The organism is Collinsella sp. CLA-JM-H32B (assembly GCF_040098065.1).
Taxonomy (GTDB): Bacteria; Actinomycetota; Coriobacteriia; order Coriobacteriales; family Coriobacteriaceae; genus Collinsella.
In genome coordinates, this window is the sequence record NZ_JBBNNA010000007.1 from 1 (window position 1) to 56,844 (window position 56,844).

50 protein-coding genes, 2 tRNA genes, 1 other RNA gene, 1 pseudogene and 1 riboswitch (1 of these 55 only partly in view) are annotated in these 56,844 nt (G+C 60.7%); of the genes and pseudogenes, 41 read left to right on the forward strand and 13 right to left on the reverse strand.

Annotated features, from left to right (window positions below):
* Positions 1–130 precede the first annotated feature (130 nt).
* Positions 131–997 (reverse strand): tyrosine-type recombinase/integrase, encoded by an 867-nt coding sequence (locus AAA138_RS05305; protein WP_349089850.1) that lies wholly within the window; start codon positions 995–997, stop codon positions 131–133.
* A gap of 148 nt (positions 998–1,145) precedes the next feature.
* Here AAA138_RS05305 and AAA138_RS05310 point away from each other — a divergent pair, with 148 nt between their 5' ends.
* Genes AAA138_RS05310 through AAA138_RS05320 form a run of 3 tightly spaced genes read left to right on the forward strand, consistent with a single transcriptional unit; the run spans position 1,146 to position 2,950 of the window.
* The gene (locus AAA138_RS05310) at positions 1,146–1,559 is read left to right on the forward strand and encodes a hypothetical protein (RefSeq protein WP_349089852.1); all 414 of its coding nucleotides are present in this window, start codon (positions 1,146–1,148) and stop codon (positions 1,557–1,559) included.
* A 10-nt stretch (positions 1,560–1,569) separates the two neighbouring features.
* Positions 1,570–1,875, forward strand: a complete 306-nt coding sequence (locus AAA138_RS05315; RefSeq protein WP_349089854.1) for a hypothetical protein — start codon at positions 1,570–1,572, stop codon at positions 1,873–1,875.
* 1 nt (position 1,876) lies between these two features.
* A complete protein-coding gene (locus tag AAA138_RS05320; RefSeq protein WP_349089856.1) occupies positions 1,877–2,950 on the forward strand; it encodes a peptidoglycan recognition family protein in 1,074 nt (357 codons plus the stop codon).
* A 261-nt stretch (positions 2,951–3,211) separates the two neighbouring features.
* Here AAA138_RS05320 and thiD read toward each other — a convergent pair whose 3' ends face one another.
* Positions 3,212–4,042: a bifunctional hydroxymethylpyrimidine kinase/phosphomethylpyrimidine kinase gene (gene thiD / locus AAA138_RS05325; protein WP_349089858.1), complete on the reverse strand. Its 831-nt coding sequence runs from the start codon at positions 4,040–4,042 to the stop codon at positions 3,212–3,214.
* Between the two features lie 182 nt (positions 4,043–4,224).
* Positions 4,225–5,559 carry a phosphomethylpyrimidine synthase ThiC gene (gene thiC, locus AAA138_RS05330; protein ID WP_349089860.1) on the reverse strand — a complete coding sequence of 445 codons (1,335 nt, stop codon included), beginning with the start codon at positions 5,557–5,559 and terminating at the stop codon, positions 4,225–4,227.
* Positions 5,552–5,667, reverse strand: a riboswitch (TPP riboswitch). Its footprint overlaps the gene before it by 8 nt.
* A 63-nt stretch (positions 5,668–5,730) precedes the next feature.
* Here thiC and AAA138_RS05335 point away from each other — a divergent pair.
* Entirely contained in the window at positions 5,731–6,252 is a 522-nt protein-coding gene (locus AAA138_RS05335; RefSeq protein WP_161115568.1) for a hypothetical protein, read from the forward strand.
* A gap of 40 nt (positions 6,253–6,292) precedes the next feature.
* Here the strand turns inward: AAA138_RS05335 and AAA138_RS05340 are convergent, their stop codons facing one another.
* On the reverse strand, positions 6,293–7,102 hold the full coding sequence (locus AAA138_RS05340) for a YaaA family protein (protein WP_349089862.1): 810 nt from the start codon (positions 7,100–7,102) through the stop codon (positions 6,293–6,295).
* A gap of 103 nt (positions 7,103–7,205) precedes the next feature.
* Entirely contained in the window at positions 7,206–8,603 is a 1,398-nt protein-coding gene (locus AAA138_RS05345) for an aminopeptidase (RefSeq protein WP_349089864.1), read from the reverse strand.
* 166 nt (positions 8,604–8,769) lie between these two features.
* Between AAA138_RS05345 and polA the strand changes: the two genes are divergently transcribed.
* Positions 8,770–11,520 carry a DNA polymerase I gene (gene polA, locus AAA138_RS05350; protein ID WP_349089866.1) on the forward strand — a complete coding sequence of 917 codons (2,751 nt, stop codon included), beginning with the start codon at positions 8,770–8,772 and terminating at the stop codon, positions 11,518–11,520.
* Positions 11,521–11,794: 274 nt separating this feature from the next.
* Here the strand turns inward: polA and AAA138_RS05355 are convergent, their stop codons facing one another.
* The gene (locus tag AAA138_RS05355) at positions 11,795–12,622 is read right to left on the reverse strand and encodes an HAD family hydrolase (RefSeq protein ID WP_349089867.1); all 828 of its coding nucleotides are present in this window, start codon (positions 12,620–12,622) and stop codon (positions 11,795–11,797) included.
* A gap of 554 nt (positions 12,623–13,176) precedes the next feature.
* Here AAA138_RS05355 and AAA138_RS05360 point away from each other — a divergent pair.
* The 4 genes from AAA138_RS05360 to ndk all read left to right on the forward strand — a co-directional run bounded on the left by AAA138_RS05360 (position 13,177) and on the right by ndk (position 17,147).
* Positions 13,177–14,403 carry an argininosuccinate synthase gene (locus AAA138_RS05360; protein ID WP_035138001.1) on the forward strand — a complete coding sequence of 409 codons (1,227 nt, stop codon included), beginning with the start codon at positions 13,177–13,179 and terminating at the stop codon, positions 14,401–14,403.
* 235 nt (positions 14,404–14,638) lie between these two features.
* Positions 14,639–14,809 (forward strand): hypothetical protein, encoded by a 171-nt coding sequence (locus AAA138_RS05365; RefSeq protein WP_349089869.1) that lies wholly within the window; start codon positions 14,639–14,641, stop codon positions 14,807–14,809.
* A 118-nt stretch (positions 14,810–14,927) separates the two neighbouring features.
* The gene (gene argH, locus AAA138_RS05370; protein ID WP_349089870.1) at positions 14,928–16,358 is read left to right on the forward strand and encodes an argininosuccinate lyase; all 1,431 of its coding nucleotides are present in this window, start codon (positions 14,928–14,930) and stop codon (positions 16,356–16,358) included.
* Positions 16,359–16,742: 384 nt separating this feature from the next.
* Positions 16,743–17,147: a nucleoside-diphosphate kinase gene (gene ndk, locus AAA138_RS05375; protein WP_055251725.1), complete on the forward strand. Its 405-nt coding sequence runs from the start codon at positions 16,743–16,745 to the stop codon at positions 17,145–17,147.
* Between the two features lie 177 nt (positions 17,148–17,324).
* Here ndk and rpiB read toward each other — a convergent pair whose 3' ends face one another.
* Positions 17,325–17,792: a ribose 5-phosphate isomerase B gene (rpiB, locus tag AAA138_RS05380; RefSeq protein ID WP_055251633.1), complete on the reverse strand. Its 468-nt coding sequence runs from the start codon at positions 17,790–17,792 to the stop codon at positions 17,325–17,327.
* A gap of 271 nt (positions 17,793–18,063) precedes the next feature.
* On the opposite strand from rpiB, the gene AAA138_RS05385 reads away from it, so the two are divergent.
* On the forward strand, positions 18,064–19,383 hold the full coding sequence (locus AAA138_RS05385; protein WP_349089872.1) for an L-serine ammonia-lyase, iron-sulfur-dependent, subunit alpha: 1,320 nt from the start codon (positions 18,064–18,066) through the stop codon (positions 19,381–19,383).
* A 189-nt stretch (positions 19,384–19,572) separates the two neighbouring features.
* On the opposite strand, the gene AAA138_RS05390 is transcribed toward AAA138_RS05385, so the two are convergent.
* Entirely contained in the window at positions 19,573–20,331 is a 759-nt protein-coding gene (locus tag AAA138_RS05390; protein ID WP_349089874.1) for an HAD family hydrolase, read from the reverse strand.
* A gap of 316 nt (positions 20,332–20,647) precedes the next feature.
* Here AAA138_RS05390 and rpsA point away from each other — a divergent pair, with 316 nt between their 5' ends.
* The 3 genes from rpsA (at position 20,648) to AAA138_RS05405 (ending at position 23,465) form a co-directional block, all read left to right on the forward strand.
* Positions 20,648–21,814 (forward strand): 30S ribosomal protein S1, encoded by a 1,167-nt coding sequence (gene rpsA / locus AAA138_RS05395; protein ID WP_022095232.1) that lies wholly within the window; start codon positions 20,648–20,650, stop codon positions 21,812–21,814.
* A 342-nt stretch (positions 21,815–22,156) separates the two neighbouring features.
* Positions 22,157–22,518: RNase P RNA component class A (rnpB, locus tag AAA138_RS05400), an RNA gene on the forward strand.
* 308 nt (positions 22,519–22,826) lie between these two features.
* Positions 22,827–23,465: a YigZ family protein gene (locus AAA138_RS05405; protein ID WP_349089876.1), complete on the forward strand. Its 639-nt coding sequence runs from the start codon at positions 22,827–22,829 to the stop codon at positions 23,463–23,465.
* A 67-nt stretch (positions 23,466–23,532) separates the two neighbouring features.
* Here AAA138_RS05405 and AAA138_RS05410 read toward each other — a convergent pair whose 3' ends face one another.
* On the reverse strand, positions 23,533–23,979 hold the full coding sequence (locus AAA138_RS05410) for a C-GCAxxG-C-C family protein (protein WP_115596185.1): 447 nt from the start codon (positions 23,977–23,979) through the stop codon (positions 23,533–23,535).
* A 230-nt stretch (positions 23,980–24,209) separates the two neighbouring features.
* On the opposite strand from AAA138_RS05410, the gene AAA138_RS05415 reads away from it, so the two are divergent.
* The 4 genes and pseudogenes from AAA138_RS05415 to AAA138_RS05430 all read left to right on the forward strand — a co-directional run.
* On the forward strand, positions 24,210–25,493 hold the full coding sequence (locus AAA138_RS05415) for an O-acetylhomoserine aminocarboxypropyltransferase/cysteine synthase family protein (RefSeq protein WP_035138013.1): 1,284 nt from the start codon (positions 24,210–24,212) through the stop codon (positions 25,491–25,493).
* A 141-nt stretch (positions 25,494–25,634) separates the two neighbouring features.
* Positions 25,635–26,939 carry an MFS transporter gene (locus AAA138_RS05420; RefSeq protein ID WP_349089879.1) on the forward strand — a complete coding sequence of 435 codons (1,305 nt, stop codon included), beginning with the start codon at positions 25,635–25,637 and terminating at the stop codon, positions 26,937–26,939.
* Between the two features lie 160 nt (positions 26,940–27,099).
* On the forward strand, positions 27,100–27,678 hold the full coding sequence (locus AAA138_RS05425; RefSeq protein ID WP_117765859.1) for a xanthine phosphoribosyltransferase: 579 nt from the start codon (positions 27,100–27,102) through the stop codon (positions 27,676–27,678).
* A 150-nt stretch (positions 27,679–27,828) separates the two neighbouring features.
* Positions 27,829–28,140: pseudogene (locus AAA138_RS05430) on the forward strand (peptide chain release factor-like protein); the annotation flags it as partial.
* Positions 28,141–28,226: 86 nt separating this feature from the next.
* Here AAA138_RS05430 and AAA138_RS05435 read toward each other — a convergent pair.
* Positions 28,227–29,189: a diacylglycerol kinase family protein gene (locus tag AAA138_RS05435; protein WP_349089880.1), complete on the reverse strand. Its 963-nt coding sequence runs from the start codon at positions 29,187–29,189 to the stop codon at positions 28,227–28,229.
* An 87-nt stretch (positions 29,190–29,276) separates the two neighbouring features.
* Positions 29,277–30,698 (reverse strand): chloride channel protein, encoded by a 1,422-nt coding sequence (locus AAA138_RS05440; protein WP_349089882.1) that lies wholly within the window; start codon positions 30,696–30,698, stop codon positions 29,277–29,279.
* Between the two features lie 211 nt (positions 30,699–30,909).
* Here AAA138_RS05440 and glp point away from each other — a divergent pair, with 211 nt between their 5' ends.
* The 16 genes from glp to AAA138_RS05520 all read left to right on the forward strand — a co-directional run bounded on the left by glp (position 30,910) and on the right by AAA138_RS05520 (position 46,716).
* A complete protein-coding gene (glp, locus tag AAA138_RS05445; protein WP_349089883.1) occupies positions 30,910–32,172 on the forward strand; it encodes a gephyrin-like molybdotransferase Glp in 1,263 nt (420 codons plus the stop codon).
* Between the two features lie 10 nt (positions 32,173–32,182).
* Positions 32,183–32,662 carry a MogA/MoaB family molybdenum cofactor biosynthesis protein gene (locus AAA138_RS05450; protein WP_118080408.1) on the forward strand — a complete coding sequence of 160 codons (480 nt, stop codon included), beginning with the start codon at positions 32,183–32,185 and terminating at the stop codon, positions 32,660–32,662.
* A gap of 203 nt (positions 32,663–32,865) precedes the next feature.
* A complete protein-coding gene (gene modA, locus AAA138_RS05455) occupies positions 32,866–33,741 on the forward strand; it encodes a molybdate ABC transporter substrate-binding protein (RefSeq protein WP_349089884.1) in 876 nt (291 codons plus the stop codon).
* Positions 33,742–33,808: 67 nt separating this feature from the next.
* Positions 33,809–35,251 (forward strand): molybdate ABC transporter permease subunit, encoded by a 1,443-nt coding sequence (gene modB, locus AAA138_RS05460; RefSeq protein ID WP_349089885.1) that lies wholly within the window; start codon positions 33,809–33,811, stop codon positions 35,249–35,251.
* 3 nt (positions 35,252–35,254) lie between these two features.
* A complete protein-coding gene (locus AAA138_RS05465; protein WP_349089887.1) occupies positions 35,255–36,325 on the forward strand; it encodes an ATP-binding cassette domain-containing protein in 1,071 nt (356 codons plus the stop codon).
* 429 nt (positions 36,326–36,754) lie between these two features.
* Positions 36,755–38,038 carry a double-cubane-cluster-containing anaerobic reductase gene (locus tag AAA138_RS05470; protein ID WP_349089889.1) on the forward strand — a complete coding sequence of 428 codons (1,284 nt, stop codon included), beginning with the start codon at positions 36,755–36,757 and terminating at the stop codon, positions 38,036–38,038.
* 154 nt (positions 38,039–38,192) lie between these two features.
* Complete coding sequence (locus AAA138_RS05475) at positions 38,193–39,356, forward strand: double-cubane-cluster-containing anaerobic reductase (RefSeq protein WP_349089890.1); 1,164 nt, start codon at positions 38,193–38,195, stop codon at positions 39,354–39,356.
* Positions 39,357–39,511: 155 nt separating this feature from the next.
* Positions 39,512–40,276, forward strand: a complete 765-nt coding sequence (locus AAA138_RS05480; protein WP_349089891.1) for an acyl-CoA dehydratase activase — start codon at positions 39,512–39,514, stop codon at positions 40,274–40,276.
* Positions 40,277–40,346: 70 nt separating this feature from the next.
* Positions 40,347–41,396: a selenide, water dikinase SelD gene (gene selD / locus AAA138_RS05485; RefSeq protein ID WP_349089892.1), complete on the forward strand. Its 1,050-nt coding sequence runs from the start codon at positions 40,347–40,349 to the stop codon at positions 41,394–41,396.
* Positions 41,397–41,457: 61 nt separating this feature from the next.
* Positions 41,458–42,084: a sulfurtransferase-like selenium metabolism protein YedF gene (gene yedF, locus AAA138_RS05490; protein WP_349089893.1), complete on the forward strand. Its 627-nt coding sequence runs from the start codon at positions 41,458–41,460 to the stop codon at positions 42,082–42,084.
* 19 nt (positions 42,085–42,103) lie between these two features.
* Positions 42,104–42,355 carry a DUF3343 domain-containing protein gene (locus AAA138_RS05495; protein WP_349089895.1) on the forward strand — a complete coding sequence of 84 codons (252 nt, stop codon included), beginning with the start codon at positions 42,104–42,106 and terminating at the stop codon, positions 42,353–42,355.
* Positions 42,352–43,491 (forward strand): aminotransferase class V-fold PLP-dependent enzyme, encoded by a 1,140-nt coding sequence (locus AAA138_RS05500; RefSeq protein ID WP_349089897.1) that lies wholly within the window; start codon positions 42,352–42,354, stop codon positions 43,489–43,491. Before AAA138_RS05495 ends, AAA138_RS05500 begins: the two co-directional genes overlap by 4 nt.
* A 68-nt stretch (positions 43,492–43,559) precedes the next feature.
* Entirely contained in the window at positions 43,560–44,918 is a 1,359-nt protein-coding gene (gene brnQ / locus AAA138_RS05505) for a branched-chain amino acid transport system II carrier protein (protein ID WP_349089898.1), read from the forward strand.
* 91 nt (positions 44,919–45,009) lie between these two features.
* Positions 45,010–45,086 (forward strand) — tRNA-Pro (locus AAA138_RS05510).
* 6 nt (positions 45,087–45,092) lie between these two features.
* Positions 45,093–45,166 (forward strand) — tRNA-Gly (locus tag AAA138_RS05515).
* A 548-nt stretch (positions 45,167–45,714) separates the two neighbouring features.
* Entirely contained in the window at positions 45,715–46,716 is a 1,002-nt protein-coding gene (locus AAA138_RS05520; protein WP_349089899.1) for a hypothetical protein, read from the forward strand.
* Positions 46,717–46,857: 141 nt separating this feature from the next.
* Here AAA138_RS05520 and AAA138_RS05525 read toward each other — a convergent pair whose 3' ends face one another.
* Both AAA138_RS05525 and AAA138_RS05530 read right to left on the reverse strand, forming a co-directional pair.
* Positions 46,858–47,355, reverse strand: coding sequence for a hypothetical protein (locus AAA138_RS05525; RefSeq protein WP_349089900.1), 498 nt, complete (start codon positions 47,353–47,355; stop codon positions 46,858–46,860).
* The gene (locus AAA138_RS05530) at positions 47,348–47,671 is read right to left on the reverse strand and encodes a type II toxin-antitoxin system RelB/DinJ family antitoxin (RefSeq protein ID WP_349089902.1); all 324 of its coding nucleotides are present in this window, start codon (positions 47,669–47,671) and stop codon (positions 47,348–47,350) included. Before AAA138_RS05530 ends, AAA138_RS05525 begins: the two co-directional genes overlap by 8 nt.
* Positions 47,672–48,098: 427 nt before the next feature.
* Between AAA138_RS05530 and AAA138_RS05535 the strand changes: the two genes are divergently transcribed.
* The 8 genes from AAA138_RS05535 to AAA138_RS05570 all read left to right on the forward strand — a co-directional run.
* The gene (locus tag AAA138_RS05535; protein ID WP_349089903.1) at positions 48,099–48,617 is read left to right on the forward strand and encodes a 4Fe-4S dicluster domain-containing protein; all 519 of its coding nucleotides are present in this window, start codon (positions 48,099–48,101) and stop codon (positions 48,615–48,617) included.
* Positions 48,618–48,693: 76 nt separating this feature from the next.
* Positions 48,694–50,916 carry a formate dehydrogenase subunit alpha gene (gene fdhF / locus AAA138_RS05540; protein WP_349089905.1) on the forward strand — a complete coding sequence of 741 codons (2,223 nt, stop codon included), beginning with the start codon at positions 48,694–48,696 and terminating at the stop codon, positions 50,914–50,916.
* A 78-nt stretch (positions 50,917–50,994) separates the two neighbouring features.
* The gene (locus AAA138_RS05545; protein ID WP_349089906.1) at positions 50,995–51,612 is read left to right on the forward strand and encodes a 4Fe-4S dicluster domain-containing protein; all 618 of its coding nucleotides are present in this window, start codon (positions 50,995–50,997) and stop codon (positions 51,610–51,612) included.
* Entirely contained in the window at positions 51,605–53,623 is a 2,019-nt protein-coding gene (gene hyfB, locus AAA138_RS05550) for a hydrogenase 4 subunit B (RefSeq protein WP_329737914.1), read from the forward strand. Before AAA138_RS05545 ends, hyfB begins: the two co-directional genes overlap by 8 nt.
* Before the next feature lie 12 nt (positions 53,624–53,635).
* The gene (locus AAA138_RS05555; protein WP_022095201.1) at positions 53,636–54,562 is read left to right on the forward strand and encodes an NADH-quinone oxidoreductase subunit H; all 927 of its coding nucleotides are present in this window, start codon (positions 53,636–53,638) and stop codon (positions 54,560–54,562) included.
* A 15-nt stretch (positions 54,563–54,577) separates the two neighbouring features.
* Positions 54,578–56,035, forward strand: coding sequence for a hydrogenase 4 subunit D (locus AAA138_RS05560; protein ID WP_349089907.1), 1,458 nt, complete (start codon positions 54,578–54,580; stop codon positions 56,033–56,035).
* Between the two features lie 13 nt (positions 56,036–56,048).
* Positions 56,049–56,702, forward strand: coding sequence for a hydrogenase 4 membrane subunit (gene hyfE, locus AAA138_RS05565; protein WP_118237867.1), 654 nt, complete (start codon positions 56,049–56,051; stop codon positions 56,700–56,702).
* 3 nt (positions 56,703–56,705) lie between these two features.
* Positions 56,706–56,844, forward strand: partial view of a hydrogenase 4 subunit F gene (locus AAA138_RS05570; RefSeq protein ID WP_349089908.1) — the 5' portion only. It continues 1,421 nt past the right edge of the window; only the first 139 of its 1,560 coding nucleotides appear in the window; the start codon lies at positions 56,706–56,708; its stop codon lies off the right edge, out of view.

The following is a 56,844-nucleotide window of genomic DNA, read 5'->3' on the forward strand; positions in this document are numbered from 1 at the left end:
ATCTCGCCGCCCCACGCGCCGTACGTCTCATACGCCCACACCTGTGCGACGATTACGCCGCTCACCTTGGGAGTGAATGAGAATTCGGCGCTTGAAGATGCAAAATACTCGGTCTGGGATACGGAATGCCCTACATCTCCATCGCCGCCGTGTATGAATCGCTCGCCCTAGCCACGACCGTGCGAAATGATTGCAGGTAGTGCGCCATCGCCGTGTTGACGGTCGAATGTCCCAGCGCCACGGCTATGTCCTCGATGGCCGCACCGTGCTCCAGCGAGATCGTAGCCCAGCTGTGGCGCAGGCATGTCATCGGCACATGCGGCAGGTCGAGCCGCTTGCAGAATGCGCGGAACTTGCGGGCGACGGCGTTGGGGTCAAGCAGGCACAGGCGACCAGACCTGCGCGTCCCACGAATGGCACGCAGGCGCTCTAGGGCGAATCGCGGCAGTTTCAGCTTGCGGTCTGACAGCTTGGTCTTGCATCCGGTTTCGATGACCTCGCCGCCCACCACGTGCAGGCCGCGCTGCACATGTACCCAGCCGCTGCGCCAGTCCACATCCTCGATTCTCACTGCGCAGGCCTCGCAGCGGCGCAGACCAAGCGCGGCACCTAGCAGAACCGCGGCTTCAAATGGTTGCCCAACGATGGCTTTCAATGTTGTGCGCTCCTGCTCGGCGGTGAGCGTCGGTCGGCGCACCGTGGGCTTTTGCGGCAGCTCCACGCCCTGCGTCACGTCCCAGATTCTGAGCTGGTGTCGGCGTAATACCCAGCGGTATATCTGGCGGAACGTCTTGTAGGCCTTTTCCGCCGCGCCCGGCAAATTGAATGAATCGACCCAATCCTGCATCTCCTCAAAGCTGATCGTCTCAATCTCGCGCTCACCCCACATCGGCATCAGGTGGCAGCGGATGGCGCTGCGATAGCCCTCAAGAGTGGTGGCGCGGAGACGCTTGCCCTTGTCGGCCATGTACTCGGCGGTGGCATCGGAAAACAGCATTTTGAACAGTCCAATCTCTCGAAAATCCCAGACGCTTCGCATGGTAGCCCGCTGCGTTACGTCTGGGATTTATTGCTTGCAGCGGGCGGCGGAGCCCAATCTCACGCCGCCCGTAGGATGGCGCAACGCAGACGAGAAAGGAGGGTGGATGGAGGTACTCAAGCTCTTCGCGCCGTACGGGCCGGGATGGCTCGGGGGAGTGCTGCTGGCGCTCATCGCCGTTTATTTTGGGCGGCAATTTCTCGAAGAGTACAAGCGCCAGAACGAGCGCAAGGCTGGCATCGACATGAAGCGCGAGGAACGCAAGCAGGCCGAGGTCGACGAGCGCGCGCAGCGGGACCGCGAGCGCTCGCAGATGGAGGGCCGCATCGCCGCGCAGATGGAGCGAAGCAACAGCCTCATGGAGGCCATGAAGACCCTCATGGAGTCGGTCGTGGCGTCCAACGAGGTCCTGCACAACGACTTGGCCCACAGCCAGGCGAGAAGCCAGGGAATGGCTGAGAAGGTCGACCACATCTGCGACCGCGTCGACCTGATCTACAGCAAGGAATCCGACAGATAGGAGCAATCAAATGACTGAGATGCAGGCCGGCCTCACCGTCGCCACGGTGCTCGTGGTGCCGTACATCGTGCAGGCCATCAAGACTAAGGCCATGACGGGTGGCGTCGCCCGCTGGACGGCCATCGCCGTCTCGGCGGGGTGCGGCGCCCTCACGGCCATGGCGGGAGGCGTGCCCACCGACCCCTCGGCGTGGGTGACGTCCATCTTCGCGTGTGTCGGCGGCGTACAGGTGGCCTATGCCGCCTTCAAATCCGTCGGTATCACGGACAAATGGTTCGACGCGCTGCTCGCGCTCGGCGACATTAAGGAGGACTAACATGGCAGATTTCGCGAACGTCCAACCGGACGAGTACAAGCTCCTCGGCTGCAACTTCTCGGCGGGACGACCCTTCGGCATCAAGGGCGTCACGATCCACCATATGGCGGGTGACCTCAATGCAGCCCAGTGCAACAGCATCTGGGCCGCCAACGGCTGCTCTGCCCACTACTCGGTCGACCGCAACGGCTACATCGTGCAGCACGTCAACGACACGGACCGCGCCTACGCTTGCGGCGACGGCATCGGCACAGGCGGCGGCAACGACACGACCATCAGCATCGAACACGCCAACAGCGCGCGCGGCCCGTGGACGGTTCACGAGGCCGCTATCGAGAGCGGTGCGCACCTCGTGGCGGCGCTGTGCCTGTACTACGGGCTGGGCCGCCCGGCATGGATGGTGAACGTGTTCCCGCACAAGCACTGGTCGTCCACGGCCTGCCCCGGCGAGCTGGCTGGCTCGCAGCGCGACCACTACATGCAGCGCGCCGTCGAGTGGTACGACGCGATGGTCGGCGGCACGCAGCCGTCCGCGCCGACTGTGCAGCCCGCGACGACCCCCGCTGCGCCTTCGGCGTCGCAGGGCGCGCCGGGCGGTTTCCCTCGCTCCACTGGCGCCCGTGTTCCCGTACACTACTCGCTGCACCTCAAGGGTGGCGGCTGGCTGGACGAGGTGACTGACTTCGGTGCCGGCGACGACGGCTTCGCGGGCTACCCGTGCCGACAGCATGACCTCCTTTGCGCCCGAGTTGATCGCGGTACGCTCAAGTATCAGGTCCACACCGTCGAGGACGGCTGGCTCGACTGGGTCGCCAAGGGCGACCGCAATGACACCGTAAACGGCTGCGCCGGTATCGCCGGTCATACCATCGACGGCGTGCGCATGTACTACGTGACGCCGAGCGGCGAGGAGTACAAGCAGGCGTGGTACCGCTCCCAGACCACTGCGCGCGCCGGATGGCTGAACACCGTGTGCGACGACGGCTCTACCTATAGCGGCGACGACTACGCCGGTATCTACGGCGAGCCGCTCGACCGTCTGCAGGTCTGCGTCACCGACGGGGTGCCGTGGTAATGGCTTTCGGCATGGGTGCGGCGCTCGGCGCGTTTTTGGGCAGCTTCGTCACGGTTGTCGCGCTCGCCCTGATCTGGGGCGGGAGCGACCGCGGGCGATAACAGCAAAAGGGGCCGTGGCGGTTCGTCGCCACGGCCCCTTTTTCGCATCCCTCGAATATCCTAAGTTGCCGCCAAACCCTAAGTATGGTCAGCGTGTTGCTGTGCCGTCAGCGAGTTTTTCCTGTTGGTCAGCATCAATAGCGAGCTGCGGCAAACTGCCTCAGTACTGCCACATGTGGTTGACGGGGCCGGAACCTTCGCCCATGTCAAAGCCGGCGGCGAGAGCGCCGGTTAGGTAGGCCTTGCCGGCGTTGATGGCGTCGGCAAGTTCCATGCCCTGTGCCAATGCGCAGGCAATGGCGGACGAGAGCGTGCAGCCGGTGCCATGCGTGTTGCCGGTCTCGATGCGCTTATGGCGGAACCACGTGGTGAGCGGATCGCCCAGGTGGTTGCCCTCGTCATCGAGCGGCGCGGGCTCTGCTAGCACATCGTTGGCCTCGTTGACAAAATGCCCGCCCTTAACGAGGGACGCGCAGCCAAAGCGGCGGGTGAGGAGCATGGCAGCGTTTTGCTGCGTGCGCTCGGAATCGACCTCGTAGTCGAGCAGCGCCATGGCCTCGGGAATGTTGGGCGTGATGACGGTCGCCAACGGGAACAGGCGACGTGTGAGCGCCTCGGCGGCATCCTCGGCAATGAGGCGAGCGCCCGAAGTGGCGACCATGACGGGATCGACGACGATATTTTGTGCGTCCCAGGCACTCAGGCGGTCGGCGATAACCTCGATAATCTCAGCAGAGGAAACCATGCCGATCTTGACGGCGCTGGGTCGGATATCGTCAAAGACGGCATCGATCTGCGCCGCGACAATATCCGGGGAGACATTCTGCACGGTGGTGACACCGAGCGTGTTTTGTGCGGTGATGGCCGTGATGGCTGTTTCGGCATACAGACGGTGCGCCGTGATGGTCTTAATGTCGGCCTGAATGCCGGCGCCACCGCTGGAATCGGATCCTGCGATGGATAGAACGGCAGGTACCTTGCTGCGATCCATGTTCGCTCCCTTGTCTGGTCGGATTCAAATGGGTCTTTAAGCCAGCATTATAAAGATGCCCAGGCCGGTGATATGCCGAACCCGGGCGCGAGATGTAATTTTTACGCAAATGCAGGCAAATGTTCACAAGTTAACAATTGGCAGGTACTGCGGCGAGCCTATAGGCGATTGCGGCGAAGAGGCTAGTCCTCCATACCGAGGTCGATCGTCGTGCCCTCAAACACTTTGTTGACGGTGCGGACGGCGCACATCTTGCCACACATGGTGCAAGTGCCCTCGGTGGCGGCAGGGGATTCCTCGTAGCGTTTTTTGCCGGTGACCGGGTCGAGGGCGCACTTCCACATGGCGTCCCAGTCGAGCTTGCGGCGTGCCTGGCCCATCTTGTCGTCCATGTCGCGGGCGTGCGGCACCTTCTTGGCGATATCGGCGGCGTGCGCGGCAATCTTGGTGGCCATGAGGCCATCGAGCACGTCCTGGGCGTCGGGCAGGCACAGGTGCTCGGCGGGCGTCACGTAGCACAGGAAGTCGGCGCCGGAGCTTGCGGAGATGGCGCCGCCGATGGCGGCGGTAATGTGGTCGTAGCCCACGCCGATATCGGTCACCAGCGGCCCCAGCACATAGAACGGGGCGTTGTGGCACAGACGCTTCTGCAGCTTCATATTGGCGGCGATCTCGTCGAGCGCCATGTGACCCGGGCCCTCGACCATGACCTGGACGCCGGCGGCCCAAGCACGCTTGCACAGCTTGCCCAGTTCGATCATCTCGGCAGTCTCGGTGGCGTCGTTGGAGTCGTAGAGACAGCCCGGGCGGCAGGAGTCGCCGAGCGAGATCGTTACGTCGTACTCGTGGCAGATTTCGAGCACCTCGTCGTAGAACTCGTAGAAGGGGTTCTCGTTACCGGTGACTTCCATCCAGCCAAACAGCAGCGAGCCGCCGCGGCTGACGATGTTCATGAGGCGGCCGGTCTCCTTGAAGGTCTTGATGACCGATTTATTGATGCCGCAGTGGATGGTCATAAAGTCCACGCCGTCTTCGGCGTGTGCACGCACGACCTCGAGCAGATCGTCCTTGGTCAGCTTGACCAGCGGCTTTTCCATGTAGCCGATGGCGTCGTACATGGGGACGGTGCCTACCATGAGCGGCGTCTCGTCGATGAGCTGCTGGCGGAACTGGCGCGTCTTGCCCGAGTTGGAGAGGTCCATGATGGCGTCGGCACCAAAGTCCTCGGCGATCTTGACCTTCTTCCACTCTTCGGCGGCATCGGCCTTATCGCCCGAGATGCCCAAGTTGACGTTGACCTTGGTGGACAGGCCCTCACCGACGCCAAAGGCGCGCATGCCCTTTTTGATGTGCACGATGTTGGCGGGAATGGCGATGCGGCCGTCGGCCACGCGCTCGCGGATGTACTCGGGGTCGCGATGCTCGCGCTCGGCGACCTCCTTCATCTGCGGCGTGATCTGTCCGGCGCGGGCGAAGTCGATTTGCGTGACAAGCTTGGACTCGGTCTGTGTGCTCATTGGCACGGCTCCCTTCGTTGGCATTACCCATATCAGGTTTGCGGGTCAGGGCGGGCGCGCCCAATCTCAGCCTGCCGTCCTGTCCTGCAAGCTCCCCGTTTATGTAGTGGGCTCAAGTATAGCCTGAATGGGTACGATTGGCCTAACGAACGTGCCTGTGGGGAGGCGTACATGGAAGACAAGCATCTATATCGAGAGACGCAATGGGACATATCGGCCGAGGAGGGCCGTGCGCACCATGGGTTGGTCGCGATTGGCTTTGCGGTGCTTGCCGTGCTGGTGATTGCCTTTTGTATTTGGACGTTTGGCGGTCGCGGCGGCGCTGCCTGGGAGTTTGAGGCCGATGATAGCCTACCGATTATGGCGGTGAGGAGTACTGGCGGTAATGCCAATACGCTCGCCATTCCGGGCGATTATTGGTACCCGCGCGATGAGTTTGTTCAGTTGCAGCTGAGTGGTGGGTCCATTCCAGGCGAAGAAATCGAACGCGTGACGTTTGACGCGGCGCTCAAAACGCTGACGGTGAAGCTCAAAGATCAAGGAGATGTGCCCACGACCATGGATATCGCCCTGACGGAATGGCGTCTGGAGCCTCCGTCGGGCGTCAAGGTGTCCGAGGTTGAGCATGTCAAGATTACCTATCAGGACGGCACGACAAATGAAATTGCCAAAGCCGACGGCTTGGCGGAATAGACGTCGTGCCTAGGCGGTACATTCAAGAGTAGCGGTGGTCCTACAAGGCCCGTTCGTTCAGGAAGACCAAAGTGTTTTTATTTGAAAGCTCGGGAAGGTGACGATAGCCAACGTCGAACGCGGTGAGCCCGCTTACATCCTCGACCTTGTTTTCCGCCATCCAGCGCACCATGGAGCCGCGCGCCTTTTTGCTGGCGGTCGAGCGCTGGATGGGCTTGCCGTTGCGGATGCCTTCACCAAAGAGGCACGTGACGACTGTGGCGTCGCCCGCGAGGTGGGGCAGAACGGCTTTGGCGTACTCCGCGCTGGCGAGATTGACGATCGTAGCGTTGGAGCTCGCCGGAGCGATGGTCCGTGCGAGCTTGTCGCCCCAAAACGCGTAGAGGTCTCGGGCATCGTCGACGGCAAGCTTTGCGCCCATCTCCAGCCGATACGGTTCAACGGCATGAAAGGGGCGTACGCATCCGTAAAGGCCCGAGAGGATCCAGAGATGGTTTTGCAGCCAGTCGAGCTGTGCGGCATCCATGACCTCGGGCGCCATACTTTGGTATTGGATGCCGTGGTAGGACATGACGGCGGGGGAGAGGTGTCGGGCGAGTGCGGGATTGTCGAGATCGCCGTTTTTCAGGATGGGCCCGAACTCATGCAGGGTGTTGAGGCAAGGCCCCAGCAGTTTGTCACTTACGTTCCATAGCGTCTGCAGACCGCCGCTGCCTTCATTTCGTTCGATATCTAGCAGTGCGCGGTGGAGGCGAGCCGTTTCGTGCGCAAAAGGCGGTATGTCCAGGACTTCAAAAGCATCTTGGGCCGCGCGCATCTGCTTGGCGGGCGAAATGATGACCTGCAGCATGGACTCTCCTCTGCCAAAAAGGAAGTTGCGGTGGAATACGGTCTGTTTTGGCCGTTTATGGGCCAGTTTAGTCCGTATTTCACCGCAACTGATGAAGGATCGGTTAGGCGCGCTCGAGGAAGGCCTTGTAGCCGCGATAGGCCTCGTAGATATCGGCCTTGTTAGCGACCTCCCACAGGGCGTGCATGGACAGGACGGCAACGCCGGAGTCGATGACGTTCATGCCGTACTTGGCCATGATGTATGCGATGGTGCCGCCGCCGCCAGCGTTGACGCGGCCGAGCTCGCAGGTCTGGAAGTCCACGCCCGCCTCGTCCATGATGTCGCGGACGAGGGCCACGTACTCGGCGTCGGCGTCGTTAGATCCGCCCTTGCCGCGGCTGCCCGTGTACTTGTTAAAGCACAGGCCGCGACCCATAAAGGCTGCGTTCTTGGTTTCGAACTTGCCGGCGTAGCCCGGGTCGAAGCCGGCGGACACGTCGGAGGAGAGCATACGGCTGTGGGCGAGTGCACGGCGCAGGGCCAGCGGGCTATCCTCGCCGGCGAGCGTCATGATCTCGGCGACGGTGTTCTCGAAGAAGCGGCTCGTCATGCCGGTGGCGCCCACGGAACCGATCTCCTCCTTGTCGACGATGAGTGTGATGCTCGTGCGTTCCACGTTGGCGACGTTGATCTGGGCGAGCATGGACGGATAGGCGCAGACACGGTCGTCGTGGCCATAGCCCAGAATCATGGAGCGGTCGAGGCCCATGTCGCGGGCCGGGCCGGCGGGCACGACCTCGATCTCGGCGGAGAGGAAGTCCTCCTCCTCGACGTCGTACTGCTCCTTGAGGATATCCAGGAACATCTGCTTGACGGGCTCCTTGGGAGCGTCTTTGTCGTCCTCATCGAACTTGACGGGACGGCCGCCCACGATCACGTCGAGGATCTCGGCGTCGACGGCGTCCTTGGCGGGCTTGGCCATCTGCTCGCTCGAGAGGTGGATCAGCAGGTCGGAGATGGTAAAGACCGGATCGTCTGCCTTGTCGCCGATGTTGATGTCGACGGTGGTGCCGTCCTTTTTGCAGATGACGCCCACGAGTGCAAGTGGGGAGGCCACCCAGTGGTAGCTCTTGACGCCGCCGTAGTAGTGCGTGTCGAGGTAGGCCATGTCGCCGGCCTCGAAGGCGGGGTTCTGCTTGAGGTCCAGGCGCGGCGAGTCCACGTGGGCGCCCAGGATGTTAAAGCCCTGCTCGAGCGGGGCGGTGCCCAGGTTGACGAGCATAAGGTCCTTGCCGTGGTTGGCGGCGTACACCTTGTCGCCGGCCTTGAGCGCGCGGCCCTCGGTGATCACGGTCTCCAGATTGACGTAGCCCGCCTCCTCGGCCATCTTGATACCGGACTTGACGCACAGGCGCTCGGTCTTGTTCTCGCTCAAAAACTGCTTATAGCCGCGGCAAAGCTCCTCGAGCTCCTCGACTTGCTGTGGCGTGTACTTTTTCCATGCGCAGGGACGCTCCATGACGCAGGCTCCTTTCGGATCGATCGTGCTGGTTAATGTACCGTGAGCCATCGTATCACGCACGGGCGCGCGGTGGCGGGGGAGCTTGATGTGCGGTGGCCGCGGGGCGGGGAGCGTGTAAACTGGAGTGAGCAAACCGTGCCCAGCCCAAAGCGAGGTATTCAATATGTCTGACAAGCGCCGTACCTTTGCCGTTATCGACGGCAACTCGCTCATGCACCGCGCCTTCCACGCCGTGCCGCCCACCATGAACGCGCCGGACGGTCGCCCCACCAACGCAATCTTTGGTTTTCTGAACATGTTTCTCAAGATGATCGATGCCTTTAACCCCGACGGCGTGGTCGTGGCGTTTGATAAGGGCAAGCCGCGCGTGCGCATGGAGATGCTGCCGCAGTATAAGGCGCAGCGCCCGCCCATGGACCCCGATCTGCACGCGCAGTTCCCTATGATCAAGGAGCTGCTCACCGCGCTCAACGTGCCGATTCTGCAGTCCGAGGGCTGGGAAGGCGACGATATCCTGGGAACCATGGCTCGCCTGGGCGAGGAGGCCGGCTGCGACATGCTGCTGGTGACCGGCGACCGCGACATGTATCAGCTTGTGACCGAGCACGTCAACGTGGTCTCGACTCGCAAGGGCCTGTCCGACGTGGCGATCATGACGCCCGAGAGCGTGGACGACCTGTATCACGGCATTACACCGGCGCTCGTGCCCGATTTTTACGGTCTGAAGGGCGATACGTCGGACAACATTCCCGGCGTACCGGGCATCGGCCCCAAAAAGGCGAGCGCGCTTATCGCGCAGTACGGTAGCCTGGACGAGGTCATCGCGCATGCCGACGAGGTCAAGGGCAAGATGGGCGAGAACCTGCGTGCGCACATCGACGACGCACTGCTGAGCCGCAAGGTTGCGACCATTCGCACCGATGCGCCTGTCGAGCTCGACTTTGACGAAACGTCCTTCCCGGCGTTTTCTGCCGATGAGGTTTCCGCGGCGCTGGGTACGCTTGGTATCACCGCCATGCAGAACCGCTTCCTGGCGCTGATTGGCGGCGAGGGCGGGGTCGTGCCCGCTGCCAGCACGCTTGAGATTCCCTCCGTTTTGCGTGCCGCCGCAGGCGATGCGGAGGCACTTGCTGCCGTTGCGGCTGAGATCTCCCGCGCGATCGATGCCGGCGAGTGGGTCGCCGCCGTGGTGGACGACGACAAGGAAGAGGGCGCGCTCTTTGGGCTGACGCGCACGCTGTGGCTGGCGACGTCCAAGGGCCTGTTCGCGCTCGAGGAGGGCGACAGCGATGCGGCGGTTGAGGTTGAGGGCTTTAACTTCGCCCACGGCGTGATTGCCGGCGTGCTCGCGCGCCTGTTTATGGAGGGCCGCGTGGCGAGCCCGGATATGAAGGCGCTGCTGCACGAGCTTTCGCCTATCGATTCCTCTGAGCCCGAGCTCATGGATCCGCTGGCAGTCGATTCCACGCGCATCTTCGATACCGTTGTTGCCGCCTACCTGTTGGATTCCGATCGCTCCGAGTTCGATGAGGCATATCTTGCCGATACCTATCTGCAGATGGCGCTGCCTGCGGCGCGCGGCGCAGAGGGTGCTGGTGAGGACGCTCCGGCGCCTGCCGCTCGCACGGCGGCCTTGACGCTGGTGCTGGTCGCACCGCTGCGCGACCGCATGGCCCGCGAGAACGCCGCCAACGTGTTCGATGGCATCGAGATGCCGCTCGTGCCGGTACTTGCCAAGATGGAGCGCGCGGGCATGCTCGTGGATCCCGATCGCCTGCACAGCCTGTCCGAGGGCCTGGCGACCCAGATCACCGAGGTCGAGCGAAACATTCGCGACCTTGCCGGTGACGAGACCTTTAATATTGGCAGCCCCATGCAGCTGTCGCACGTACTCTTTGATGTGATGGGGCTTCCGACCAAGGGCCTCAAGAAGACTAAGCGCGGCTACTATTCGACCAATGCTAAGGTGTTGAGCGATCTTGCCCGCGACCACGAGATCGTGCGCCTGATTTTGGACTGGCGTGAGAAGTCCAAGATTAAGTCGACCTATCTGGACACGCTAGGTCCGCTGCGCCGTGGTGACGGTCGTGTGCACACCACGTACAACCAGACCATCACCGCGACGGGACGTTTGTCTTCGAGCGACCCCAATCTGCAAAACATTCCGACTCGCTCGGAGCTCGGGCGTACCGTCAAGACGGCGTTTTCGGCAGGCGAGGGCAGCGTCTTTTTGGCGGTGGACTACTCGCAGATCGAGCTGCGCCTGCTCGCGCATCTTTCGGGTGATGAACATCTGGTACGTGCCTTTAACGAGGGCGAGGACTTCCATGCCGAGACGGCCGCGCGTGTATTTGGCGTGCCGGTGTCCGAGGTGACACCCGACCTGCGCAGCCGCGCCAAGGCCGTGAACTTTGGCATCGTGTACGGCCAGCAGGCCTACGGTTTGTCGCAGTCGCTGCATATCTCGATGGCCGAGGCGCGCGATATGATCGATCGCTACTACGAGGCCTACCCGGGCGTGCGCACGTTCCTCGACAATGTGGTGGCGCGTGCCAAGCAGACGGGCTACGCCGAGACCATGTACGGCCGCAGACGCCATATTCCCGAGCTCAAGGCCAAAAATCCGCAGCTTCGCGGCTTTGGCGAACGCACGGCCATGAACCACCCCATGCAGGGCACCGCAGCAGACATCATCAAGATCGCCATGGCCCGCGTAAGCCGCCGCCTGGAAGAAGAGGGCTTTGCCGCCCACATGATCCTGCAGGTACACGACGAACTGGACTTTGAGTGCCCCGTCGACGAAGTCGAGCGCCTAACCGCCATGGTCCGCGACGTCATGGAGCACGTAGTAGACCTACGCGTACCCCTCATCGCCGAAGCCAGCACCGGCATAACCTGGGCCGACGCGAAATAGGAAAGTAACCACAGTTCCAAAGTAACCAAAAGCTGAAGGGGGCTCCTTGCCAACAAGGAGCCCCCTTCATTCCAAAAAATTCAGCCAAGTATCTAGACGCCAAGACGCCATCTAGGCGGCAGGTAAGTAAACCTAGGGCCTGGCCGGGCGGCACGGGATAACTTTTCGTAGATTCCGCACGCAAAGAAAGCCACTTAATGTGGCTTTCGTCTTGCGCAGGACCTGACCGAGCGAAAAGTTATCCCGTGCCGCCCGGCCAGGCCCGATGGGACGGCTACCGAGCCGCCAAGATGGCGTCGATGAGCGTCAGTACGCCCCCGTCGTTGTTGCTCGGAATGCGCCACTTAGCATGCGCGTTCATATGCTCCTCGGCGTTGTCCACGATAAAGCTGTGACCGACGCGCTCCAGCATGGGGATGTCATTGTACGTATCGCCCGCGGCAGCGGCATCGGCGATATCGATGCCCAGGTGCTCGCACAGGTGCGCGACGCCGGCGCCCTTGTCGACACCCAGGTTCATAAAGTCGATCCACTCGCGCCCGGCGTTGGTGACGTAGAGCTTGTCCGAGAACTCGGGGCTATAGGTCTCGCGGAAAGCGGGCTCGGCGTCGTAGCCGGGGAAGAAGACCGAAATCTTGTTGGACTCGAAATCAATGCCCTCAAAGCTGTCGACGTAGTTGATTGTGTTGTAGTAGACGCTGATCTCGTCGTGGTACTGATGGTCGCGGGCAAGCACGTAGAACTCGTCGAAGCAGCACAGGACGGGGACAGCGCGCGGATCCTCCGAGGCGCGGCTCAAGACCTGCTGATACAGCGCCACATCGATGTTGCTCTTATAGATATAGTTGCCGCGATAGATGACGCAGGCTCCGTTGTCGGGACAAAAGGCGAGGCGGTTCTTGATGCCCTCGAACATCTCCTCGAGCTTGGGGGCTGGACGTCCGCTAGCGGGGCAGAATACGATGCCGGCTTCGGCGAGCTTGTCCAGGCGCTCGTCGAGGCCTTGCGGCAGCACGCGCTCGTCGGTCAGCAGCGTTTTGTCCATGTCGACGGCGATGAGCTTAATGTTTCCGATATTGGCGTCCGATTCGTAAGTTTGCATAAAAGCGAGCCTTTCGTTTCGAAATTGTTTCAGACGTTATAACCATCAACTTGTAGTAGGGCGTATTTTCGCAGGATTGGCGCGCGTTTGCATCACCATTCACAAACTAATGAAAAAACTTTTCAGAAATTTGAATTTGCCGCTTGTGCAGCGGGCACTTTATCGTAATATAGCGAACATCGAAAACGGAGACGGCAAAAGAGCCGCTTAGCGAGAAAAAGGTACCGTTTACGATATTTGAATTGCGCCCGGCGATAGGTGAAAGGAGAGGCAGATGCAGTTCGTAAAGATCATCACTACTGCAGACAATGCCATCCGACGCCAGCGCGCAATTTCCCGACGACGATAACAATCGTCTCTGTCCGCATGGGGCGAATTGCCTCAACAGAGTCATTTTGAGGTCGTTGGGTTTTAGCACGACATTGCTGCATGTTTCTAGGGCATGTATGTGCTGATTTTTGCTATTTAACCTGATATTGCACGGTTTTTGACCTCGAAATGACTTGCAACTGACCGATGTTCTAACTAGCTACCAAGGGCGAAAGGAAACAGCCATGAGCAAGGAAAAAGTCGTTCTCGCATATTCTGGTGGTCTTGATACATCCGTATGTGTCAAGTGGCTCCAGGACGAGAAGAATCTCGATGTCGTTTGCGTCTGCGGCAATGTGGGCCAGGAGGAGACCGGCCTGGATGCCAAGAAGCAGAAGGCCCTCGACCTGGGCGTTCTGGATTGTCAGGTGCTCGACCTGCGCGACGAGTTCTCCGATGAGTTCCTGACCAAGGCCATCGCCGCAAACTCCATGTACGAGAACAAGTATCCGCTGCTTTCCGCCCTGTCTCGCCCGCTGCTTGCCAAGAAGCTTGTTGAGGTCGCCCACGAGTTTGGCGCGACCTACGTCGCCCACGGCTGCACCGGCAAGGGTAACGACCAGGTCCGCTTCGAGGCTGCCGTCAAGGCCCTCGACCCCGAGCTCAAGGTTATCGCCCCGGTTCGCGAGTGGGACCTGAAGTGCCGTCCCGACGAGGTCGCCTACGCCCATGCTCACAACGTGCCGGTTCCCGAGGGTGCCAACGACAACCCCTACTCCATCGACGACAACCTGTGGGGTCGCGCCATCGAGTGCGGTCACCTGGAGGATCCCTGGAACGAGCCGCTCGATGACGCTTGGGTTATGACCAAGAATCCCGAGGACACGCCCGACACCCCGACGTATACCGAGATTGAGTTTGAGGCCGGCAAGCCCGTCGCCGTCGACGGCAAGAAGATGAAGCTCTCCGAGATCGTCATCGCCCTCAACAAGATTTCGGGCGACAACGGCTTTGGCCGTCTCGACCTGGTTGAGGACCGTCTGGTGGGCCTCAAGAGCCGCGAGTGCTATGAGGTTCCCGGCGCCCTGACGCTCATCACCGCCCACAAGGCGCTCGAGGACATTTGCGTCGAGGGCGACCTGCTCAAGACCAAGATCAAGCTCGAGCAGGATTGGGCCACCGCCGTGTATAACGGCCAGTGGTACAGCCCGCTCAAGAACGCGCTCGACGCCTTTATGGCCGACACCCAGAAGTTCGTGACCGGCACCGTCCGCCTGAAGTTCTTTAAGGGCAACTGCCATGTCGTCGGCCGCAAGAGCCCCTTCAGCCTCTACGACTACGGTCTGGCTACCTACGACCGCGACACCACGTTTGACGAGAAGGCCAGCGCCGGCTTCATCGAGATCGATACGCTGTCGCTCAAGACGTGGGCAAAGGTCCAGGGTCCCAGCTCTGCCGCCGCCCAGGCCTAAGGCTTTTCCTTCCCTTGGTATCCGCGCGGCCCATCCGCGTGATACAAAACGGGCGCACGGGGTCCCTACCTTTCGTTATGCTTGCTGACACTTCTTAACATCGGTGGCCCCTACGTTCCGCCCGCATATATGACGCCGCGCTTGCGGCTGAGTCCGAGCCCCGCCGGGGTTGTCCGGCGGGGCTCTTTCTATCAATTTGTCGGCCTTGCGCCTATATATATGAGGAGTATCCAATATGTTCAATGTCATCGCGCATGCTTTACTTGCCCTCGCGCCCGAGCTCGATGCTGCAAAGGTCGAGGGCGTCCCTATGAGCCTGAAGGCTTGGATTGACGGTTCGCAGGGCAACATCCGGAGGGAGACGTTGGGTGCCAAGTGCATGGTGCGTCACTTCTTTGCAAATTAGCTACATGGCCCCGCATGCAGTGGGGAATGTGCAAAACTAGCGGTTGGTAAATCGCTTTAGCGACAGGGCGCATTGCTTTGGGCGCTTCGTTTGGTATTTGATGAAAGGGGACGATCCCATGGCTCTTTGGGGCGGTCGTTTTGAGGCGGGCGTGGCCGAGGTCACGCAGGAGTTTGGCGCGTCGCTGCCGGTCGACAAACATCTCTATAAGCAGGATATCGCCGGCTCTAAGGCACATGCCAAGATGCTGGCCGCCCAAGGCATCATCAGTGCCGAGGACGAGCAAGCGATAGCCGAGGGCCTGACCGGAATCGAACAGGATATCGATGCCGGCAACTTCACCTTCGACATCAACGACGAGGACATTCATATGTCCATCGAGAGCGAGCTGACGCGTCGCATCGGCGAGGCTGGCAAGCGCTTGCATACCGGACGTTCGCGCAACGACCAGGTGGCGACCGATACGCGCCTGGGCGTCAAGGCGCTGGCCAAGGAGCTCATGGAGGCCAATCTTGAGCTGCGCCATGTGCTGGTGGATGCGGCCAAGAAGTACGACAAGGTGATTCTGCCGGGCTACACGCACATGCAGCATGCTCAGCCCGTGCTGCTGTCGCATCATCTGCTGGCGTATTCCTGGATGTTCGCGCGCGACTTTACACGCCTGAAGGCCGCCTTTGATGCCGCCGACAACTGCCCGCTGGGTGCTGCCGCGCTTGCCGGTACGAGCTATCCGCTCGATCGCCAGATGACGGCTGCTGAACTTGGCTTTGCGGGCGTGATTCCCAACTCGCTCGATGCGGTTTCCGACCGTGATTTCCTGCTCGATCTGCATTACGCCGGCTCCGTCATGGCCATGCACCTGTCGCGTCTTTCCGAGGAGATCGTGCTGTGGTCGAGCTCTGAATTTGGCTTTATCACGCTTTCCGACTCGTACTCCACCGGCTCGTCCATCATGCCGCAGAAGAAGAATCCCGACTTTGTCGAGCTTATTCGCGGCAAGAGCGGCCGTGTCTATGGCAACCTGGTGCAGCTGCTCGTAACCATGAAGGGCCTGCCGCTTGCTTATAACAAGGACTTGCAGGAGGACAAGGAGGGCGCGCTCGATACCGCTCACACGCTCCTGCAGTGCCTGTCGGTTATGGCCGGTATGATTTCGACTTGGACCGTCAACGAGGATGCCATGGCGCGCGAGTGCGGCGTGGGGCACCTTGCCGCTACCGATGTTGCCGATTACCTGGCCAAGCGTGGCCTGGCGTTCCGTGAGGCGCATGCCGTGGTGGGCCATCTGGTCCTGATGTGCGAGAAGCGCGGCTGCAATCTTGAAGACCTGCCGTTTGAGGTGTTCCAGGAGGCAAGCCCGCTCTTTGAGCACGATATTACCGAGGCGCTCGACATCCCCTCGATTGTCGCCGCGCGCACGACCGAGGGCGGTACCGCTCCTGCCGCCGTTGCCGTGCAGCTTGAGTGCGCCGAGGCACAGCTCGTGGCCGACGAAGGCGTGTTTGGATCGCTGACCAAGGTCGTCGAGATGGGTCACGGGGCAAAGTAGGGGTTTGGCTGAAGCCGTTTTGGCCATGTATTGATAAATCGGTTTCGCTTTACGGGCGCCTGCTGATGTGGGCGTCCGTATTTTGTTGCTATGGGGGAGGGGCTTGTCGAGAACTTCTGTAGGACCTTTGGGCAGGTTGTGAAGGGGATACGTTCGCGGGCGGCAATCGACCGTCTGCTCTGCTCGGTGCGGTTGATGGACAGTCGGATGGTACTCTAATCAGGCTTCGAAACAGAAGTGACACATATGGAACGCTTCAATAAATTACAACGTTTCAATAAACAGCTTTTTGTTTAACTGCAGCTAAAACTCTGTTACGATGCAGTCCAGGCGGGTGCCGGAATGGGACTTGGGCACGCGCGAACCTACTTGAAAGGCTACCTTATGGCTATCGAGAAGACCTTCATCATGATTAAGCCCGACGCCGTGCGCGACCGCAAGATCGGCGAGATTGTTGCTCGCATTGAGCGCAGCGGCCTTGTCATCGAGCGCATGGAGATGACCACGCTCGAGCGCGCTACCGTCGAGGAGCACTACGCCCATCTGGCCGACAAGCCCTTCTTTGGCGGTCTCTGTGACTTTATGACGAGCGGTCCGGTCGTCAAGATGGTCGTTTCCGGTCTCTCCGCTGTCTCCAAGATGCGCACCCTCATGGGCGCTACCAACCCGCTTGACGCTGCCCCCGGCACCATTCGCGGCGATTTCGCTGTCGATGTCAACGCCAACGTGATTCACGGCTCCGACTGCCTGGAGAACGCCGAGATCGAGATCAAGCGCTTCTTTGGCTAAACCAGCTTTGACTCCTTAAAGCTGTTAGCGTGTGGCTTGGGCGCCGCGGAACTCCGTCCGCGGCGCCCTTTATATTCCAGTAGATTTCTGGTAACAGCGTAGAAATCTACTAAAGAGTCCCCGTCCGGATGTGTGCTCCGGGCGGGGGCTGGCGTTAGCGTTTGGCTTTGTAAGTCTTTAAGCCTCGTCGACGACCTTGAGTCCGCGGGTCTGGTCGATTTCGTTGAGGAGATTGACGCGACGCTCGTGGCGGCCGCCCTCAAACTCGGCGTCGAGCCACTCGTCGACGATCATCTTGGCGAGCTCGGAGCCCACGACGCGGGCGCCAAAGGCGAGTACGTTGGTATTATTGTGCATGCGCGAGAGCTTGGCGCTGAAGGGTTCGGAGCACACGACGGCGCGTACGCCCTCGACCTTGTTGGCGGCCAGGCTAATCCCGACACCGGTGCCGCAGATCAGGATGCCCAGGTCGACGTCGCCGTTGGCAACGGCCTTACCCACCTTGTAGCCGGCGATGGGGTAGTCAAAGCTCTCGGAGGTGTCGGTGCCAAAGTTCACGACCTCGCAGCCGCGCTCCTTCAGGTGCTCGGAGATGATGTTCTTGAGCTCGACGGCGGCGTGGTCGTTGCCGATACCGATCTTCATGGATGGTTCCTCTCTGGTCTGTGCGGCGAGATTGCTAAAGGTTTTACCGCGTTCGACTGCATGATAGCGCGACTTTTGCGTAAACGCTCGGGCGTTTTTTGGTCAAACGCTTTAGTTTGCAGCAAGACTATCTTTTCATGAATGAATGCTGTCAGATTGCGCTTGAACGCCGTCCGCCGGAACCATGGTTGCGGTTTTTGATGCATTGTTATCAAATAAAAGAGCTAACTCTTTTTGAGAGCCCAGTCCGTTATACAAGTAGGAGATACCTATGCCTGCCGATTCCCTTCGTGATACCGCGTTTTGCGATGTTTTGAACCGCGAGCTTGTCTGTGCGCTCGGCTGCACCGAGCCCATTGCCGTTGCCTATGCGGCGGCGCTGGCGAGTCAGACGCTCGGTTGCGAACCCGATCATATGGATGTCGCCTGCTCGGGCAACATCATCAAGAACGTTAAGAGCGTGACCGTGCCCAATTCGGGCGGTATGCACGGTATTGAGGCGGCGGCCGTGCTGGGTGCCGTGGGCGGCGACGCCAAGAGCGCGCTTGAGGTGCTCGAGAGCGTTGACGATAAAGACCGTGCTCGTGTGGCCGAGCTCCTCGCCGATGCCGGCTACTGCGATGTGTCGCTTGTCGAGGGTGTGCCCAACCTCTACATCAAGGTGACTGCCACAGCCGGGGGCCATACCGCAGTCGTCGAGATTACCGACCACCACACCAATGTCACGTGCCATACGCTCGACGGTATTCCGGTATGCGGCAAGTCGGCGGGGGAGTGTGCCGCCTGCGCCGAGCGCGTTATGGCCGAGCGTGCGGCAGATAGCGCTGACACGCCCATGTCGATTGAGTCCATCATCGACTTTATTGAGGACGGCGACATCGATGGTGCCCGCGCTGCCGTTGAGCGTCAGATTGAGCTGAACGGCGCGATCAGCGCCGAGGGCCTGGCGCACGCTTGGGGTGCCGAGGTTGGCCGCACGCTGCTGGGTGCTCGTGCCGATGACGTCGCCTGCCGTGCCCGCGCCCGTGCGGCCGCCGGGTCCGACGCCCGCATGAACGGCTGTGCGCTGCCGGTCGCCATTGTGTGCGGCTCGGGCAACCAGGGCATTACCTGCGCACTGCCCGTTATGGAGTATGCCGAGTACCTGCGCTGCGACCACGATCGCCTGGTGCGCGCCGTGATGCTGTCCGATCTTATCGCCGTGCATATCAAGAGCTATATTGGTGCGCTCTCGGCGTTTTGCGGTGCTATTTGCGCCGCGTGTGGCGCCGGCGCTGCGATTACCTGGCTGTGTGGTGGCACGCGCGAGCAGATTGGCGCGACGGTTTCGAACACACTCGGTAACGTGGGCGGCATCGTGTGCGATGGCGCCAAGGCAAGCTGTGCCGCCAAGATTTCCGCTGCCGTTGATGCGGCGATTCTAGGTCACGATATGGCCATGCAGGGTCGTGGCTTCCGCGCCGGCGAGGGCCTGATCCAGGATACCGTCGAGCAGACAATCGCCAGCATGGGCTACGTGGGCCGTGTGGGTATGAAAGATACCGATGTCGAGATCCTCAACATCATGATCGGCAAGACTCGAGTCTGTTAGTTACGCGGTTTTACCAAACCGCGTAACCAGTCGACGCTGCAAACGCCCCTAAGCGGCAATCTGCCTTTCAATCGTCGGGCATGGCCAGAAGGCCTATGCCCTCCTCTTTCAAGGCACATTGCTCGCTTAGGGGCGTTTTCGCTGACTTATGCTCAACCTGCGGCGCTATTTTGTTTGGTGGGAGGGGTCCTAGGACAGTTCGTCGGCTATTTGGTGCTCGTAGAAGGCTTCTACTACGGCGTTGAAATCGCGGGCGAAGTCTTCCATGGTTCCGCGCCAGGTGGCTCGGCTGGGCTTGCCTTGGCCCACATAGGCAGTCTGAATGCCGCAGGCGGGGCTGGGGAAGTCGCGTTTGGGATCGTTGCCCACCATGAGGACCTCGTGCGGCTCGAGCCCCATCACCTGAAGCTGCTCTAGATAGTAGGTGGCATCGGGCTTGCAGCGGGTGGTGTTTCCCATGTGCGTGACGAGCTCAAAGGGGACGTCGGCCAGATCGCCCCAACCCATGCGGCACTCGATGGCCCCCTGCGAAAAGCTGGGATTGGTAAAGAGCGCGCAACGCAGTCCTGCATCCTGTACGGCCTGAAGCGCGGCGTGTGCGCCGGGCATGGCGTGGGCGTTGATGACATCGTCGTTCTTGTACGGCAGGACTTCGCGGTCGTAGTAGGTAAACGCCTCGTAGATAAGTGGGTCCGAGAGGCAAATGCCGCACCGGCGCTCAACCTCTTCTTGGTAGAACTCCAGATTGGTGCGATTATCCGTGCCGCTTCGGCGATTGGCGTTGAGGTCGACCAAGATGGTGCCGAGGCGTGCCATCGTGCCACCGTGGCTGCGGCGACCGATATCCGCGAGCATCGACGAGACATCCTTAAAATAGCGAAGGATGAATGCGTTGAGGTTGATGCTAAGAAGCGTTTCGTCCATATCGAAAACGACTGCTTTGAGCACGCGGGCACCTTTCTCGATAAATCGTTCCAGAATCGTTGGCTCCGGATACTTTACCTCAAAGGCGTATGGGCAAACTGCTTATCGTCAAGTTGTGGAGACGGCTGTCCATAAGATTACGAAAAAGTCTCCACACGAGTAAAAAAACGCAGTTCACGCTTGAAATCGAACCCATTTCCCCGTAACCTATACGAACGTGATTGCATAAGCGTCACATTAGTATCTGTCGGCTCCCGAGTGTTCCTAAACGTTGTGTGCTTGTCGCACCCTTCTGTAGGTCCTAGCAATCGGGGCCCCGTAGTTCGAAAGGGGTCCACCTTTGAGTGAGATTCAGAACTCGTCCATTTTCTCTCTTGACGATGTCAACGAGGAGGAGATGAACAACCTCATCGACGGTACGATTACCGACTTTGATGAGGGCGATCTCGTTAACGGCACTGTCGTTAAGATCGAGCATGACGAGGTGCTCGTTGACATCGGATTCAAGTCCGAGGGCGTTATCCCGGTCCGCGAGCTGTCCATCCGCAAGGACGCTAACCCTGCAGACATCGTTGCACTCGGTGATCCCATCGAGGCCCTGGTTCTCCAGAAGGAGGACAAGGACGGTCGTCTGGTCCTGTCCAAGAAGCGTGCCGAGTACGAGCGTGCTTGGAACCGCATCGAGGAGAAGTTCAACTCCGGCGAGAACGTCGAGGGCGAGGTTATCGAGGTTGTCAAGGGCGGCCTGATCCTCGACATCGGCCTGCGTGGCTTCCTGCCCGCCTCCCTCGTCGACCTCCGTCGTGTCAAGGACCTCACCTCCTACATGGGCACCCGCATCGAGGCCCGCGTCATCGAGATGGACCGCAACCGCAACAACGTCGTCCTCTCCCGTCGCGTCGTGCTCGAGGAGTCCCGTAAGGCCGAGCGCTCCGAGATCCTGTCCAAGCTCAAGTCTGGCATGCGTCTCCAGGGCACCGTTTCCTCCATCGTCGACTTCGGCGCCTTCGTCGACCTCGGCGGTATCGACGGCCTCATCCACATCTCCGAGCTCTCCTGGAACCACGTCAACCATCCTTCCGAGGTTGTCAAGGTCGGCCAGGAGGTCGAGGTCGAGGTTCTCGACGTCGATCTCAACCGCGAGCGCATCTCCCTGGGTCTCAAGCAGACCACCGAGGATCCGTGGCGCGCACTCGTCAAGAAGTACCCCGTCGGCGCTATCGTCGAGGGCACTGTGACCAAGCTTGTCCCGTTCGGCGCTTTCGTCGACCTGGGCGAGGGCATCGAGGGCCTGGTCCACATCTCCGAGATGGCCAACAAGCACGTCGATCAGCCTTCTCAGGTCACCCACGTGGGCGACAAGGTTCAGGTCAAGGTCATGGAGATCGACCTCGACCGTCGTCGTATCTCCCTGTCCATGAAGTCTGCTGCTGAGACTCTGGGCGTCGAGATCGAGGTTACCCCGCTGCCTTCCGAGAAGAAGGACGAGGAGACCGACGCCGAGTAAATCGGTTTGACGATCACTTGTTTTAAGGGATCCGTCCGCAATGGACGGGTCCCTTTTTGCATTTGTTGCTGAGGTGCGCGATGCCGCCCGTGTGCAATGCCGCCTAGGCTGTTCACGGGCTATTGGGTTGTCAGTGCATGAAAAATGCCGACATCCCGCCTCGGGGAGGAGGCGGGAACGCGCCGAGTAGACGGAGGGGTGCGGAGCGCGGTCGCGTCTCGACTGACGACGTTGCCCATCGACGATACTATTGTACTGCATAGCGTGGTTCTTGGTTTATCGTGTCGAACGCTTGTGTTGTGCCATTGCCTGTGACAACGGTGTGCTACACTCTTGCACTGCTGAGTGGGCCAGACGGTCGCGCGATGTGCTGCTTGCGGCACGCGTGAGGAAAGTCCGGGCTCCAGAGGGCGGGATGCCGGCTAACGGCCGGGCGGAGTGATCCGACGGAAAGCGCCGCAGAAAAGAAGACTCCCACCTGCGCCGCAAGGCGTAAAGGGAAAAGCTGAAACGGTGGTGTAAGAGACCACCAGCGTCGTGGCAACACGGCGGCTTGGCAAGCCCCATCCGGAGCAAGCGCGAATAGGAACGCTATGGGCCGGCCCGGTCCGCGTTCGGGTAGCGTGCGTGGAGCTGCACGGTAACGTGCAGACAAGATAAATGACCGTTCACGACAGAACCCGGCTTATAGGCCCACTCAGCAACTATGTTGACGCTGCGACGGCATCAGCTGGCCGATTTGGCGCTCATTCGTCGGTCGCCGCCATAAGGCGTGCTCCCTCCTCTTTCGGGCCAAATCGACTCAGCTGACGCCGTCTCGCTGTTTTTGCCTGGTCATCGGCAGCCTCATTTCTGTTGCAATCTCGTCTTTCAAGGCACCTTGCTCGCGCTGACGGGTTCTCGCTGTTGGTGACGGCATCATTGGTGTTTCCGTTCTTGTTGGCGAGGGCAACGGTACGGCCTTTGCCGTATTATTGAGGCTGTTTGTTGCTTTGCTTGTTGTTGAGGGGCTTTGTTGGACAGCTATTTTACTCTGCAATCGAATATTGAGGCTTCGGGCGAGTTTGTGGACCGCAAGAGCCGGTTTATTGCCCAGCTGGTCCATATTGAGTCCGAGGATGAGGCGAATGCCTTTATCGAGATGGTTCGCAAACGTCATTACGACGCTCGACATAATGTGCCCGCGTGGATTTTGGTCGATGGACGCGAGCGCCAGAGCGATGACGGTGAGCCGAGCCGCACGAGCGGTATGCCGACGCTCGAGGTGCTGCGCGGCGCGGGGCTCAAAAATGTTTGCTGCGTGGTGACGCGCTATTTTGGCGGCACGCTGTTGGGTCCTGGTGGCTTGGTGCGCGCCTATACCGCGGCGACGCAGGCGGCGGTGGCCTCGGCTCAGGAGTCCGGGCAGATCGTCGAGATGACGAGTGTCGTGCCGGTTGTCGTGCATGTGGCCTATCCGCAGTATGAGCAGGTGCTTCGCTTGGCCCAGGATTCGGGTGCCAAGGTTTCGGATACCGATTACGCGGATACCGTGACACTTCACTTGGTGTTTAAGGCAGGGGAGCAGGAGTCGTTTTGCGCCAAGATGCGCGAGCTTATGGCGGGGCGCGAGGAGATTGAGGTCGGCGCTCCCGAATTTGCCGAGTTCTAACGGCGACGGCCGGCGTGCTTTTGGATGGATCCCAAGCGCGCCGGCCGTCGTTTTCTGTTGCTGCCGTTTACTCGGCAAGCTGCTTTAGCATATCGCAGGCGATCTCGACGGCATCGTCGATGCAGCCGGGGCAGCTGCGGAGCGGACCCTTATCCGATCCAATGCCCTTGAGCGTGCCGCAGACGGTCGTCGTGTTCTTCTCGCCAAAACGCTTGGCGATTTCGCGCGACAGTTTGTAGGTCTGACCCTTGGTCTTGGGGTTTTCCATGCCGTCGCTCATCACGAAGCCCATGATGGCCACGGCGCCCGAGATGGCGCCGCAGGTTTCGGTCATGCCGCCCATGCCGGCGCCAAAGCCCTCGGTGAGGGTAAAGGCGACCTGGGGGTCGAGCCCGACGGCGGGCGCGAGCGTGCAGGCGACGGCCTGGGCGCAGTTAAAGCCACGGGCGTGGTATTCGGCAGCCTGAGCCTGACAGGCGGTGATGTCGAGCTGGGCCGTATCGATTTGCTTCATCGTTGTCTCCTTGGTCACGGTGTACCCGCCTATGGTACCCGTGACGGTGCGTGTAATCATCGAGAGCTTCATGTATGCCTCATTTTTATCTATCGAGCAAATGCCCAAGGCTTGAGATAAATACCCCTGATCAATTTGTCCAATAACCTACCTTGGGGATGGGTTGAGAGGGGTGCAGGGTAGCTGTATCGTGAACCGAATGAAACGTAACCCAGGCAAGGGAGCTAGATATGAGCGAGCAGACCATCGGTACGACATGTGTTCAGGGCGGCTATCACCCGGGAGATGCGGAGCCGCGCCAGGTGCCCATCTACCAGTCCACCACGTGGAAGTACGACACGTCCGAGCACATGGGCAAGCTGTTTGACCTGGAGGAGTCGGGCTATTTCTACAGCCGTCTGCAGAATCCCACGTGCGATTTGGTTGCCGCCAAGATCTGCGAGATGGAGGGCGGCACTGCCGCGATGCTCACGAGCTCGGGCATGGCTGCGAACTTCCTCGCGATCTTTAACGTTGCCGGTGCCGGCGATCACGTGGTCGCAAGCTCTGCCATCTACGGCGGTACGTACAACTTGCTCGCCCACACCATGGGCCGTATGGGGCTGACCTGCACCTTCGTTGCCCCCGACTGCACCGATGAGGAGCTCGAGGCAGCCTTCCAGCCCAACACCAAGCTCGTCTTTGGCGAGACGATCGCAAACCCCGCCCTTGCCGTACTCGATATCGAGCGCTTTGCCAAGGCCGCGCACGACCACGGCGTACCGCTGATGGTCGACAACACCTTCCCGACGCCCGTGATGTGCCGTCCCTTTGAGTGGGGCGCCGACATCGTTACGCACTCCACCACCAAGTACATGGATGGGCATGCTGCCTACCTGGGCGGCGTGATCGTCGACCACGGCCAGTTTGACTGGATGGCTCATGCGGACAAGTTCCCGGGTCTCACCACGCCTGACGAGAGCTACCACGGCGTGACGTATGCCGAGAAGTTCGGTCGCGAGGGCGCCTTCATTACCAAGGCCACCGCGCAGCTCATGCGCGACCTCGGTCCCATGCAGAACCCGCAGGCGGCGTTTTTCCTGAACAGCTCGCTCGAGAGCCTGCACGTGCGTATGCCGCGTCATTGCGAGAACGGCCTGGCCGTTGCCAAGTTCCTGCAGAGCCATCCCAAGGTGCGCTTCGTGAGCTATCCGGGCCTGGAGGGCGACAAGTACTATGACCTGGCTCAGAAGTACATGCCCAACGGTACCTGTGGCGTCGTGAGCTTTGGCTTTAACGGTGGTCGCGCGGCGGCCGAGACCTTTATGAAGAGCCTCAAGCTCGCCCAGATCGCCACGCACGTGGCCGACGCCCGCACTTGCTGCTTGCATCCTGCTAACGCCACGCATCGCCAGATGAACGATGAGGAACTCATCGCCTGTGGCATCTCCGCCGACATGGTGCGCCTGTCGTGCGGCCTCGAGGACACAGCCGATTTGATTGCCGACCTTGAGCAGGCGCTCGAGCAGTGCTAGGCTAGCGTGCGTGCGAGGCGTGGGACGGCTTTTCGGCTGACGACGTCCTCATAGTTCCGATTCCGTAGGCGGGACCCCGATCGTGTCCGTTTGTAGGCGATTGGGGTCCCGTTTTTGCGTTGCACGATAGAAAGGATATACATGGAGAAAACTGCCGAGCAGCTGCGCCGCGAACACATTGCCCTAGAGGGCGATACCCACGGTAAGAATAAATGGGCGATTCTGTTCACCGTGCTCGTCATGACCTTTATGGCGTGTCTGGATGCGAGCATCGTGACGGTGGCGCTCCCAGTGATGCAAAAGGAGCTGGGGGTGGGTCTCGACCGCATTCAGCTCGTGAGCTCGGTGTATCTGCTCGCGACGTGCGTCGCCATGCTGCCGTTTGGCCGCTTGGGCGATGTGCGCGGCAAGGTGAATGTGTTCCAGCTTGGTGTAATCGTCTTTACGGGTGGCTCGTTGCTTTGCGGGCTTTCGGCTTCGCTCGAGGTGCTTATCTTGGCGCGTTTCGTGCAGGGCATTGGCTGTGCCGCCGCGATGGCCAACAATATGGGCATCATCACCGAGTCGTTTCCGGCGCGTGAGCGCGGCCGTGCCATGGGCATTCTGGCGACCTTTGTGGCCCTCGGCATGATGTGTGGCCCCGTGCTCGGCGGCATGCTGGTGGCGAGCTTTCCCTGGGAGAGCATCTTCCTTATCAATCTGCCCATTGGCGTAATCTCGTTTATCGTGGGGCTCTATACGCTGCCGCATGTGAAGCCGGAGGCTGGCGAACGCCCTATGCCGTTGACAGAGGCGGCGCGTCGCTGCTTTGCGAGCTCGGCTTTCACTATTAACCTGGCTTGCATGCTTATCGTGTTCGTGGGTATCGGTGCCTCCGAGTTTGTGCTGCCGTTCTACTTTCAGGATGCCCACGGCTTTAGCTCCGATATCTCCGGCCTGTTGTTTTTGGCGATGCCGGTCGTGAATGCCTTTGTGGGCCCGCTTTCGGGCTCGGTGTCCGACCGTGTTGGTTGTGAAGCGCCCACGGCCGTTGGCCTGGGCGTGTACGTGTGCGGTCTCTTTGCGGTGAGCACGCTTGACGAGCACTCTTCCATCTTGATGATCGTGTGCTGCGTCGCGTTTATGTCGTGCGGCACGTCGATCTTCCAGAGTCCCAATAATTCGCTGTATATGGGTTCGGCTCCGCGTGAGGCGCTTGGCTTTGCGGGCAGCTTGAGCAGCTTGGCGCGCTATGCGGGCATAGCGCTGGGTATTACGGCGGCGTCGCGCATCCTGTATGGACAGACGAGCGCGGCAATGGGTAAGACGGTCACGAGCTATGTGGTGGGCCGTCCGGATGTGTTCCTCTTTGGCTTCCGCGCGGTATTCTACGTGCTGATGGCCGTTGCAGCCGTGGGCTTTGCGCTCACATTGGTACGTTTGGTGAGGACGCGCACCCGGCATTAGCGTGTTGGGAGGCTGTCTGCCACGAATCGGGCCTATCTACTGGTCTTGCAGCTTTATAGTGCGATGCGGCTTGTGGGGCGGGCGGGGGTAGGTCCGTGGTAGACTATCGAACAACGTTTATTAATCGCGCGGTATCGTTGCCGCGAGAAGGGGTTGCGCCATGCAGGAGCTTGAGGATCGTATTCGCCATGACGGCATCGTAAAGGCCGGTAACGTCCTTAAGGTTGATGCCTTCCTCAACCACCAGTGCGACGTTGAGCTGTTCGACCACATGGGTGCCGAGTGGGCCCGTCTGTTCGAGGGTGTCGAGATCAACAAGATCCTGACGATCGAGGCTTCGGGCATTGGTATGGCCTGCATTGCAGCCCAGCATTTTGGCGGCGTGCCGGTGGTCTTTGCCAAGAAGGCACAGTCCATCAACCTCGACGGCGAGCAGTATGCCACGACCATCTATTCCTTTACCAAGCAGAAGGAGTACCCGGTCATCGTTGGCAAGCGCTTCCTGTCCGAGGGCGACAAGGTCCTGATTATCGACGACTTCCTGGCCAACGGCTGCGCGCTCGAGGGTCTTATCAAGATCTGCGAGGCCGCAGGTGCCGAGGTATCCGGCATTGGCATTGCGGTGGAGAAGGGCTTCCAGGGCGGTGGCGATAAGCTCCGCGAGCGCGGCTTCCGCGTTGAGAGCCTAGCCCGCATCGCCGATATGGACTGCGATACCGGCGAGATCACCTTCGCCTAAGCGCGCAACACAAGCGATTGGTATGCGATGTGACAAAGGGACTTTCCCTTTGTCACATTTTTTATGAGGGGAGGTGTTGATATGGATGAGAACAAGATGGGATGGCGCGAGTATGCGCGCTTTGCCGAGATGTCGGTCGAGGAGCTGGCGCGCGATTGCGAGGTACAGGTGTTTCGCGCGACGGGTCCGGGTGGGCAGGGCGTGAACACGACGGACTCGGCGGTGCGCATGAAACATATCCCTTCGGGGATTACCGTGACGGCGCGCGAGAGCCGCAGCCAGTTTCAGAATCGTAGCTGCTGTTTGCGTAAGCTGAGGGCAGAGCTTGAGCGTCGTGGCCGTCCGCCGCGCCGTCGCGTCAAGACCAAGGTGCCACAGCGATCGCGCCAGCGCAGGCTCAACGACAAGCACTTCAACGCGATTAAAAAGGCCAACCGTCGTAAGCCAGGCAGCGACGAATAGCCTCCTCATAAGTTGCGGTGAAATAGGGACTGTTTTACGGCTTTAGCTGCATAAACAGTCCCCATTTCACCGCAACTTAGGTGGGGTTAGCGGGTGGGGCGCCAGACGTGGAGGGCTCCGCCGAGGACGTCGACCTCGATGCGCGAGGCGACGATGGGCTCGCCGTCGGCCTGGATGGGGTAGTCGGGCTCCTCGAACGTGAGCTCGGCATGACGGCAACGACGCATGCGAACCGGCGGCAGCTTGGTATGATGGCCGTCCTTGGCCGAAAGAAACATAGGCAGGGCGACCGCACGGGGGACGGGGCCGCAGGCGTAGCAGACGTCGAGCATGCCGTCGCAGGGGTCGGCTTCGGGGCAGATGCGATAGCCCGAGCCGTACGTGGGCCCCAGCTGGATGGCCATAATAATCGCCCGCACGCGCTCTGCGGGCGCACCGTCAAAGCTGACCGTCATGGGATAGTTGCGGTAGCGCAGGCCAAACTGCTCAAGTCCCGATAGGGTGTAGAGCGGAGCGCCGGCGAGGCCCGTCTTTTTGCGCAGCTCGGTGGTGCCAAGGCCGATGGCGGCATCGATGCCGACCGAAAGCGTCTGGTCGTAGTACTCAGCGGCAGCCTCGCCGCTGCCGCTTGCAGGGCTCCACGAGCGAATACGCCCGATGTCCTGATGCTGCAGCTCGCAGGTGAGCAGCGCGCCAAAATCCTTGCCGGAGAAATCGTCGATGCCGAGTGTTTGGGCAAAATCATTGCCGGAGCCTACGGGCAGGACGGCAAGCGCCGGTCGAACCGCCTCTTCTTGCGCCATCAAGCCATTGACGACCTCGTGGATCACGCCGTCGCCGCCGAGTGCGATAACCGTGCGGTAGCCCTGGGCCTGTGCGGCAAGCTCCTTGGCATGCCCCGCGCGTTCGGTCAGCACCAAGTCAAACTGGGATGCGCGCGCGGTCATGTCCAAAAAGCGCTGCAGGCGCTCAGCGACCTCGCGCGCCGCACCCGACTGGGCGGCGGGGTTGGCGATGATGAGCGTGCGACCAAAATCAGTTACGTGCATGGGGCGACTCCCGGCGTATGACGTGACGGTGCGGTCGCGCTCAGGTCGAATTGCCCCCGATTGTGGCTGCACGGCGAATACTTACGTCTACTCTATCAGGTCGTTGTGGCGCTCGATAGCATCCGCTACCGTACCGCCCTCATCCACAATAAGCGAACGACGCTTGGGTGAGATAATGCGCTGGGCGGGGTACACGCCGCGGTGGCCGCCGACGAGATAGCTGATAAAGGCCACGATGACAAAGAATCCGGCGGCCGTGCCGTGGAACAGATCGATGGCCATCATGCAGGTGGTGATGGGCACGTTGAGGCCGGCGCAGAACACGCCGAGCATACCCAGCGCTGCCAGAAAGCTGGGGTCGATTCCGACGAGGCAACCGATCCAGCCGCCGAGCGCCGCACCGATACCAAACAGGGGCGTGACCTCGCCTCCTTGGAAGCCGGCGCCCAGGGTGAGCGCCGTCACCACGAGCTTGATGGCTGCGTCGGCAAGGGTCGTGTTACCGGCGAACCCGGCACCCGAGAGCCAGGTGGCAAAGCCGGCATACTTCCAGGCGTCGAGCATCGCGTAGGCCGCGAGCACTACGAGCGCGCCCACGAGTGCGCGAGCAATATAGTTGGTGATAAAACGACCGTACAGGCTCTTGACGGTTCGAACCGACCAGGCAAAGAGGCGTGCCGTCAGACCGAAGATGATGGCGCTGATAACAACGATGACGACCGTTGTGGGCGTCATAGCGGGAACGCTGGCGATGACATTCGCTTCGTACTCGGTACCCAGGGCAAGTGATGTAAAGTAGCCGGTAAACGAGGCGACCAGGCAGTAGATGCCCGCGGTGTAGTCGATCTTGCCGATAAAGCACATCTCCATGCCAAAGAAGGCTCCGGCGAGGGGTGAACCGAATGCGGCGCCAAAGGCCGACGAGATGCCGGCGAGCATGAGGTCGTGGTGGTCATGCTTTTTGAGGTGGGCGAGGCTCGAGATGTTGCTGGCGATGGTGCCGCCAATCTGCACCGCGGCGCCCTCGCGGCCGGCCGATCCGCCTGTTAGGTGCGTGAGTGTGGAGCAGACGAAGGTGAGGACGGCCATGCGCATATGGATAAGGCGTGTGCCCAGGGCGGAGTCGATGACCAGGTTGTTACCTCGTTTGGCGGCAAGGCCGTGGTTTTTGTACACCCATGCGGTGGCAACGCCCACAACGGGAAGCAACGCGTAAATCCACACGTGGTGCTCGCGATAATCGGTCGCGATATTCAGCGAGGCCAAAAATGCCCAAGCGGCAACACCCATGGCGAGCGAGACGATGACGACGAGCGCGAGCAGTTTGGCGCTTGCAAACAGGTTGCGGGCGTTGCGGCGTGTGTCGGCGGCCAAGAGCTGCTCGGAGCGGGTGAGTTGACGCCTGCCGGCCATGATGACGTCGCTAAGGGAGAAAAAGCCGCCATCGTCGAGCGGCTGGGAATGATCCTGCGCTTCGTTTGCGCTTTCGGGTTTGTTGTTATGAGCCATATATTCCTCTTTTAGGTTGCAACGCAAGCATTATAAAACGTGGCAAGCGCGACGAGCCGGTGGGTTGCTTTCCATTCTGTTTCGCGGCTTGCGGCCGACAGGTGTATTTGCGGGTACAGGCCAAATCGCGGTCGCGCGTCGGGGGATTATACTGAGACAAGCATAAAGAATCGGCGTCCCTGTTGTGCGCCGTGGCATTAAAGAGGTGCATATGGCAGAGAAACTCATTCCGCTGGAGGACGCGCAGTCGATCGTTCTGTCGCACGTTGCTCCGACCGATCTCGTCGAGATTCCCGTGTGGCAGGCCGCCGGTCTTCCCTTGGCCGAGGACGCGGTGGCCGATATCGACATCTCGCCGTTTGCCAACAGCGCTATGGACGGATATGCCGTGCGCTCGGCGGACTTGGCGCAGGCGTCTGGTGAGACGCCGGTGACGCTCGACGTTATCGGACACGAGGCAGCGGGCCATGTCTTTGAGGGCGTGGTCGGCACGGGCGAGACCGTCCGCATCATGACGGGCGCGCCGGTGCCCGAGGGTGCTGACGCCGTAGTGAAATACGAGATCGTCGACGTGCTTGACGGCGATGGCAACGAGGGCTCGCACGTTCGCTTCTCGGCGCCGGCCAAGGTAGGGGAGAACGTTCGCTCTGCCGCCGAGGAGGCCCATGCCGGCGATGCTGTGATGCGCGCCGGCGAGGTCGTGGCTCCGGCGGGCGCGGGTCTGCTGGCAAGCGCCGGATACGCGAGCGTGAAGGTGCACGCTGCCCCACGTGTGGGCATTATCTCGCTGGGCACGGAACTGGTCGCACCGAGTAAGGTGCCGGCGCGCGGTCAGATTCGCGATTCCAACTCGTCGGCGTTGATGGCCGAAGCACTCGATGCCGGCGCCGAGCCCGTGTTCTACGGCATTGCGCCCGACGATGAGCAGGCGATTGCCGAACTGGTGCATCGCGCCGTGCAGGAGTGCGATTTTGTCATTACGAGCGGCGGCGCCTCGGCGGGCGATTACGACTACGTGACGGCGCTCGTCCGGCGCGAGGGCGAGGTGCTGTTTGACCGCATTTCGATGCGTCCGGGCAAGGCCATCACGTTTGGCTTGCTCGGGGGTAAGCCCTACCTGGGGCTTTCAGGCAATCCGGCCGCGGCGTATGTGGGCTTTGAGATGCTCGCGCGCCCGGCGATTCGCAAGATGCGTGGTTTTGCCGAGGGGGCGCGCCCCGTGCAGCGAGCGGTTCTTACCCACGGTGTGAAAAAGCGCCAGGACCGACGCTTCTTCGATCGCGCCACGGTTTTGCGCGACCCCGAGACCGATGAGCTGCTGGTGACCGAGGCCAAGACGCAGAATTCGGCGCTGCTCGGCACGATGCAGCGTGCCAACTGTCTGCTGCGTATTGACGAAGGGCCGTGTGAGCTCAAGGCAGGCGACGTCGTGGATGTCGTGCGTGTCGACCTGCCCGAGGGAACGGTGTTGTAGGAGGAATGCTATGGAGCTGAAGATTTCGATTGTGACGTGCTCGGATACGCGCGATCTTGCCCAGGACGAGGCTGGAGCTGCACTCGAGGAACTTATCGAGGCGCAGGGCTGGACGGTCGCCTCACATGTGGTCGTGCGCGATGACGTCAGCGAGATTGGTGATGCCATTGTGGAAGCCGCCGATGAGTGCCACGCCAATGTCGTGCTCACCTGCGGCGGCACGGGGCTTTCGATGCGCGATGTGACGCCCGAGGCGACGCGTGCCGTCTGCGACCGCGATGTGCCGGGTATTGCAGAGGCAATTCGTGCGTACTCGATGACCAAGACGCGCCGCGCTATGCTCTCGCGTGCTATTTGCATGCAACGAGGTCATACACTTGTCGTAAACTTTCCCGGTTCCACGAAGGCCGCCCGCGAAAGCTGGGAGGCCATAGCGGACCAGCTGGAGCACGCGGCTCAGATGACAGCGGGCGGCGGACATACCAACTAAGCTATTTACCTGCGGTGGGGCGACCTTATCGGTCGCTCCGCTTTTGTTTTCCGCCGAATCGACGCCGAGGTGTACGGTAACTCGAAACTATATTCTCAGGCGAGAATAATTTCTCACTAACATTATTCGCGCAAAAGTATAATCTGATTGCAGATTAAAGCCCGCGGTGGGGTACCCGGGCACAAGGTCCGAAAGGGTTGAATATGTTCGATATGGTTTCTCGCCGCGGATTCGTCTCGCTTTCTGCTGTCGCCGCTGCCGGCCTTGGTCTTGCTGGCTGCTCGGGCAGCAAGACGTCCGAGCCGGCCGGATCCGATGCCGGCTCCGCCAAGTCTTCCTCTAAGAAGAAGGCTGTCGAGCTGCAGGTCTTTGCCGCCAACTCGCTCGAGAAGGCCCTGCCCGAGGTTCAGGAGCTCTACACCGAGCAGACCGGCACTACGTTTGCCGACACGCAGTTTAAGGCGTCTGGCGACCTTGTCGAGCAGATGCGCGCCGGTGCCGCCGTCGACGTGCTCATCACGGCCTCCAAGGGCACCATGGACGACGCCGAGGCCGCCGAGCTCGTCGATACCGATACCCGCGAGGACATGTTCGTCAACGACCTTGTGATCATTCGCGCCGAGGGCTCCGACACCAAGGTCGAGGCCATCGCCGACGTCGCGAATCTGGACGGCAAGATCGCCATTGGCGACGCCAAGACCGTTCCCGCCGGCAAGTACGCCAACCAGGCGCTGGCTTCTGTGGGCCTCTACACCGGCACCGAGGGCGACGACGGCGAGTACGCGCCTGAGATCGCCGACAAGGTAGCCCTGGCTGACAAAGTTGGTACCGCCGCCGCCTATGTGTCCACGGGCGACTGCGTGGCTGGCTTTGTCTATAGCTCCGACATCTTCCGCTACGACGGTGTCGAGGAGGCCTTCGTGTGCCCCGAGGATTCGCACAAGCCCATCGTGTATCCGGGTGCCGTTGCCGAGAGCTCCGAGCATGCCGACGAGGCCAAGGCGTTTATCGACTTTTGCCTGTCGAACAAGAAGGCCCAGAAGATTTGGGCCAAGTACGGCTTTGAGCTTTCCGAGTAGTGCGGCTTGGCGCGATAATTCCATCGTTTTTGTTTCACTCCGTCCCTGTATTCGCTTGGAGCTTTTCGTGCTTAATAGATTCCGCATGCTTGTCGCCTGTGCTTTGACCTTTGCGCTTTGCTGGGCGCCGGGATTTGCGTTTGCTGGGGACGCTGAGGACGGGGCCCAGGTTGCTGCGACCGCTCATGGGCTTTCCTATGGGATTGAGGGTTTTGAGCGGTTGGCCAAGGGGACCGCTCGTGCCATGGAGGGCCAGCCTGAGGGCTACCGGTTTCCCGTTGACGAGGACGTGGACCTTGTAGTGGCGCCTGCTGCCGATCGCGTTATGGTGTGGATATCGCCCAAGGCGGTTGAGAAGTATGGATTGGATCCGCAGGATAACGAGTGCGTATCGGGTCTCAAGGCCCTCGTCTGTGAGCTCGACAGCGCAAACTGCATGGGAGGTTCGCAGCTAGGGGACGTGGATCTTCCTTGGTATGTGACGGCGGAAACAACGTTTGATGCCGGCGGGTATACCTATGGCTTTGACGAGCGCGGTGCGGATGGGGACCGCTATGTAGTGATTGCATCAGCCTCGGGTGATGCCAAGGGCGGCGCGCGTTGGCTTGATAGCGCTCAAATGGTAGAAGCATCGTCCGTCGTGTTGCGGGATGAGCAGGGGCCCTTGACCTCTCTGGCCTCCTTTTTGGGCGACATCGACTATCGCCCGCTTTGGGTGTCCATTAAAACGAGCGGCCTTGCCCTGCTGATCTCCTTTGCGCTGGGCCTGTTCGCCGCGTGGAAGACTATGGGTACCTCGAGCCGCATCAAGGGCCTGCTCGATTCGGTCTTTACGATTCCTATGGTGCTGCCGCCCACGGTCTGCGGCTTTCTGCTCCTCATGCTGTTTGGCTGCTCGACCGGGGTGGGCCAGTGGCTCATTGCGCACGGCATCTCGATTGTCTTTACGTGGCCCGCGGCGGTGATCTCTGCCGTGGTGGTGTCGTTCCCGCTCGTCTATCGTACGGCACTCGGAGCCTTCGAGAGCCTCGACACGCAGATGCTCGATGCGGCGCGCACGCTGGGCTGGTCCGAGCGTCGCATCTTTACCAAGCTTATGATGCCGCTTGGCTGGCCCTCGATTGCCGCCGGCACGGTGCTCGCCTTTGCCCGCGCGATGGGCGAGTTTGGCTGCACCCTGTTTTTTGCGGGCAACTACGCCGGCATTACCCAGACCATCCCCATCGCCATTTACTTTGAGTGGATGGGCGGCAACACCTCGGTGGCCCTCTTTTGGGTCGCCGTCGTGATCGTGTTTAGTTTCCTGGTCATCCTGTTCATCAACATGTACACGGCGCATTCGCAAAAGTATCGCGAACGGGGCCTTTCCCGTGCGGAGCGCAAGCAGGCCAAAGAGTTTGCCGGACAGGGCGATTCGCTCGATCCGGCGGGCGGCGATGCCTTGCGTATCGATCGCGAGGCGCTGGCCGAGCTCATGCGCGATGATGCTGCGCCGCAGGGAGGTCTATAGGTCATGTCACTCGTTCTGGATATCAAAAAGCGTTATCCCGGGTTTATGCTCGACATGCAGCTTGAGGCCGGCGAGGAGCGCGTGGCGCTGCTGGGCGCCTCGGGTTGCGGCAAGAGCTGTACGCTGCGCTGCATCGCCGGCGTGGAGACGCCCGACGAGGGCAAGATCGTCGTCAACGGTGTGATCTTCTTTGACTCGGCGGCGGGCATCAACCTGTCGCCCCAGGAGCGCAAATGCGCCCTGCTGTTCCAAAACTATCAGCTGTTTCCCAACATGACGGTGGCCGATAACGTATGTGCCGGTGTAAAGGACGCGGGCGATGCCGCGACGCGTAAAAGGCTCGCCGAGCGCTATCTGGGCATTTTCGGTCTGGCCGATTTTGTCGACCGCTTTCCCGTGCGACTCTCGGGCGGGCAGCAGCAACGCGTGGCGCTTGCCCGTATGGTGGCGGCGCATCCGGGCATCTTTATGTTCGACGAGCCCATGAGCGCACTCGATTCCTATCTTAAGAGCGCCCTCGAACAGAACATGCTCGACCTGTTCGATGTATGCAACCGCACCGTGCTCTACGTGAGCCACGACATCGACGAAGCGTGCCGCCTGTGCCAGCGCATCTGCGTGATGCACGACGGGCATGTGGAGGAGATTGGCTCCGTCGAGGACGTGGTCCGCCGTCCGCAGACCCTGGCGGCACTGCGCCTGACGGGCTGCAAGAACACAAGCCGGGCGCGCAAGATCGGCGACGAAGAAGTTGAGGCCCTCGACTGGGGCATGACCTTTAACGTGGGTCGCGAGGTTCCCGATAATGTGGCGTACCTGGGCATTCGCGCAAGCTACTTCCATGTTGACAATCGCGCGGAGCGGGGCCGTAACAGCTACGATTTGCACGTGGCCCGTGTGAGCGATTCGCGCTTTGAGCGGCTGGTGCTGCTGGACGTGCCGCGCGTCGCTGCGCCCACGCGTCTGCAGTGGAAGGTCAACAAGGTGGGCGTGCCTGTCGACGAGTTGCCGCAGGCGGGGGAGACCTTGCGCATGCATTTTGATGCGAGCAGGATCCATTTGGTTTGTCGATAGCGCTGGTTAATGCCGTCGGGGATATAAGCCTCGGCGACTTTGTCTTGCCGTTCGCCGAATGATGGATGACAAACTCTTATCAATCAAAATAATTATTTATTAAACGACGGCACACGACGCTGTCGTACGAATGTCAACGGTGTTCGCATAGTCGATGACCGTTGATATAGTTGACCTCAACTGGTAAAGGAGGGTGCGCACATGCCGCAGACGACATACATTCGCCGCGTTGCCGCGCGCGCCCTGTATATGACTCGGAGTCGCATATGAGCAGGTATGTTCACGGCTCCGGGAGAGACGACGCACAACTAAATAATCAGCTGCAAAGCAGGTTCCCCAAAATTCCGGGTTTAGGCGCGGCTGGGTTTTCGCCACCCACCGTGCAGCAATACCGTAGCTATTCATTTTTGGTTCGAGAGGGGAACCGTCATGGCTGAAGAATTTGATTTCCATCCGATGTGGGAGAGCCTCGGCATGAATCTTGCCGACCACGACATGCTGCTGGGCGCCGTGGGTCAGATGTACGGCGACATGTTCCTGACGCAGAACAATCGCCCCAAGTCCACGTCCTACCTGGATTTTGTCGCCACCAACATCCATAGCGGCCGTATTAAGGAGATGCTCGACAAGAAGGAGGCCGGCGAGGCCACCAAGATCGTCGGTTCGTTCTGTGTGTACGTGCCCGAGGAGATCGTGCTTGCCTGCGACGGCATCCCCGTGGGCCTGTGCTCGGGTGCCGATTGGGCAACCGATAAGGTCGAGGAGCACCTGCCGCGCAACACCTGCCCGCTTATCAAGAGCTTTGCCGGCTTTAAGCTGGGCGAGGTCTGCCCCTATATCGAGTCGAGCGACCTGGTGGTAGGCGAGAACACCTGCGATGGCAAGAAGAAAGCTTACGAGTTCTTTGCCACGCAAAAGAACATGTACGTCATGGATATTCCCAACGTACACGACGAGTCGACGCTCGTGACCTGGAAGGCCGAGGTCAAGAAGCTCGCCGCCAAGATCGAGGAAGAGTGTGACGTCAAGATTACGCCTGAGCGTCTGAAGACCGCCATCCGCGCCGTCAATGAGAAGCGTCGCGCCCTGCAGCGCCTCGCTGCCACGCGCACTGCCGACCCGGCGCCTATCAGCGGTCTCGATAGCCTGCTGACCGTGCAGGCAGCCTTTATGGACGACACGCCGCGTCTGACCGGAGCCATTAACGATATGGCGGCTGAGTGCGAGCAGCGTGTTGAGACCGGCGAGGGCGTGGCGCCCAAGGGGACCAAGCGCATCCTGTACACCGGCACGCCCATGGCCGTGCCCAACTGGAAGCTGTTCAACCTCATCGAGAAGGCCGGCGGCGTTGTGGTAGGCGAGGAGTCCTGCACGGGCTCGCGCTACTACAAGGACCTGGTCGACGAGTCCGGCGAGACGGTCGACGAGATGCTCGACGCCATCGCCGAGCGCTACTTTAAGATCAACTGTGCTGTCTTTACGCCCAACGACCAGCGTATGAAGGACATTGTCCAGATGGCCAAGGACCTGCATGCCGACGGTATCGTCGACGTGGCCTTGCAGTTCTGCACGCTTTACGAGATGGAGTCGTTTGCCGTGGAGAAGGCCGCCGAGGAGGCCGGCATTCCGTTTATGCACATCACGACCGACTACGCCGGCGAGGATGCCGGTCAGCTCCAGACCCGCATCGAGGCTTTCTTGGAAACCATTTAGGGTTATCCATCCCGGCGGCTTCCCCAGGTACCCGATCTTGCCGTTCAAACCGTCGCTTGCGTACCAAAGTGCGCGGCGCCCCTCTTTCACGGCAACCTCGGGCACCTGGGAAAGCCGTCTCCTTGGTTGGTTAAAAGGTTTGTTAAGGAGTTATATGTCGGAAAATATTGAGCAGCCGTTGCCGCGCACGTTTGAGGAGTTCAACGAGCAACGCAAGGCGGCGTTTATTCGTGTCAAGGATTACAAACAGGCCGGCAATCGCCTGGTCGGCTTTTTGTGCAGCTATACGCCACTCGAGATTATCGATGCCGCGGGCGCTGCAAGCGTGGCCCTGTGCGGCACATCCGACGAGGTGATTCCCGAGGCCGAGAAGGTGCTGCCGGCAAACCTGTGCCCGCTCATCAAGTCGACGTACGGTTTTGCCTATTCGCAAAAGTGCCCGTTTACGTACTTTAGCGACATGATCATCGGTGAGACCACCTGCGACGGCAAAAAGAAGATGTACGAGCTGCTCAACGAGCTCAAGCGCACGCACATTCTGCATCTTCCGCAGGGTCGCAATCGCGCCTACGAGCGTGAAGGTTGGTACGAGGAGTGCCGTCTGCTCAAGGAAGAGCTCGAGAACTTCTACGGCATCACGATTACCGACGATGACCTGCGCGCTGCCGTCCGCCGTCGCAACCGCTTGCGTGCGGCCCAGCTCGAGATGTTTGCGCTGCAGGCCAATCAGCCGGCGGCCATGAGCGGCGTCGACCTGATGAGCACCATGTTCGCCGGTACGTTTAGCTTTGATATCGAGGCCTATACGCAGCAGCTGGAGCAAAAGGTCGCCAAGCTGCGCGAGGCCTACGACGCGGGCGAGCGCCCGGTTGCGGCGGATGCCAAGCGCATTCTGATCACCGGCTGCCCGGTGGGCGGCGTGATCAACAAAATCGGCCGCACCATCGAGTCCAACGGCGGCGTGGTCGTGTGCATGGACGACTGCTCGGGCGAGCGCACGGCGGCCATGATGATCGACCCGGAGGCTCCCGATATTCTGCGCGCTATCGCCGATCGCTACCTGGACATTAACTGCTCGGTCATGACGCCCAACGACGGTCGTATGGAAAATACGCTGGCCATGTGCGAGAAGTATCACGTCGATGGCGTAGTGGAGAGCGTGCTCCAGGCGTGCCACACCTTTAACGTGGAGAGTGCGCGCATGCAGGAGGCCGTCGAGGGCGCGGGTATTCCGTACATGAAGATCGAGACCGACTACAGCAACGGCGACATAGGCCAGATCGAGACCCGCATCGCCGCCTTCATCGAAACCCTCTAGGTTTCTCAGGCACCGGATTTTGCCCCTCAAACCGTCGCTTGCGTACCCAAAGTACGCTGCGCTCCTCTTTCGGGGCAATCTCCGGCACCTGAGAAACCTAGAGCTAAGGCGCCTGAACGCGCCGTTACCTTTGATGTTTAGATTGGGAGAGAGCCATGATAGGGATCGGGATCGATATCGGGTCTACGGCGGCTAAGGCTGCTGTGGTCGACGGGGAGGGTTCGGTGGCGTGGACGTGCGTGCAGCCAACCGGGTTCTCCTCGGTCGATGCTTCCGAGCGGCTGCGCGAGGCGCTGGCAGCGGCGGGTTATGACGTGACGGGTGACGATGTTCGCGTGGTCGCGACCGGCTACGGTCGTGTTGCCGTGCCCTATGCGCACAAGGTCGTGACCGAGATCACCTGCCACGGCACCGGTGCCGTGCGCCTGTTTGGCGACCACGGCACCGTGATTGACGTGGGCGGGCAGGACACCAAGGTCATTCAGCTTAAAAGTGGCCGCGTGGCCAAGTTTGCCATGAACGACAAGTGCGCCGCCGGCACGGGGCGCTTTCTGGAGATCATGGCCGACCGCCTGGGCATTACCCAGCAGCAGATGGCCGACCTTGCGCGTTCCGGCGAGCCCACCAAGATCAGCAGCATGTGCACGGTCTTTGCCGAAAGCGAGGTCATCAGCCTGATCGGTCGCGGTGAGCCGCGCGAGAACATTGCGCGTGGCGTGATCGACAGCGTGGTTTCGCGCGTGGCGACCATGGCCGGGCAGGCCGCGAGCGTCCCGTACTATCTGACCGGCGGCCTGTGCGAAAACGCCTATGTCGTTGAACGGTTGGGCGAGCTACTGGGGTCGCCGGTGACCACCTCGCCCCAGGCTCGCTTTGCCGGTGCCATCGGTGCGGCGATTCGCGCACAGGCGCTCAATTAATGCATCCGCCGTAGGCTCGCATTCATGCGTATACTGGGAGAAAATGATTGCCCGATGAGAGGAGGTATCGATGGCTGACGATCAGATTAAGCTCACGTCTATGACGGCCGCGAGCGGTTGAGCCGCTAAGCTGGCTCCCGGAGCCCTCGCCCAGGTCCTGGGCGACTTGCCCAATGTGCATAACGACAACCTACTCGTGGGGTTCGATACCTCTGACGATGCGAGCGTCTTCCGCGTGGGGGAGAACCTGGGCCTCGTGCAGTCCATCGACTTCTTTCCACCGATGGTCGATGACCCGTTCCTGTTTGGCCAGATCGCCGCGGCCAACTCGCTGTCGGACATCTACGCCATGGGTGGACGACCAAGCCATGCCATGAACCTGCTCTGCATACCCAGTTGCCTGGGCGTTGAGGTTGCCGGCCAGATTCTGGCGGGTGGCGCCGACAAGTGCGTCGAGGCCGGCTGCTCCATCGCGGGCGGCCACACCATCAACGACGACGAGCCCAAGTACGGCCTGTCCGTGAGCGGTTTTGTGCCACTCGACCGCATGCTCGCCAATAGCGGCGCGCGCGTGGGCGATGCGTTGCTGCTGACCAAGGCGGTTGGCTCGGGCATCATCACCACGGCCATTAAGGGCGAACTCATCGAGCAGGACGACGCCAGCCCGATGTTCGACTCGATGCGCACCCTCAACGAGGCCCCGATTCGTCTGGCCGAGGGACTTGAGCTTCACGGCTGCACCGATGTCACGGGCTTTGGCCTGATCGGGCATGCGTGCGAGATGGCCGAAGGCTCGGGCGTGCAGATCGAGCTTGCGTCGGGAACGGTACCGCTCTTTGACCAGGTGCTCGACATGGCGCGTCTTGGCATTATCCCCGCCGGCGCCTACCGCAACCAGGACTTCTTTGGCCCACGCGTGGCTGCCGACGAGGGCCTGGAGCCTGGCATGCTGGATGCGCTATACGATCCGCAGACGTCTGGTGGTTTGCTCATCGCGGCGCCTGCTGCCGATACGGATGAGCTTGCGCGTCGCCTGCATGCCGAGGGGCGCATCGCGGCCGTTGTCGGGCGCGTGTGCGAGGCGGAGCCGGGCGGTCCTGCCGTCCGCGTTGTTCGCTAGCCCGCACGTTTATGTAACTGTTTGCCGTTCTCTAGAACGGTTCTTTCGAAAGGAATTTGCTATGTCTACCAAGATTGAAGTCAATGCCATGGGCGATGCCTGCCCGCTGCCCGTCGTCAAGACGCTCAAAGCCCTGAAACAGCTCGATGGCGAGGGCGCCGTCGTGACCTCGGTCGACAACGAGACCGCCGTCAAGAACATCTCCAAGATGGCGCAGGAGAAGGGCTGCACGGCCTCGGTCGAGAAGGTTTCTGACGCCGAGTGGCACGTGACCGTGGCGACCTCTAGCGCCGTTGCCGTTGCCGATCCCGAGCAGGATGGCGCTGCCTTCTGCGATACCAGCGCCGGCAAGGGCAAACTCGTCATTTCCGTCTACACCGATTGCATGGGCCGTGGCGACGACGAGCTGGGCCACAAGCTCATGAAGGCTTTCATCTTTGCCGTGACGCAGCAGGAGGAGCTGCCCGCGACTATGCTGTTCTACAACGGCGGCGCCAAGCTCACCGTCGAGGGCTCTCCGGTGCTCGACGACCTTAAGGGACTGGCCGAGCAGGGCGTCGAGATTCTTACCTGTGGCACCTGCCTCGACCACTATGGCATTAAGGACCAGCTTGCCGTGGGCGAGGTCACCAACATGTACGTGATCGTGGAGAAGATGGAGCAGGCCGTGCGCGTCGTGCGCCCGTAGCGTATTGGTTGGAGTTGCCATGAGGGAGAAGCGCCCGGCGCTTGTCATCACGTTTCCTACCACGGCGGCCGCCATGGGGTGCGAGTCCCTGTGCATCGAGCGCGGCCTTCCCGGGCGAACGATTCCCGTTCCCGGGGAGGTCGCTGCCGGCTGCGGTCTGGCGTGGAAAGCGTTGCCTGTCGATGGGGAGCTGCTGCGCGGCGAACTCGCCGCGGCAGGCGTCCCCACCGAGGGCTTCACCGTGATTGATATGTGGGAGGTCGTGCGATGATCTACCTGGATAACGCGGCGACGACCATGCACAAGCCGAAGACGGTCATCGATGCCGTGGTGCAGGCGATGTGCTCGCTCGGCAATGCCGGACGCGGTGCAACGTCGGGTGCGCTCGACGCGGCCCGCACCGTTCACGGCTGCCGTGCCAAGCTTGCGCGCCTTTTTGGTTGCCCGAGGGCGGACCATGTGTGTTTTACGCCCAACTCCACGGCGGCGCTCAACACCGCCATCAACGGGGTGGTGCGCCCCGGCGACCGCGTGGTCTCGACGGTGCTTGAGCACAACTCGGTGCTACGTCCGCTCAACCGCCTGGCGGCAGAGCAGGGTGTGACGGTTGAGCATGCGGGTTGCGATGCGAGCGGCGTGCTCGACTACGACGAGCTCGAGCAGCTGGTCACGCCGGGCACGCGTGCTGTGGTGGTGACGCACGCCTCCAATGTGACCGGCAACGCTGTCGACATTGCACGCGTAGCTGCCATGGCCCATGCGGCCGGTGCGCTCGTGATCGTCGATGCCTCGCAGTCTGCCGGCACGGCGCATATCGATATGCAGGCCATGGGGCTCGACGTCGTGTGCTTTACCGGCCACAAGGGGCTGATGGGCCCGCAGGGCACCGGCGGTCTGGCCGTGGCGGAGGGTGTCGACGTGGCGCCCTGGGCCATGGGCGGCACGGGCGTGCACAGCTTCGATGCACTGCAGCCGCTTGAGTGGCCCACGCGCCTGGAGGCGGGCACGCTCAACGGTCACGGCATCGCGGGACTTTCCGCGGGTCTCGACTTTATCGAGGCCCAGGGTGGAGTCGAGGCGATTGCGGCACACGAGCGAGCACTGGCGGATCGCTTCCTTGCCGGTGTGCGCGAGATTCCGGGGATTAAGCTCTATGGTGCCTTTGACCAGCCGACGCGCTCTGCGATCGTGTCGCTCAACGTGGGCGATATCGATTCGGCCGAGATCTCGGATGCACTCATGCAAGGGTGGGGGATTGCGACGCGCCCCGGCGCCCATTGCGCTCCGCTCATGCACCGTGCGCTGGGGACCGAGCGTCAGGGTGTCGTTCGCTTCTCGTTTGGGTATTTCAACACGGACGAGGAAGTCGACACCGCGATCGACGCTTTGCGCGATTTAGCCTGCTAGAGCGTATATACTTGCGGGATGGGTGTTTTTGCCCGTCCCGTTTTTGTTTCGACCCGAAAGGTGTGTCTATGGCCTCATCCGCGCCGCGCGGTCTGCGCTCCGACCATGTCGTCACCGTCGGCATCGCCCTATTCTCGATGCTCTTTGGCGCCGGCAACCTCATTATTCCGCCACTGCTGGCGCTGCAGGCAGGTTCTGCCACGCCGGTCGCCATGCTCGGCTTTCTCATCGCCGCCATCGGCCTGCCCGTCATGGGCTTTATCGCCGTGGCGCTTGCCGGAACGGCGCGCGAGCTTGCCGGCCGCGTGCATCCCAAGTTTGGCGAATTCTTCGTTGCGGCGGTCTATCTGGCCATCGGCCCGTGCCTGGCCATTCCTCGCACAAGCTCTACGGCGTTCGAAATGCTGGTGCCGCTGCTGCCCGAGGGTGTTTCGCTCGGCACGGCACGTCTGGTGTTTGCCATCGGGTTCTTCGTCGTCGCGTTTGTGCTCACGCTGCGCCCGGGTGTTATCACACGCGTGCTCGGCCGCATTACGGGCCCCGCGCTCATTGCGCTCATCGTGCTGGTCGTGGGTGCCGCCGTGGTGTCGCCGCTGGGTCCCGCTGCCGCGCCACAGGCCCCCTACAATGCCGGCGCCGCCGTGCAGGGCTTTTTGACTGGCTATCAGACCATGGACCTGCTCGCGTCGCTCGCCTTTGGCATCATCATCGCTGAGACCATCCATGAGCTGGGCGTTACCGACGATAAGCGCGTGGCCTTTGAGATCTCGCGCTCCGGTGTGATCGCCGGCGTGCTCATGGCCATCATCTACTGTGGCCTGGCGCTTGCCGGCATGCAGCTCGGCACGGTTATGCCCGATGCCACCAATGGCGCCGCCATCCTTGCCCGCTCTGCCTCCATGCACTTTGGCCTTGTCGGCACGGTCGTGGTCTTTGCGATCTTTTTCCTCGCCTGCATGAACGTGTGCATCGGTCTTATTAGCTGCTGCTCGCGGTACTTCTGCGAGACGTATGTGGTTGAAGGGGGAGCGGAGGCTTCCGAGGAGGCCATGCGCCGCCCCTTTGCGATGCTTGCCTTTGTGTTCGCGGCGTTTTCGTGCGTGCTCTCCAACGTGGGCCTCGACGTGATCCTTATGTTCTCGGTGCCTATGCTCAATGCCCTGTATCCCGTTGCCATTGTGCTGGTGCTTATGGGCCTGATGCACGGCTTTTGCGACGCGCATCCGCAGGTTTGGGTTTGGGTCGGCGGCGTGGTCGCGGTGCAGAGCGTGATCACCTCGGTCCGCGACGCGTTCTTTACTGGTGCGTGGCTGCCGTTCGATGCGTTGCCGCTGGCAGATATCGGTGCTGCGTGGGCACCAGTCGCCGTGGTGGCGTTTGTGATCGGTCTGCTTCATAGCCGGTTTGTCGCACATTCGAGGAGCTAGGGTATCGTCGCTTGCACAGGCGGGAAGTCTCCCCTATAATTTCCTACGCTTTGGGACACGCAAGGTTTAGACCTTAGCTGCTCAACACCTTCGGGACGTGGCGCAGTTTGGTAGCGCGCCTGCTTTGGGAGCAGGATGTCGCAGGTTCAAATCCTGTCGTCCCGACCATATCTTGCGGGCGTAGTTCAATGGTAGAACCCCAGCCTTCCAAGCTGATGACGCGGGTTCGATTCCCGTCGCCCGCTCCACAAGATAGCTTAACGGCTCTGATTCCCTTTGGGATCAGAGCCGTTTTCGTAAACGTGCCGGGCGACGGGAATCGAACCCGGCAGGGTGCGAAGCTGAGAAAATGCGTGAGCATTTTCCAGCGCAGCACGCAAGGGCCAATGGCCCGCAGCGAAACAAGGGTTTGCGAAGCAAACCCTTGGACTTCCCGTCGCCCGCTCCATAAGATAGACGAATGGCTCTGGTTCCTTTTGGGACCAGAGCCATTTTCGTAAGTGTACGGGGTGACGGGAATCGATGCCGCCTCGCATCCCACCTAAGTTGCGGTGAAATATGGACTGTTTTCCGGCTTTTATGGCCCATGTAGTCCGTATTTCACCGCAACTATTTGTAAGGTTGGATTTTGATGCCGTTGGGAGGGTCGTAGCGACCGTCTACCGAGAATGGAAATATTTTTTGAAGCTCTGACCTGCGACGTCAAGCTTTTGGTCAGCTTTTGGCAAGGCCTGCGGACGGAAGCATGCGATAGCGTAATGGTATTTTCTCCGCCGTGATGGTTATGGGGTTGGCCATGCTCGATAAAGGCAAACATTTTCCGCAGTCATATGCAAGGATGCTATTCTCGGCCCTTGGAATTCATCAAGATGGACAGCTGCTTATAACAATTGATCCTTGGGAAGAACGCCGTGCGCGCGAGCTTATGCAGGAAGAGCTTATGCTTCGTCTTTACAACCACGTGTATGCGGATCCGGTCTATTGGAATAATCTTGGGGTTGAAGATCGCATCTTTCAGCTGGCATCCGCTATTGCGGTCGTTGAACCTGATGCTGTGTTTTGCGGATCGACGGCAGCGCTGCTCTACGGCATCGGCTCGGCGTACACGCTTCTGGATAAAGTGCAAGTGCTGCTGCCGCGGTCTACAAGGCGTGATACGTATGAGTTCGTTGAATATAAGCGCTGGCGGGCGGGCGAAGTGTGGCGGCTCGGTCTGTTTACGCTGACGGATCCGTATCGAACGGTTGTTGATATCGCCCGAACGAGCGCCTTTCGCTATGCGCTGGGCTATGTCGATGGCTTGGCCCGCGAGTACGATGTCGAACGTGAAGAGCTGCGAGTATATGCGCAGGCAAATTGCCGAGGGTTGCATGGCATCGCGCGTGCTTTTGACGTTTTTGAGCATATGGACGGCAGGTCAGACAATGGCGGCGAGTCCGAGGCGAGAGCAGCAATGATTCTTGCTGGGGTTGCCGCGCCTGAGCTTCAAGTTGAGATAACGCGACCGGGAAACGCTGGTTATTATCTAGCAGATTATGGCTGGCAGATGCCAGACGGCTCATGGACGCTGGCAGAGCTGCATGGGCTGGGTAAGTTTGAAGACGAAGCTCAAAATGATCCGGAGCAAGCGGCGGCAAAAACCTATCGAGCGGCCCTCATGCGCGATGCGAACCTTCGCGCCATGGGCCACAACGTCATTCATTTCAAACTCTCGGACACCTACGAAGTAGAATCGTTCGGTGCCATGATGCGCGGTTACGGTATTCCGACAACAAAACCCTACGCCGACTCCCGATAGAGAAATCGTTCGCAGCCAACCTTCAATAAGTTGCGGTGAAATACGGACTATCGAGGCCTTTAAAGGCATGAAACAGTCCGTATTTCACCGCAACTTAGGAGGGGATGGGGCTGAGGGGCGGGCGATGCCGTTGCCTGTCGGTTAGTGGCGGGGTTGGTGGCGGAGCTTGTCGATGGTGGCGTCGGTGCTGTGACTGCGGGCGTCGGTGCTTCGGCTGCGGGCTTCGGCGGTGCGGTCGCGGGCGTCGGCAACTGTTTGGCGCTGGCGGCGGTAATCGATCATGCCTTGGATGATGGGCTTGCCAAAGCTCACGACATCATCGTTGTATATGGCGGTTCGGGCTGCGAGGAGGCAGTCGGTAAAGTCCATATGGGTCTTGCCAAAGAGTTTGACGGCAAGGGCGACAACGGTGGGCTCGTCGACCATGACGTCATCGAGCAGCCTTTTCATGGCCGCAGCAATCTCAACGCGGGGAACCTTATAGACGTCGCGCAGCGTGACCACGACGCGCGTGATGATTTCGGGGTAGACACGAGCGGTGCGCGTGGCGATGACCTTGGCGGCGCGCGGTGACAGAACTTCGTCGTCGTCAAGCAAGTAACGTAGTATGACGGTCTCGTCGATGATGGTGCTACTCATGGATATCTACTTCCTCGGGACCCAAAATCGAATCGTCGCTTTCTGTAGCAAGGTACTCAATCCAGGCATTGCGCTCCTCGGAGCGGCGATTGGGGTCCCCATATGCTTTGAGCAATCCATAGGCGGCTGTGCCGTCCTTTGAGCGCACGGCGACCGGTTGAAAGGGAAGCTTGCGCATCAAAATGCTCTGCGCGACAAATAGACGGACGGCCTCGGCGAGCGATGTGCCCATGGCGTCGTAGAGATGTTCGGCATGCTGCTTGTCTTCCTCGCGAATGCGCACCTGCAGGATGGCTCGTTTTTGAGTCGATGACATCACTGGCCCCCTTAATGAGCGTGCAGTATAGTCGGTCAAATGCGGCATGTGCCGATACTTGAGCATCTTATAACGATTACTCTATTTCGCTCAAGTAAATAACCATTAACTTGAATACAAGCGTAGTACATCTAAAATGAGAGCGCGTAAAAATCTCTGAGGCGTACGCATGTAATACACTCACCTTTATAGCTTCTAGAGAATAATTCCAACCTGCCAAAACCCCTGCAATACACCCGTATTGCAGGGCCTATGCTCAAGTTTGCCCCCTGCAACTGCGTATATTTAACCTGTATATCGTTGGAGGAATTCTATCGAAGTGCCTGTTTCGCCGCATGCACTCGATACGCCGATGCCGGACCACGGGCGGTCCGGAGCAACGTCGGCAGGGTCTCTCCGGCATGGGATTCAGGAGGGAGTGAACAACATGGGCAATAAACGAGTCGTGGCTGATTCTTCACGCTGCATTGGGTGCCAAACCTGTATGGCGGCGTGCATCGAGGCACACGATATTCACGGCAACATCGCCGCACCTCGCTTGCGCGTAACGCGCACCTACGAGATTTCCGCGCCGGTGGCATGTCACCACTGCGAGGACGCTCCGTGCGCCAAGGCCTGCCCCACGGGCGCCTTGTTCTTTGATCCAAAGAACCATCGCATCGGCGTCAACGAGGACAACTGCATCGGCTGCAAGAGCTGCGTCATGGCATGCCCCTTTGGCGCCGTGAGCGTGGCGACCACGCAGGTCCCCGTCTTGATGGGCGACGTGCGCGTGGGTTCGCAGACTAAGAGCTTCGTGCTCAAGTGCGACCTGTGCGTGGACCGTCCCGGCGGTCCGGCGTGTGCCGAGGCGTGCCCGACCAAGGGCCTCACCCTGGTAGACGAGGAGCGCCTGGCAGAACTGACTGCCGAGCGTGCCCGCGCCACCATCGAAAACGAGGCGTAGACGGGCGGCCATACAAGCCCAACGATTGTCATATACGTACCGATTACTCGGTAGCAGAGAAAGGAAGGAGGGTGTCATGGAGAAGCATAAAGTGATCTGCCCGTACTGCGGCGCCGGTTGCCAGTTTAACCTCCTGGTCCAAAACGGCCAGGTCGTGGGTACCGAACCGCTCAACGGCATCACCAATCAGGGCGAGCTGTGCCTTAAGGGCATGAGCGGCTACGACTTCATCAACGACACCAAGATCTTGACTCCTCGCGTACTGCACCCGATGATCCGCCGCACTAAGGGCGCGGATCTTGAGCGCGTAAGCTGGGACGAGGCGCTGGATTTCACCGCATCTAAGATGCAGGCTATAATTGACGAATATGGTCCTAACGCTGTCATGACCACCGGCTCTTCGCGAGGCGGCGGCAATGAGGCGAACTACGTCATGCAGAAGTTTACGCGTGCGTGCATCGGCACCCACAGCGTAGACAACTGCGCCCGTACTTGACACGGCCCTACTGTCCTCGGTCTGATGGACACGGTTGGTTCAGGTTGCATGTCATGCTCCATCCCCGGTATGGAGGATGCGGGCTGCATTTTCCTCTTCGGCTATAACCCTGCCGATTCGCACCCCATCGTCGCAAGGCGTATCGTGCGAGCCAAAGAAAAGGGTTGCAAGATCATCGTCGCCGACCCGCGCCATATCGAAACCGCGCGTATCGCCGATCTCTACCTTCCGATCAAGAACGGTTGCAACGTCGCGTTCCTCAACGCCTTTGCCAACTGCTTGGTCAACGATGGCCTCTACGACAAGGAATTCGTCGCCGAGCACACGAACGGCTTTGACGAGTGGTGGGAGACCATCAAGAACTACACTCCCGAATCCGTACAGGACATCACGGGTGTCGAGCCCGCGTTGATCCACCAAGCTGCCGAGATGTACGCCACGGCGAAGCCTTCCGCCATCATTGGCTGGGGCATGGGCGTATGCCAGCAGAAGCAGAACCTGAAGACGGTGCACACCATCGCCTCCATCGCCTGCGTTGCCGGCCAGATCGGCAAACCCAACTCCGGCCTCGCGCCCGTGCGTGGCCAGAACAACGTCCAGGGCTCCTGCGATATGGGCATGCTGCCCAACCTGTACCCTGGCTATCAAAAGGTCACCGACCCGGCCGCGCGCGCCAAGTTCGCCAAGGCCTGGGGCGTGCCCGAGGAGAAGCTGCCTCTCGAGGAGGGCTACAAGCTCACCGACCTGGGTCACCTGGTCGACGAGGGCAAGGTGCACTGCTTCTACAACTACGGCGAGGACCCGGTGCAGACCGAGCCCGATTCGGCCGGTATGCGTAAGACGCTCTCCGAGCTGGATCTGTTCATTTGCCAGGACATCTTTATGACGCAGACGACCATGCTCGCCGACGTCATCCTGCCTGCCACCTCTTGGGGCGAGCACGAGGGTGTCTTTACCGCATCCGACCGTAGCTTCCAGCACTTTGACGCGGCTGTTCCGCCCAAGGGCGAGTGCCGTCACGACTGGGAGATCTTTGCCGACCTGTCCACGCGCATGGGCTACCCCATGCACTACGACAACACAGAGCAGATCTGGAACGAGTGCATTAGCCTGTGCCCCAACTTTGTGGGCGCAACCTACGAGAAGATGGCTCCCGAGGGCGGCTACGCACAGTGGCCCGTCAAGAGCACCGATGTGAACGACCATGGCACCCCCGACATGTTCGCGGGCGGCAAGTTCACTACCAAGGACGGTCGTGCCAACCTGATGGCGCACGACTGGGAGGCGCCCTCCGAGCTTCCCGACGATGAGTACCCGCTCATCCTTTGCACCGTCCGCGAGGTCGGCCACTACAGCTGCCGTTCGATGACCGGCAACTGCAAGACGTTGGCGCTGCTCGCCGACGAGCCCGGCTTTGTCCGCATGAATCCCGCGGACGCCCAGGCGCGCGGCATCAAGAACGGCGACATCGTCTCGATCCACAGCCGCCGCGGCCAGGTATACAGCCGCGCCGACGTGAGCGACCGTATCAACAAGGGCACGGTCTATATGACCTACCAGTGGTGGATCGGCAAGTGCAACGAGCTGACCATTCACAAGGTCGACCCGGTCTCGCATACGCCCGAGGACAAGTTCTCCGCCTGCCAGGTCGACGCCATTGCCGACCAGGTCTGGGCAGAGGGCGAGGTCGAGCGTCAGTACACCGAGCTCAAGCAGGCTCTGGTGGACGCCGCCGCTCCCCAGGACGTTGAGCCCGGCGCCGCCAAGTTCGACGACGAGACGCACATGAATCAAATCGTGTAGTCCCGTTCTCGTTGGCTTTTTGGGCCGGGCGTCCCGTACGTTCGGGAGCCCGGCCCGTTATTTTGAAAGGAAGTGGGGATGAACCGCTTCATCGACATCAACCCGGAGAGGTGCATCGGCTGCGGAACATGCCAGTCCGCCTGTGCCGACGCCCACCGGATGCAGGGTCTTCAGGATACGCCGCGCCTGGCGCTCGTGAAGACCGGCGGTATTTCGGCCGCCCTTGCCTGCCACCATTGCGAGGGTGCCCCCTGCGCCGAGGTTTGCCCGGTGAATGCCATCGAGCACGATGGCGATCGCATCCACGTCAAGGAGCAGGAGTGCATCGGGTGCAGGCTGTGCGCCATCGCGTGCCCCTTCGGAGCCATCCATCCCGATGGCACGTCTATCGCCGGTGTCGCAGGCATGTGCGACCCGACGCCTTCGTATCCTAAGTCCCTGAGCAGCCTGCTTACGTGGGCTCCTGGTCAGTACAACTGCGCTGTCAAGTGCGACCTGTGCGCCTTCGATCCGGACGGCCCGCATTGTGTGGCGGCGTGCCCCACCAAGGCGCTGACCGTCATGGGCGGCGCGGCCGATCGCGAGCTCGACGAGGCCAAGCGCCTGCGCTCGATCGAAAACGGTCCGTCCGTCGACGTTACCGCTGTGGCCCAGGGTCTGTCCGAGAAAGCAGAAGGGAGCGTAAACAATGGATAGCATGACGCTGTTTATCGCATCGCTTGCCGTCTCGTGCATCGGTGCGCTCGCCTCGGTTCTGCTGATTAAGGCCGATAACGCCGCCAAGACCGCCGGCTGCCTGATCGGCGCCGTCGCCGCGGTGCTTTCGTTTGTGGCTGGTATCCAGGCCGTGCTGGGCGATGTCACGTCGGTCGACACCATCGTGTTCTTCCCGTTTGCCCATTTCCAGCTGCTGCTCAATCAGCTGTCCGGTCTGTTCGTGGCGCTCATCTCGGTGCTCGCGTTTTCCGGTTCGATCTACGGTCTCAACTACTTTGATGAGTACCCGGGCAAAAAGGGCCGCGCCGGCTTCTTCTTTAACACCTTCGTGGCGTCCATGATGCTCGTCATCACCGCCGACAACGTGTTTTGGTTCTTGGTCGCCTTTGAGCTCATGTCGCTGACCTCGTACTTCCTGGTCGTGATCGAGGAGAACGAGAACTCCATCCACGGCGGTTGGCTCTACTTTGTGATCGCGCATGTGGGCTTTGTGCTCATCATGGCGAGCTTCCTCACCATGACCAACTTCGCCGGTGGCTCGTTTGCCTTTGCGGATTTCCGCGCCACGCAGTTTAGCCCCGCGGTCGCATCCGTGTGCTTCGTGCTCGCCTTCTTTGGCTTTGGCGCCAAGGCCGGTATCATCCCGCTGCACGGCTGGCTGCCCAAGGCACATCCCGAGGCGCCGTCCAACGTGTCTGCCCTCATGTCCGGCGGCATGATCAAGATCGGTATCTTCGGCATCCTCAAGGTTGGTCTCGACCTGCTCTCCGCCTCGGGCGTTCAGGTCTGGTGGGGCCTTATGGTCATGGTCTTCGGTGCGATCTCGTCGGTCCTCGGCGTGGCCTTCGCCCTGCAGGAGCATGACATCAAGCGCCTGCTGGCCTATCACTCTGTCGAGAACATCGGCATCATTCTGCTCGGCGTCGGCGCTTCCATGGCCGCCATGGCGCTCAACTCTGTCGGCATCGCCGTCCTGGCTCTGATGGCCGCCCTCTACCACACGTTTAACCACGCGATGTTTAAGGGCGAGCTGTTCTTGGGCGCCGGTGCGCTGCTGTACTCCACGGGTACGCGCAATATGGAGAAGATGGGCGGCCTGTTCCGTCGTATGCCGGCAACGGCCATCTGCTTCCTTATTGGCGCGCTTGCCATCTCGGCCATCCCGCCCTTCAACGGATTTGTGTCCGAGTGGTTTACCTACCAGTCGCTGTTTAACGCTGCCATGCAGGGCGACAAGGCCGTCATGATCGTGGCCGTGTTCGCTGCCGTCGCGCTCGCAATTACCGGCGCACTGGCCGTCACGTGCTTCGTCAAGGCCTATGGCGTCTCCTTTGCCTCCGCGCCCCGCTCCGAGGCCGCGGCCAATGCCAAGGAGGTTCCTGCCCCCATGGTGTTTGCACAGGGCCTGCTCGCGGCCGTCTGCGTCGTGCTGGGCATTGGCGCTCCCGTGATCGCGCCCGTGCTGGTCGATGTCGCCGCGTCCGTGCTGCATCCGTACGGTGGCGTGTTTGCCGCCGAGGGCATGGAGCTCATGAACCAGTACTCCGGCGCTGCCACCTCCACGCCCGCGATCGCCATTGCGCTCGTGGCGCTCGTCGGCCTTGCCTGCGGTTATCGCAAGCTCAAGACCGTCGGCAAGGTGCAGAAGTCCCAGCCGTGGGCATGCGGTTATGCTCCCAACGAGCATATGCCCGTCGTGGCCACGACCTTTGCCTCCGAGGTGTCCTGGTTTATGCAGCCGCTCTACACGCTGCGCGACCGCTGCACGGCCGTCTGCTGGTCCATCGCGCACTTCTTCCAGAAGCTCACTGGTGTGGCCGAGGCTGTGGAGCCCGTACCCGACAAGGTTCTCGTCGATGCCCCGCATAAGGGTGTCGAGAAGCTCGCCGACCTCGCGACTAAGCTCGAAGGCGGCAACTACAGCATCTATATCTGCTACATCGTCGCGGCACTCGTGGTGTTCCTCGTGCTCGCCGTGCAAATGGGTTAAGGAGGGGAGAGCATGAACAACATCGTACTTGCCGTTCTGCAGGGCGTGGTCGTTATGGCCGTCGCGCCGTTCTTCTCCGGTCTCGGCCGCGTGATCCGCGCCAAGATGCACAACCGTCGCGGCCCCAGCATCATGCAGGACTATCGCGACCTGGCCAAGCTCTTTGCGCGCCCCGAGTCCCAGAGCGAGGACGCGAGCTTTGCGCTGCGCATTATGCCACCGCTGTTCTTCGCCGTCGCCTTTATGCTCGCGATGGGTCTGCCGCTCTTTACGGCACAAAGCCCCATCCCGGTCTTTGGTGACGCCATCACCATCATGTACAGCCTGGCGCTCGCCCGCTTCTTCTTCGCCCTCTGCGGTGTGGATTCATCCAACGCCTACGCCGGTATCGGCGGCGTCCGTGAGCTGCTCATGAGCGTGCTCATCGAGCCGTCCATGCTGCTGGCGCTGTTTGCCGCCGCCCTGGTGTGCGGTTCCACCGACATCGCCACCATGGGTCAGCACATCATGACGGGCGCCATCGATGCGCCGGTCGCCGTGATCCTCGCCGGCATCGCCTTTGCGATCGCCTGCTACATGGAACTCGGCAAGCTGCCGTTTGACCAGGCCGAGGCCGAGCAAGAGCTCCAGGAAGGTCCGCTCGCCGAGCTTTCCGGCCCGTCGCTTGCGATGGCCAAGCTCGCCATGTCCATGAAGCAGGTTCTGGTCGTCGCTTGGTTCTGCGCAATCTTCGTCCCCTGGGGCGAGCCCGCGACCGTGGGCGCCGCCGCTGTTCTGGGTGCAGTCATCTTCCTGGTGAAGTGCCTGATCGACTTTGTCGTCTGCGGCGTGATCGAGAACTCCTGCTCGCGTTCGCGCTTTAAGGTGCTCGGCAATCAGACCTGGGCCGTCGTGGGCATCGCCGTTCTGGCGTTTGTCTTCGTGGTCGTCGGCGTGTAGGAGAAGGGAGAAACAATGTCATTTGCAGTCAGTCTGTCCCTTCTCGGCTTGGTCGCTATCGCGGCCCCGATGGTGGCCTCGGTGCTCGTCGCCCTGTTCCCCCGTCCGTACGCCAAGTGGTTCAGCGTTTTGGGTGCCGCCGCCTCGACGGTCTGCACCATCGCCCTCGCCGCGAATTTCGCTGGCGCCGGCATGCCCGACACGCAGGTCCCCCTGGTCTCGTTTGGGCAGACCCTCGTTATGGGATTCACCTTCGATCGCATGAGCACGCTGCTCGCGCCCGCCTTTGTGGGTATCGGCTTGCTTGTCGTGATCTATTCGATTCCCTATATGAGCGAGAATAACCGTGAGCATCCCGACGCACCGCGTCGTCGCTTCTACGCGTACCTCGCGACCTTCATCGGCGCCATGGCCGGCCTTGTGTACAGCTCGACCCTTTTGGGCCAGCTCGTGTTCTTTGAGATCACGGGTGCGTGCTCTTGGGGCCTCATTAGCTACTACATGTCGCCTACGGCCAAGAAGGCCGGCATGAAGGCCCTGATCATTACGCATATCGGTGCGCTCGGCCTGTATCTGGGCGCCGCTATCGTGTTTGCCCACACCGGTACCTTCGCCATCACCGCGATTGCCGGCCTCGACGCCAAGCTCAAGGCTATCGTCCTTTTGCTCGTGCTGTTTGCGGCCTGGGCCAAGTCCGCACAGGTCCCCATGTATATGTGGCTGCCTTCGGCCATGGAGGCGCCGACGCCTGTTTCGGCCTACCTGCATGGTGCCTCGATGGTCAAGGTCGGCGTGTGCGTGTTCGCGCGCGCACTCGTCTCTGCCGGCGAGATTCCCGAGATCGTGGGCTGGGTTGCCATTATCGACGCCATGGTCACCATGCTCTTTGGTTTCCTTATGTACCTGCCGCAAAAGGATATGAAGCGTCTGCTGGCCTTCTCCACGATCGCCCAGCTCTCCTATGTGTTCTTTGGTCTGGGCCTTTCGGTCTTTGGCAGCCAGCTGGCCTTTGATGGCGCTGTGTGCCACATCTTTAACCATGCTTTCGCCAAGACGCTGTTCTTCCTGATCGCCGGTTCGTTCTCCTTTACCCTCGGTACGCGTATGCTGCCCAAGCTTCGCGGCATCGTAAAGAAGTACCCGATCTCGGGCGTGGGCTTTGGTGTCGCGGCACTCGCCATTGCCGGCGTGCCGCCCATGAACACGTTCTTCTCGAAGTTCCAGATCATCGCCGGCGGCTTTTCTGTGGGTGCCGGCAACGTCGCGATCCTGGTGCTCGTGTGCATCATGGTCGCCGAGACCGTCGCCACCTTTGCCTGGTTCCTCAAGTGGATGGGCTATTGCCTGCCCGGCAAGCCGAGTGAAGAGGTCGCTGCGGGTGCCCCGCTTCCCCGCGCGATGGCGTTCGTGTTCATCGTGCTCATCATCATGGTTATCGTCAGCGGCCCGCTTTCGGCCAGCTGGATCGGTTAGGAGGTAGAACGACATGGGTTATTCGATCGTCAACATCCTTGGCGGCCTTCTGATCGTCACGTCCACCATGGTGGTCGTCTCAAAGAACATCAAACATTCCATCCACTGGTATGCGGTGCAGTCGCTGGTGCTCGTGGGACTGCTCGCCACGCTCGGTGTCACCACCGGTGCGCAGGAACTGCTCATGTGGGCTGGATCTGCCTTTATCACTAAGGTTGTCCTGGTCCCTTATATCCTCAACCGCGCATACAAGAAGATGGGTGAGCCGAGCGACGCATCGCTCAAGGCCGGCCTTAAGCCTGCGTGGGCCATTTGCATCATCGCTGTGGAGGTCGCGATCTGCTTTGCCGTCGTGACGCAGATCAGCCTGCCCACGGCCGAGGTCGCAACGCCTGCACTCGCTATTAGCTTCGCTCACTTCTTTGTGGGCCTCACCTGCATTATCTCGCAGCGCAACATCATGAAGCAGATCTTTGGATACTGCCTTATGGAAAACGGCAGCCACGTGACGCTCGCGCTTTTGGCGCCCACCGCTCCCGAGATCATCGAGATCGGTATCGCCACCGACGCCATCTTTGCCGTCATCATCATGTCCATCGTCGTGCGTCGCATTTGGGACGACTCCCACTCGCTCGATGCGCGCGACCTGTCCGAGCTGAGGGGGTAGTCCATGGAAACGTTGATTCTCGCCCTGCTCGCGACTCCTCTGGTGTTCTCGCTAGTCATGGCGTTTTTGCCCAAGAACACGTCCTATAACGTGTTTGCCGGTCTCAACCTGGTCTCCGTCGCAGCCGTCTTGGTGCTGTCGA

What these genes read in the sequence shown, in the direction of transcription:
- AAA138_RS05355 (WP_349089867.1), bottom strand. Translation starts at nt 12,622, where the DNA reads ATGCAAACTTACGAATCGGACGCCAATATCGGAAACATTAAGCTCATC.
- ndk (WP_055251725.1), top strand. Translation starts at nt 16,743, where the DNA reads ATGGCTATCGAGAAGACCTTCATCATGATTAAGCCCGACGCCGTGCGC.
- hyfE (WP_118237867.1), top strand. Translation starts at nt 56,049, where the DNA reads ATGGGTTATTCGATCGTCAACATCCTTGGCGGCCTTCTGATCGTCACG.
- AAA138_RS05420 (WP_349089879.1), top strand. Translation starts at nt 25,635, where the DNA reads ATGGAGAAAACTGCCGAGCAGCTGCGCCGCGAACACATTGCCCTAGAG.
- AAA138_RS05440 (WP_349089882.1), bottom strand. Translation starts at nt 30,698, where the DNA reads ATGGCTCATAACAACAAACCCGAAAGCGCAAACGAAGCGCAGGATCAT.
- hyfB (WP_329737914.1), top strand. Translation starts at nt 51,605, where the DNA reads ATGGATAGCATGACGCTGTTTATCGCATCGCTTGCCGTCTCGTGCATC.
- AAA138_RS05410 (WP_115596185.1), bottom strand. Translation starts at nt 23,979, where the DNA reads ATGAAGCAAATCGATACGGCCCAGCTCGACATCACCGCCTGTCAGGCT.
- AAA138_RS05335 (WP_161115568.1), top strand. Translation starts at nt 5,731, where the DNA reads ATGGAAGACAAGCATCTATATCGAGAGACGCAATGGGACATATCGGCC.
- modA (WP_349089884.1), top strand. Translation starts at nt 32,866, where the DNA reads ATGTTCGATATGGTTTCTCGCCGCGGATTCGTCTCGCTTTCTGCTGTC.
- AAA138_RS05310 (WP_349089852.1), top strand. Translation starts at nt 1,146, where the DNA reads ATGGAGGTACTCAAGCTCTTCGCGCCGTACGGGCCGGGATGGCTCGGG.
- AAA138_RS05535 (WP_349089903.1), top strand. Translation starts at nt 48,099, where the DNA reads ATGGGCAATAAACGAGTCGTGGCTGATTCTTCACGCTGCATTGGGTGC.
- AAA138_RS05360 (WP_035138001.1), top strand. Translation starts at nt 13,177, where the DNA reads ATGAGCAAGGAAAAAGTCGTTCTCGCATATTCTGGTGGTCTTGATACA.
- AAA138_RS05520 (WP_349089899.1), top strand. Translation starts at nt 45,715, where the DNA reads ATGCTCGATAAAGGCAAACATTTTCCGCAGTCATATGCAAGGATGCTA.
- AAA138_RS05435 (WP_349089880.1), bottom strand. Translation starts at nt 29,189, where the DNA reads ATGCACGTAACTGATTTTGGTCGCACGCTCATCATCGCCAACCCCGCC.
- AAA138_RS05320 (WP_349089856.1), top strand. Translation starts at nt 1,877, where the DNA reads ATGGCAGATTTCGCGAACGTCCAACCGGACGAGTACAAGCTCCTCGGC.
- AAA138_RS05340 (WP_349089862.1), bottom strand. Translation starts at nt 7,102, where the DNA reads ATGCTGCAGGTCATCATTTCGCCCGCCAAGCAGATGCGCGCGGCCCAA.
- AAA138_RS05465 (WP_349089887.1), top strand. Translation starts at nt 35,255, where the DNA reads ATGTCACTCGTTCTGGATATCAAAAAGCGTTATCCCGGGTTTATGCTC.
- rpiB (WP_055251633.1), bottom strand. Translation starts at nt 17,792, where the DNA reads ATGAAGATCGGTATCGGCAACGACCACGCCGCCGTCGAGCTCAAGAAC.
- AAA138_RS05385 (WP_349089872.1), top strand. Translation starts at nt 18,064, where the DNA reads ATGCCTGCCGATTCCCTTCGTGATACCGCGTTTTGCGATGTTTTGAAC.
- thiD (WP_349089858.1), bottom strand. Translation starts at nt 4,042, where the DNA reads ATGGATCGCAGCAAGGTACCTGCCGTTCTATCCATCGCAGGATCCGAT.
- AAA138_RS05475 (WP_349089890.1), top strand. Translation starts at nt 38,193, where the DNA reads ATGTCGGAAAATATTGAGCAGCCGTTGCCGCGCACGTTTGAGGAGTTC.
- glp (WP_349089883.1), top strand. Translation starts at nt 30,910, where the DNA reads ATGGCAGAGAAACTCATTCCGCTGGAGGACGCGCAGTCGATCGTTCTG.
- yedF (WP_349089893.1), top strand. Translation starts at nt 41,458, where the DNA reads ATGTCTACCAAGATTGAAGTCAATGCCATGGGCGATGCCTGCCCGCTG.
- AAA138_RS05345 (WP_349089864.1), bottom strand. Translation starts at nt 8,603, where the DNA reads ATGGAGCGTCCCTGCGCATGGAAAAAGTACACGCCACAGCAAGTCGAG.
- AAA138_RS05500 (WP_349089897.1), top strand. Translation starts at nt 42,352, where the DNA reads ATGATCTACCTGGATAACGCGGCGACGACCATGCACAAGCCGAAGACG.
- AAA138_RS05315 (WP_349089854.1), top strand. Translation starts at nt 1,570, where the DNA reads ATGACTGAGATGCAGGCCGGCCTCACCGTCGCCACGGTGCTCGTGGTG.
- AAA138_RS05365 (WP_349089869.1), top strand. Translation starts at nt 14,639, where the DNA reads ATGTTCAATGTCATCGCGCATGCTTTACTTGCCCTCGCGCCCGAGCTC.
- brnQ (WP_349089898.1), top strand. Translation starts at nt 43,560, where the DNA reads ATGGCCTCATCCGCGCCGCGCGGTCTGCGCTCCGACCATGTCGTCACC.
- thiC (WP_349089860.1), bottom strand. Translation starts at nt 5,559, where the DNA reads ATGAGCACACAGACCGAGTCCAAGCTTGTCACGCAAATCGACTTCGCC.
- AAA138_RS05495 (WP_349089895.1), top strand. Translation starts at nt 42,104, where the DNA reads ATGAGGGAGAAGCGCCCGGCGCTTGTCATCACGTTTCCTACCACGGCG.
- AAA138_RS05415 (WP_035138013.1), top strand. Translation starts at nt 24,210, where the DNA reads ATGAGCGAGCAGACCATCGGTACGACATGTGTTCAGGGCGGCTATCAC.
- argH (WP_349089870.1), top strand. Translation starts at nt 14,928, where the DNA reads ATGGCTCTTTGGGGCGGTCGTTTTGAGGCGGGCGTGGCCGAGGTCACG.
- AAA138_RS05545 (WP_349089906.1), top strand. Translation starts at nt 50,995, where the DNA reads ATGAACCGCTTCATCGACATCAACCCGGAGAGGTGCATCGGCTGCGGA.
- AAA138_RS05530 (WP_349089902.1), bottom strand. Translation starts at nt 47,671, where the DNA reads ATGTCATCGACTCAAAAACGAGCCATCCTGCAGGTGCGCATTCGCGAG.
- AAA138_RS05560 (WP_349089907.1), top strand. Translation starts at nt 54,578, where the DNA reads ATGTCATTTGCAGTCAGTCTGTCCCTTCTCGGCTTGGTCGCTATCGCG.
- AAA138_RS05525 (WP_349089900.1), bottom strand. Translation starts at nt 47,355, where the DNA reads ATGAGTAGCACCATCATCGACGAGACCGTCATACTACGTTACTTGCTT.
- AAA138_RS05305 (WP_349089850.1), bottom strand. Translation starts at nt 997, where the DNA reads ATGCTGTTTTCCGATGCCACCGCCGAGTACATGGCCGACAAGGGCAAG.
- AAA138_RS05450 (WP_118080408.1), top strand. Translation starts at nt 32,183, where the DNA reads ATGGAGCTGAAGATTTCGATTGTGACGTGCTCGGATACGCGCGATCTT.
- AAA138_RS05555 (WP_022095201.1), top strand. Translation starts at nt 53,636, where the DNA reads ATGAACAACATCGTACTTGCCGTTCTGCAGGGCGTGGTCGTTATGGCC.
- polA (WP_349089866.1), top strand. Translation starts at nt 8,770, where the DNA reads ATGTCTGACAAGCGCCGTACCTTTGCCGTTATCGACGGCAACTCGCTC.
- AAA138_RS05470 (WP_349089889.1), top strand. Translation starts at nt 36,755, where the DNA reads ATGGCTGAAGAATTTGATTTCCATCCGATGTGGGAGAGCCTCGGCATG.
- AAA138_RS05425 (WP_117765859.1), top strand. Translation starts at nt 27,100, where the DNA reads ATGCAGGAGCTTGAGGATCGTATTCGCCATGACGGCATCGTAAAGGCC.
- AAA138_RS05480 (WP_349089891.1), top strand. Translation starts at nt 39,512, where the DNA reads ATGATAGGGATCGGGATCGATATCGGGTCTACGGCGGCTAAGGCTGCT.